Source organism: Dickeya undicola, assembly GCF_000784735.1.
Lineage (GTDB): Bacteria > Pseudomonadota > Gammaproteobacteria > Enterobacterales > Enterobacteriaceae > Dickeya > Dickeya undicola.
Genome location: NZ_JSYG01000016.1, coordinates 1 through 45,423, shown reverse-complemented (window position 1 = coordinate 45,423; position 45,423 = coordinate 1). Strand labels below are relative to the sequence as shown.

The 45,423-nt window shown below is 56.2% G+C and carries 30 protein-coding genes, 1 tRNA gene, 1 rRNA gene and 1 riboswitch; of the genes, 20 read left to right on the top strand and 12 right to left on the bottom strand.

Annotated elements, in window-relative coordinates; translation table 11 throughout:
• Positions 1–58 precede the first annotated feature (58 nt).
• The 5 genes from rrf (at position 59) to aceK (ending at position 6,550) form a co-directional block, all read left to right on the top strand.
• Positions 59–174 (top strand): 5S ribosomal RNA (gene rrf, locus OB87_RS07830).
• A 379-nt stretch (positions 175–553) separates the two neighbouring features.
• Entirely contained in the window at positions 554–1,483 is a 930-nt protein-coding gene (gene metA / locus OB87_RS07825) for a homoserine O-acetyltransferase MetA (RefSeq protein WP_033568891.1), read from the top strand.
• A gap of 302 nt (positions 1,484–1,785) precedes the next feature.
• Positions 1,786–3,384: a malate synthase A gene (gene aceB, locus OB87_RS07820; RefSeq protein WP_033568890.1), complete on the top strand. Its 1,599-nt coding sequence runs from the start codon at positions 1,786–1,788 to the stop codon at positions 3,382–3,384.
• A gap of 23 nt (positions 3,385–3,407) precedes the next feature.
• Complete coding sequence (gene aceA, locus OB87_RS07815) at positions 3,408–4,715, top strand: isocitrate lyase (protein ID WP_033568889.1); 1,308 nt, start codon at positions 3,408–3,410, stop codon at positions 4,713–4,715.
• Positions 4,716–4,792: 77 nt separating this feature from the next.
• Positions 4,793–6,550: a bifunctional isocitrate dehydrogenase kinase/phosphatase gene (gene aceK / locus OB87_RS07810; RefSeq protein ID WP_033568888.1), complete on the top strand. Its 1,758-nt coding sequence runs from the start codon at positions 4,793–4,795 to the stop codon at positions 6,548–6,550.
• Between the two features lie 6 nt (positions 6,551–6,556).
• Here aceK and iclR read toward each other — a convergent pair whose 3' ends face one another.
• The gene (gene iclR / locus OB87_RS07805; protein WP_033568887.1) at positions 6,557–7,387 is read right to left on the bottom strand and encodes a glyoxylate bypass operon transcriptional repressor IclR; all 831 of its coding nucleotides are present in this window, start codon (positions 7,385–7,387) and stop codon (positions 6,557–6,559) included.
• Between the two features lie 163 nt (positions 7,388–7,550).
• Here iclR and metH point away from each other — a divergent pair, with 163 nt between their 5' ends.
• Positions 7,551–11,234 (top strand): methionine synthase, encoded by a 3,684-nt coding sequence (gene metH / locus OB87_RS07800; RefSeq protein WP_033568886.1) that lies wholly within the window; start codon positions 7,551–7,553, stop codon positions 11,232–11,234.
• Between the two features lie 71 nt (positions 11,235–11,305).
• On the opposite strand, the gene OB87_RS07795 is transcribed toward metH, so the two are convergent.
• Positions 11,306–12,760 carry a DASS family sodium-coupled anion symporter gene (locus OB87_RS07795; RefSeq protein WP_033568885.1) on the bottom strand — a complete coding sequence of 485 codons (1,455 nt, stop codon included), beginning with the start codon at positions 12,758–12,760 and terminating at the stop codon, positions 11,306–11,308.
• Between the two features lie 337 nt (positions 12,761–13,097).
• Here OB87_RS07795 and OB87_RS07790 point away from each other — a divergent pair, with 337 nt between their 5' ends.
• The gene (locus OB87_RS07790) at positions 13,098–14,744 is read left to right on the top strand and encodes a Na/Pi cotransporter family protein (RefSeq protein ID WP_033568884.1); all 1,647 of its coding nucleotides are present in this window, start codon (positions 13,098–13,100) and stop codon (positions 14,742–14,744) included.
• Between the two features lie 80 nt (positions 14,745–14,824).
• On the opposite strand, the gene lysC is transcribed toward OB87_RS07790, so the two are convergent.
• Complete coding sequence (gene lysC, locus OB87_RS07785; protein WP_033568883.1) at positions 14,825–16,189, bottom strand: lysine-sensitive aspartokinase 3; 1,365 nt, start codon at positions 16,187–16,189, stop codon at positions 14,825–14,827.
• 116 nt (positions 16,190–16,305) lie between these two features.
• A riboswitch (Lysine riboswitch) is annotated at positions 16,306–16,503 on the bottom strand.
• 206 nt (positions 16,504–16,709) lie between these two features.
• Between lysC and pgi the strand changes: the two genes are divergently transcribed.
• A complete protein-coding gene (gene pgi / locus OB87_RS07780; protein ID WP_033568882.1) occupies positions 16,710–18,359 on the top strand; it encodes a glucose-6-phosphate isomerase in 1,650 nt (549 codons plus the stop codon).
• Positions 18,360–18,601: 242 nt separating this feature from the next.
• Positions 18,602–18,946 (top strand): DUF4156 domain-containing protein, encoded by a 345-nt coding sequence (locus OB87_RS07775; protein ID WP_033568881.1) that lies wholly within the window; start codon positions 18,602–18,604, stop codon positions 18,944–18,946.
• 39 nt (positions 18,947–18,985) lie between these two features.
• On the opposite strand, the gene epmB is transcribed toward OB87_RS07775, so the two are convergent.
• Positions 18,986–20,029 carry an EF-P beta-lysylation protein EpmB gene (epmB, locus tag OB87_RS07770; protein WP_033568880.1) on the bottom strand — a complete coding sequence of 348 codons (1,044 nt, stop codon included), beginning with the start codon at positions 20,027–20,029 and terminating at the stop codon, positions 18,986–18,988.
• A 39-nt stretch (positions 20,030–20,068) separates the two neighbouring features.
• Between epmB and efp the strand changes: the two genes are divergently transcribed.
• Both efp and OB87_RS07760 read left to right on the top strand, forming a co-directional pair.
• Positions 20,069–20,635 carry an elongation factor P gene (gene efp, locus OB87_RS07765; RefSeq protein ID WP_012768149.1) on the top strand — a complete coding sequence of 189 codons (567 nt, stop codon included), beginning with the start codon at positions 20,069–20,071 and terminating at the stop codon, positions 20,633–20,635.
• A gap of 155 nt (positions 20,636–20,790) precedes the next feature.
• Complete coding sequence (locus OB87_RS07760) at positions 20,791–21,144, top strand: DMT family protein (protein WP_012886310.1); 354 nt, start codon at positions 20,791–20,793, stop codon at positions 21,142–21,144.
• A 162-nt stretch (positions 21,145–21,306) separates the two neighbouring features.
• Here the strand turns inward: OB87_RS07760 and blc are convergent, their stop codons facing one another.
• The 5 genes from blc to frdA form a co-directional block, all read right to left on the bottom strand.
• Positions 21,307–21,846, bottom strand: a complete 540-nt coding sequence (gene blc / locus OB87_RS07755; RefSeq protein WP_033568879.1) for an outer membrane lipoprotein Blc — start codon at positions 21,844–21,846, stop codon at positions 21,307–21,309.
• Positions 21,847–21,958: 112 nt separating this feature from the next.
• The gene (gene frdD / locus OB87_RS07750) at positions 21,959–22,315 is read right to left on the bottom strand and encodes a fumarate reductase subunit FrdD (RefSeq protein ID WP_033568878.1); all 357 of its coding nucleotides are present in this window, start codon (positions 22,313–22,315) and stop codon (positions 21,959–21,961) included.
• Between the two features lie 14 nt (positions 22,316–22,329).
• A complete protein-coding gene (frdC, locus tag OB87_RS07745) occupies positions 22,330–22,725 on the bottom strand; it encodes a fumarate reductase subunit FrdC (RefSeq protein ID WP_033568877.1) in 396 nt (131 codons plus the stop codon).
• A 12-nt stretch (positions 22,726–22,737) separates the two neighbouring features.
• Complete coding sequence (locus tag OB87_RS07740) at positions 22,738–23,472, bottom strand: succinate dehydrogenase/fumarate reductase iron-sulfur subunit (protein ID WP_033568876.1); 735 nt, start codon at positions 23,470–23,472, stop codon at positions 22,738–22,740.
• A complete protein-coding gene (gene frdA / locus OB87_RS07735; protein ID WP_033568875.1) occupies positions 23,465–25,261 on the bottom strand; it encodes a fumarate reductase (quinol) flavoprotein subunit in 1,797 nt (598 codons plus the stop codon). Before frdA ends, OB87_RS07740 begins: the two co-directional genes overlap by 8 nt.
• A 737-nt stretch (positions 25,262–25,998) precedes the next feature.
• Here frdA and epmA point away from each other — a divergent pair.
• Positions 25,999–26,976: an elongation factor P--(R)-beta-lysine ligase gene (gene epmA / locus OB87_RS07730; RefSeq protein WP_033568874.1), complete on the top strand. Its 978-nt coding sequence runs from the start codon at positions 25,999–26,001 to the stop codon at positions 26,974–26,976.
• A gap of 80 nt (positions 26,977–27,056) precedes the next feature.
• Here epmA and mscM read toward each other — a convergent pair whose 3' ends face one another.
• The 3 genes from mscM to rsgA form a co-directional block, all read right to left on the bottom strand.
• Positions 27,057–30,380 (bottom strand): miniconductance mechanosensitive channel MscM, encoded by a 3,324-nt coding sequence (gene mscM / locus OB87_RS07725; protein ID WP_033568873.1) that lies wholly within the window; start codon positions 30,378–30,380, stop codon positions 27,057–27,059.
• 29 nt (positions 30,381–30,409) lie between these two features.
• On the bottom strand, positions 30,410–31,321 hold the full coding sequence (asd, locus tag OB87_RS07720) for an archaetidylserine decarboxylase (protein ID WP_033568872.1): 912 nt from the start codon (positions 31,319–31,321) through the stop codon (positions 30,410–30,412).
• A gap of 71 nt (positions 31,322–31,392) precedes the next feature.
• Positions 31,393–32,442, bottom strand: coding sequence for a small ribosomal subunit biogenesis GTPase RsgA (rsgA, locus tag OB87_RS07715; RefSeq protein ID WP_033568871.1), 1,050 nt, complete (start codon positions 32,440–32,442; stop codon positions 31,393–31,395).
• A 141-nt stretch (positions 32,443–32,583) separates the two neighbouring features.
• Between rsgA and orn the strand changes: the two genes are divergently transcribed.
• The 8 genes from orn to OB87_RS07675 form a co-directional block, all read left to right on the top strand.
• Positions 32,584–33,126 (top strand): oligoribonuclease, encoded by a 543-nt coding sequence (gene orn, locus OB87_RS07710; protein WP_033568870.1) that lies wholly within the window; start codon positions 32,584–32,586, stop codon positions 33,124–33,126.
• A 180-nt stretch (positions 33,127–33,306) separates the two neighbouring features.
• Positions 33,307–33,382: transfer RNA gene (locus tag OB87_RS07705), tRNA-Gly, on the top strand.
• 295 nt (positions 33,383–33,677) lie between these two features.
• Positions 33,678–34,472 (top strand): efflux RND transporter periplasmic adaptor subunit, encoded by a 795-nt coding sequence (locus tag OB87_RS07700; protein ID WP_033568869.1) that lies wholly within the window; start codon positions 33,678–33,680, stop codon positions 34,470–34,472.
• On the top strand, positions 34,469–35,788 hold the full coding sequence (locus OB87_RS07695; RefSeq protein WP_033568868.1) for an efflux RND transporter periplasmic adaptor subunit: 1,320 nt from the start codon (positions 34,469–34,471) through the stop codon (positions 35,786–35,788). The genes OB87_RS07700 and OB87_RS07695 overlap by 4 nt, the downstream gene beginning before the upstream one ends.
• Entirely contained in the window at positions 35,785–37,890 is a 2,106-nt protein-coding gene (locus OB87_RS07690; protein WP_033568867.1) for a site-2 protease family protein, read from the top strand. The genes OB87_RS07695 and OB87_RS07690 overlap by 4 nt, the downstream gene beginning before the upstream one ends.
• A 270-nt stretch (positions 37,891–38,160) precedes the next feature.
• The gene (locus tag OB87_RS07685) at positions 38,161–39,093 is read left to right on the top strand and encodes a phage tail protein (RefSeq protein WP_033568866.1); all 933 of its coding nucleotides are present in this window, start codon (positions 38,161–38,163) and stop codon (positions 39,091–39,093) included.
• Positions 39,094–39,485: 392 nt separating this feature from the next.
• On the top strand, positions 39,486–40,418 hold the full coding sequence (locus OB87_RS07680; protein ID WP_033568865.1) for a phage tail protein: 933 nt from the start codon (positions 39,486–39,488) through the stop codon (positions 40,416–40,418).
• A gap of 250 nt (positions 40,419–40,668) precedes the next feature.
• Positions 40,669–45,423 (top strand): DUF4347 domain-containing protein (locus tag OB87_RS07675; RefSeq protein WP_050515672.1); only part of this gene is annotated, 4,755 nt, incomplete at its 3' end.

Here is a 45,423-nt window from a genome sequence, read left to right as displayed (position 1 = left end):
GGTTCTGATGGTTGTGCACGTGAAGTGTGAGCATGACGGTTGGAATGAAAAGAATTTGCCTGGCGGCGAGAGCGCGGTGGTCCCACCTGACCCCATGCCGAACTCAGAAGTGAAACGCCGTAGCGCCGATGGTAGTGTGGGGTCTCCCCATGCGAGAGTAGGGAACTGCCAGGCATCACATAAGGAACCCCCGGTTTATGCCGGGGGTTTTTTGCTTTTGGGGTGGTGTCCGTCGGGCGCGCACCCGTCGGCAGAGAAAACTTCCCGCAATAATCCCCCAGAATCAGTTAGACTATGCCTAGCTTTCTAATACCTTCTCTTTATCTCTTCTTCTCCATGGCACTGACTACGTTGTATTGGCTGAAAAGCCGATTTGCTCTGCGCCATACAATGTAATTCTTATGCTAAAAATGGATATATAAATCTAATTTCTGATGAAAGATTTTCAACCAGCTGGTTATGTGCTCGACATTACTCTGGAAAGTCGCTATCTTCGGCAGCCTAGAAGGCTAAACGTATAAACGTATAAACGTATGTAGTGAGGTGTAAGGTTATGCCAATCCGGGTTCCTGATGAGTTGCCAGCTGTCAGTTTCTTGCGCAATGAAAACGTCTTTGTAATGCCGTCTTCACGAGCTAGAACGCAGGAAATTCGTCCGTTGAAGGTGCTGGTTCTTAACCTAATGCCAAAGAAAATCGAAACGGAGAATCAGTTCCTGCGGCTCCTGTCGAACTCGCCACTGCAGGTAGATATTCAGTTGCTGCGTATCGATAGTCGGGAATCGAAGAATACCCCTACAGAGCACCTCAACAACTTCTACTGCGACTTTGAAGATATTGAGCACGAGAATTTTGATGGTTTGATCGTGACCGGTGCGCCGCTGGGGTTGGTGGATTTTTGTGACGTGGTGTACTGGCCGCAGATTGAGCGGGTGGTTAACTGGGCCAAAGAACATGTCACTTCTACATTGTTTGTGTGTTGGGCTGTTCAGGCGGCGTTGAATGTGCTGTATGGTATCCCCAAGTTGACCCGTGACGTGAAATTATCCGGCGTGTATTCACACCATACGTTGCAACCACATGCCTTATTAACTCGTGGTTTTGATGAAACCTTTCTGGCTCCACACTCCCGCTATGCGGACTTTCCTTCCGATATTATTCGTGAGCATACGGATCTGGATATTCTGGTGGAGTCTGAGGAAGCCGGTGCTTACTTGTTTGCCAGTAAGGATAAGCGATTGGCGTTTGTGACGGGGCACCCGGAGTATGACGCGCTGACGTTATCGAGCGAGTATTTCCGTGACCGTGATGCTGGCCTTGATCCTGTGATCCCGGTGAACTATTTCCCGGATGATAACCCTGAGAAAACGCCTGGAGCGACCTGGCGTAGCCACGGACATTTGCTGTTTTCTAACTGGCTGAATTACTACGTTTACCAGATTACGCCGTTTGATTTGCGTCATATGAATCCTACGCTGGATTGATTTTCCTCTTTTATCCCTTCTCATCAGGCACCTTGCGGTGCCTTTTCTTTTTCCTGCTTAGCGAAGCGGGTATCTCTCCGATTTTCTCGGCTTACTTATCATGGAATTGGTTTCTCTATTTAGAGTAACTTTAATTTTAATTTAATCATGTGCTTAAGATTGTTTTACATTAAAAATGGAAATTGTTTTTGATTTTAAATTTTATTGGATTAGGCTTAGTTCTGTTGGCTGAAAAACGTTCGGATTAAGTTCGCAGATTGAACAGCTGAATACGGCGAGTACAACGGAATAGGAACAACGACATGATACAACAGACGATAAGCCGAGAATTAGTCTTCACTACCGCATTTGGTGAGGCTGAGCGGCAGGTTCTGACGGCAGAGACGGTGGATTTTCTCACTGCATTGGTCAGCAGATTTACACCGCAGCGCAATCGCTTACTGGCGGAGCGTCAGGCGGTGCAGGCAAGAATTGATAACGGCGAATTGCCTGATTTTATTTCGGAAATGAATTCCATAAAAAATTCAGACTGGAAGATTCGTGGTATTCCTGCTGATTTGCAGGATCGTCGGGTGGAGATTACTGGCCCGGTGGAACGCAAAATGGTGATTAATGCCCTGAACGCCAATGTGAAAGTTTTTATGGCGGACTTTGAAGATTCACTGGCACCCGGTTGGTCGAAAGTGGTTGAGGGGCAAATCAATTTGCGGGATGCGGTGCGTGGCACCATCAGTTACACCAGCGAGGCAGGAAAGATCTATCAGCTGAAGCCTAACCCGGCGGTGCTGATCTGCCGGGTGCGAGGTTTGCATCTGCCGGAAAAACATGTGCTATGGAATGATGAGGCTATCCCCGGCAGTTTGTTCGATTTTGCACTCTATTTTTTCCATAACTACCGCCAATTGCTGGAAAAAGGTAGTGGTCCCTATTTCTACCTGCCGAAAACCCAGTCCTGGAAGGAAGCCGCCTGGTGGAGCGAGGTATTCAGCTATACCGAAGAGCGTTTTGGTCTGGCACGCGGCACCATCAAAGCCACCATCTTGATTGAGACGCTGCCTGCTGTATTCCAGATGGACGAGATTCTCTATCACCTGCGTGACCATATCGTCGGGCTGAACTGTGGCCGCTGGGACTACATTTTCAGCTATATCAAAACATTGAAAAATCATCCGGACCGAGTGTTGCCAGATCGGCAGTCGGTAACGATGGATAAACCTTTCCTGAATGCTTACTCGCGTTTACTGATCAAAACCTGTCACCGGCGTGGTGCGTTCGCGATGGGTGGGATGGCGGCATTTATTCCCAGCAAAGACGCAGAGCGTAATGCCTGGGTGCAGGAGAAAGTCAGGCAGGATAAAGAACTGGAAGCCCGAAATGGTCATGACGGAACCTGGATTGCTCACCCCGGTCTGGCTGATACGGTGATGCCGGTATTTGACCGCCTGCTGGGTGATCGTCCTAACCAACTGGATATGTTGCGTGAAGACGATGCACCGATCAGTGCCGAGGAGCTGCTGGCACCTTGCCCAGGGGAGCGTACCGAGGCCGGTATGCGCGCCAATATCCGCGTCGCGGTGCAATACATCGAAGCCTGGATTTCCGGTAACGGCTGTGTGCCGATTTATGGATTGATGGAGGATGCTGCTACCGCCGAGATCTCCCGTACCTCCATCTGGCAGTGGATTCACCACGGCAAAACGCTCAGTGATGGCCGGGTGGTGACCAAGGCATTGTTTCGCCAGATGCTGGTAGAGGAGATGCAGGTTATCCGCGGTGAACTGGGCGAAGCCCGTTTCGACGGTGGCCGTTTTGATGATGCCGCTCGCCTAATGGAACGCATCACCACGCAGGACGCGTTAATCGATTTTCTCACCTTACCCGGTTACGACTTACTTGATTAATCCTGTTTAAAAAAGGAATCGCTATGAGCACCTCTCGTACCCAACAAATCGAGCAACTGGAACAAGAGTGGAACACGCCGCGCTGGGAAGGCATTACCCGCCCGTACCGTGCTGAAGACGTGGTGAATCTGCGTGGGTCGGTGAACCCCGCCTGTACGCTGGCGCAACTGGGCGCGGAAAAACTGTGGAAGCTGTTGAACGGCAAGTCGCGTAAAGGCTACGTCAACTGCCTCGGCGCGTTGACCGGCGGGCAGGCATTGCAGCAGGCAAAGGCCGGGCTGGAGGCGATATATCTGTCCGGCTGGCAGGTAGCAGCGGATGCCAACCTTGCTGCCAGCATGTACCCAGACCAGTCGCTCTACCCGTCCAACTCGGTGCCGTCGGTGGTACAGCGTATCAACAACACCTTCCGACGTGCGGATCAAATCCAGTGGTCCAACGGCATCGGGCAGGATGACCCGCGTTATACCGACTACTTTTTGCCGATTGTCGCCGATGCGGAAGCGGGTTTCGGCGGGGTATTGAACGCGTTTGAACTGATGAAGTCGATGATTGAAGCCGGAGCCGCTGCCGTTCACTTTGAAGACCAACTGGCGTCGGTGAAAAAGTGCGGCCATATGGGGGGCAAGGTGTTGGTGCCGACGCAGGAAGCGGTGCAGAAGCTGGTCGCCGCGCGGCTGGCGGCGGATGTGCTGGGCGTGCCGACATTGCTGGTGGCGCGTACGGATGCTGACGCGGCCGATTTGCTGACTTCGGATTGTGATGACTACGACCGGGACTTCATTACCGGTGAACGCACGATGGAGGGGTTTTACCGCACCCGCGCCGGGGTGGAGCAAGCGATCAGCCGTGGGCTGGCGTATGCCCCCTACGCCGACCTGGTGTGGTGCGAAACCTCAACACCGGATCTGACGTTGGCGCGGCGCTTCGCCGAGGCGATTCATGCCCGCTTCCCCGGCAAACTGTTGGCCTACAACTGTTCGCCGTCGTTCAACTGGAAGAAGAATCTGGACGATCGCACCATCGCTCGTTTTCAGGATGAACTGTCGGAGATGGGCTACAAATACCAATTCATCACCCTGGCGGGTATCCACAGTATGTGGTTCAACATGTTTGACCTGGCACATGCCTACGCCCAGGGTGAAGGGATGAAGCACTATGTGGAAAAAGTGCAGCAACCGGAATTTGCAGCCATCAAAGAAGGGTACACCTTCTCGTCTCACCAACAGGAAGTAGGCACCGGTTACTTCGACAAGGTAACCACCCTGATTCAGGGCGGTGCGTCCTCCGTCACGGCGTTGACCGGTTCGACGGAAGAACAACAGTTCTAAACCGAAATATCGCACCATCGCGGCCAGCCAGATGCTGGCCGCCTGTCGTTACATTGATGGCGTCAAAGGAGAGGTGGATGAGTCGGGGTCGGGAAAAACTGGTGGCGCAGACCATTTTGCAAGGGTTTGATGCGCAGTATGGTCGGTTTTTGGAAATTACGGCAGGGGCGCAGCAGCGCTTTGAGCAAGCGGACTGGCATTCAGTGCAGCAGGCGATGAAGCAGCGTATCCAGCTCTATGACCATCACGTCGGTCTGGTGGTGGAGCAGTTAGGCTGCATCACCGACCGGCAGTGTTACAACGCGGCCTTCGTCGCGCGGGTCAAACAGATTTATACCGCGTTGTTGCCGGACTATCCGCGCTTCGAAATTGCGGAGAGCTTCTTCAACTCCGTGTATTGTCGGCTGTTTCATCACCGTGAACTGACGCCGGACAAACTGTTCGTGTTCAGTTCGCAACCGGCGCGACGTTTTCAGGAAATTCCGCGTCCGCTGGCCCGAACTTACCAGCCCGATAACGGCTGGCCTGCGATGCTGGAAGCGGTGCTGACCGCTTTGCCGCTGCGGTTGCCGTGGGAAGACCTGACGCGAGATATCGGTTATGTGGTGCAGTCGCTGCGAGAAGCTTTCCCGGCGGCATCGTTGGCGAACGCGTCGCTACAGGTGGCGAACGAGCTGTTTTACCGCAACAAAGCGGCCTGGCTGGTGGGGAAACTGCGTTTACCGGGTGGTGTGTTCCCGTTTTTGTTGCCGATTCACCACAACGAACGCGGCGCGTTGTTTCTCGATACCTGCCTGACCCGCCATGCGGACGCCAGTATTGTGTTTGGCTTCGCCCGTTCCTACTTCATGGTTTACGCGCCGCTGCCGTCGGCGCTGGTAGCCTGGCTGCGGGAGATCTTGCCGGGTAAAACCACCGCAGAGTTGTATCTGGCGATCGGCTGCCAGAAACACAGCAAGACCGAGTATTACCGGGAGTACCTCGATTTCATCGCCAATACGCAAGAGCCGTTCATTACCGCTCCGGGGGTCAAGGGCATGGTAATGCTGGTGTTCACGCTGCCGACTTTCGACCGGGTGTTCAAGGTGATTAAAGACCGGTTTGCGCCGCAAAAAGAGGTCAGCGAAGCGCGGGTGCGGGAGTGCTACCGGTTGGTGAAGGAACACGACCGCGTCGGACGCATGGCAGACACCCAGGAGTATGAAAATTTTGTGCTGGAGAAAGCGCGCATCAGCCCGGAATTGCTGGCGGAGTTATGGCGCGATGTACCGGACAAGCTGGAAGACCTGGGCGACCGGCTGGTGATTAGCCATCTGTACATGGAGCGCCGCATGACGCCGCTGAATCTCTACCTGGAACAGGTCAACGGTCAGGCGCTGCGCGATGTGATTGAGGAATATGGTAATGCCATTCGGCAACTGGCGGCGGCCAATATCTTTCCCGGCGATATGCTGTTCAAGAACTTCGGCGTCACCCGCCACGGCCGGGTAGTGTTTTATGACTACGACGAAATCTGCTACATGACCGAGGTGAATTTCCGCGATATTCCACCGCCTCGCGATCCGGCGGACGAATTGGCGGCCGAACCCTGGTACAGCGTCGGGCCGAATGATGTGTTCCCAGAGGAGTTTCGCCAGTTTCTGTGCAGCGACCGCCGCTTGCTGCCGCTGTTTGAAGAACTGCACGGCGATCTGTTTCGGGCGGAATACTGGCGAGCGTTGCAACAGCGGATTCGTGACGGTCATATCGAAGATGTCTACGCTTACCGGCGCAGAAAACGCTTCAGCTTACGTTATGCCGACCCGGTAACGTCAGCGGACGCGCTGACGTTATAACGCCGGTCAGCGCGCGCCGCCGTACTGATAGGTGATGTCTTTCGCCGCCTTGATCACCAGTGCACCCAGTTCGGTGATGCGATCATCAGTGATGCGGGATATTGGCCCGGAAATGGAGATAGCGGCAAATGCCTCGTGGTGTTCATCGAGAATGCAGGCGGCGACGCAGCGCAGGCCCAGCGCGTGTTCCTCATCGTCCAGTGCGTAGCCTTGCCGACGAATGTTGGTCAGGTTTTCCTTCAGGGTCTGGGCGCTGAGGGTGTGCGGGGTGTAGCTGTGTAACCCTTTGCGGTGCAGCAACTGGGTGATTTTATCGTCCGGCAACATGGCGAGGAACGCCTTGCCAGCACCGGATGCGTGCATCGGCAGTTTGCCGCCGATCGGCGCGGACATGCGCATCAGCGCGGTACACTGCACCTGGTCGATAATAATGGCCTGATAGTCACTCTGATCCAACACCGCCAGGTTCACCGTCTCTCCGGAATCTTCCATCAATTGTCGCAGCATTGGATGGACCAGCGTGAGCAAATTGCGGCTTTGCAGAAAACTGCTGCCGACGATAAACGCCTGGGTGCCGATGGTCCACAGCCCCAAATCGCCAACCTGGCGCACAAACCCTTGTTGTTGCATGGTGGTCAACAACCGATGGGTTGTTGAGTTGGGCAGACCCACCTGTTGGGCCAGATCGGTCAGCGCGATGCTACCGTTAGCCTTGGCGATGTATCCCAGCAGTGTCAGCCCGCGGGTCAACGATTGCACCTGTCCGGCTGGTTGAGCGGGGCTGGCAGAGGCAGCGCGAGGTTTTTTGCCGCGTTTGGCAGGTTCGGGTGGCGTCATCGTCGATTTCCTTTTTCATATCATGGAATCGATTTTCGTTTTTTTAGCGCAGAATGCAACCGTCTTGTCAGGCGGTTTTATCAACCGCGTACTGCGCTGGCACGGCAGGTGGTTGTGCTAGGATAAGAGTTCGACAGATGAGGGTGATAACGAGAATAAAATGATGGCAAATCGGTTACAGGCATTACAGCAGCAACTGGCGCAACGCATTATGATTCTGGACGGCGGGATGGGAACCATGATCCAGAGTTACCGCTTGCAGGAAGAAGATTATCGTGGCGAACGTTTTGCTGACTGGCAGTGCGACCTGAAAGGCAATAACGACCTGCTGGTGCTGAGTAAACCGGATGTTATCACCGCTATTCATCATGACTATCTGGCAGCGGGCGCGGATATTCTGGAAACCAACACCTTTAACGCTACCCGCATTGCCATGGCTGACTACGAGATGGAAGCGCTGTCGGCGGAAATCAATACCGTTGCTGCACGCCTGGCGCGCGCCTGCGCCGACGAGTGGACTGCTCGTACACCGGAGCGCCCACGCTATGTCGCCGGGGTGCTGGGGCCGACCAACCGCACCGCGTCGATCTCACCGGACGTCAACGACCCGGCGTACCGTAATGTCAGCTTTGACCAACTGGTGGAAGCGTATCGTGAATCGACCCGCGCGCTGGTGGAGGGCGGCGTTGATATCATCCTGATCGAAACCATTTTCGATACCCTGAACGCCAAGGCCGCCATTTTTGCGGTGGAAACTGAATTCGAGGCGCTGGGTATCACGCTGCCGGTGATGCTCTCCGGCACCATTACCGATGCCTCCGGCCGAACTCTGTCCGGCCAGACTACCGAAGCGTTTTACAACTCGCTGCGCCACGCCAGACCGCTGTCGTTCGGTCTTAACTGTGCATTAGGGCCGGACGAACTGCGCCAGTATGTAGCAGAGCTGTCTCGCATTGCTGAATGTTATGTCACCGCGCACCCCAACGCCGGGCTGCCGAACGCCTTTGGTGAATACGATCTGGATGCGGATGAAATGGCGCGCCAGATTGGCGAGTGGGCGCAGTCTGGTTTCCTGAATATCATCGGCGGGTGCTGTGGCACCACGCCTGAGCATATCGCTGCGATGGTGAAGGCCGTTGACGGCGTAGCGCCGCGTGCACTGCCAACGCTACCGGTAGCCTGCCGCCTGTCTGGGCTGGAGCCGTTGAACATTGGCGACGACACGCTGTTTGTTAACGTCGGCGAGCGTACTAACGTCACCGGCTCCGCTAAATTCAAGCGTCTGATCAAAGAAGAGAAGTACAACGAAGCACTGGACGTGGCACGCCAGCAGGTGGAAAGCGGCGCACAGGTCATCGACATCAACATGGATGAAGGGATGCTCAATGCCGAGGCGGCGATGGTGCGTTTCCTCAACCTGATCGCCGGTGAGCCGGATATCGCCAGGGTGCCGATCATGATCGACTCCTCCAAGTGGGACGTGGTGGAAGCTGGGTTGAAGTGCATTCAGGGCAAAGGCATCGTCAACTCGATTTCGATGAAAGAAGGTGTGGAGGCCTTTGTACATCACGCCCGGCTGGTGCGCCGTTACGGTGCTGCTGTGGTGGTGATGGCGTTTGACGAAGTGGGGCAGGCGGATACCCGTGCACGTAAGATTGAGATTTGCCGCCGCGCCTACCAGATCCTGACCGAAGAAGTCGGTTTCCCGCCGGAAGATATCATTTTCGACCCGAACATTTTTGCCGTCGCTACTGGCATTGATGAGCACAACAACTATGCGGTGGACTTTATCGAGGCGTGCGCCGATATCAAAGCCCAACTGCCGCACGCGCTGATTTCCGGCGGCGTGTCCAACGTGTCGTTCTCGTTTCGCGGCAACGAGCCGGTGCGCGAGGCAATTCACGCCGTGTTTCTGTATTACGCCATCCGCAACGGCATGGACATGGGCATCGTCAACGCCGGTCAGTTGGCTATTTACGATGATCTACCCGCTGAGCTGCGTGACGCAGTAGAAGACGTGGTTCTCAACCGGCGCGACGACGGCACCGAACGGCTGCTGGCAATTGCCGAGAAATACCGCGGCAGCAAATCTGATGACGACAGCAACAAAAGTGAGGCCGAGTGGCGTGGCTGGCCGGTGAGAAAACGGCTGGAATACGCGCTGGTCAAAGGCATCACCGAGTTTATCGAGCAAGACACCGAAGAAGCGCGGGCGCAGTCGACTCGCCCTATCGAAGTGATCGAAGGGCCGTTGATGGACGGCATGAACGTGGTCGGTGATCTGTTCGGCGCTGGCAAAATGTTCCTGCCGCAGGTGGTGAAGTCGGCGCGAGTGATGAAGCAGGCGGTGGCCTATCTGGAACCGTTCATTCAGGCCAGCAAAGAACAGGGTTCCAGCGCCGGTAAGATCTTGCTGGCGACGGTAAAAGGCGACGTACACGACATCGGCAAGAACATCGTCGGTGTGGTGTTGCAGTGCAACAACTACGAAATTATCGATTTAGGCGTGATGGTGCCGACCGATAAAATCCTCAAGACTGCGCGCGAGGAGAACGTCGATATCATCGGCCTGTCGGGGCTGATTACCCCGTCGCTGGATGAAATGGTCAACGTCGCCAAAGAGATGGAGCGCCAGGGCTTTACGCTGCCGTTGCTGATCGGCGGTGCCACCACGTCCAAGGCGCACACCGCGGTGAAGATCGAACAGAACTACAGCGGCCCAACGGTCTACGTACAGAATGCGTCACGCTCGGTGGGCGTGGTGTCGGCGCTATTGTCGGACAGCCAGCGCGGTGACTTTGTGGCGCGTATCCGCAAAGAATACGAAACGGTGCGCATCCAGCATGGTCGCAAAAAACCACGCACGCCGCCGGTGGCGCTGGGCGTGGCGCGCGACAACGCCATGCCGATCGACTGGGATAGCTATACGCCGCCGGTGGCGCATCGCCTCGGCGTACAACCGGTTTCCGCCAGCATCGAGACATTGCGTCACTACATCGACTGGACGCCGTTCTTTATGACCTGGTCGCTGGCGGGCAAATACCCCAACATTCTGGAAGACGAGGTGGTGGGCGAGGAAGCCAAACGCCTGTTTGCCGACGCCAACGCCATGCTGGATACCCTGTCGGCCAGCGGCACCTTGAACCCGCGCGGGGTGGTGGGGCTGTTCCCGGCCAACCGGGTGGGCGATGACATCGAAATCTATACCGACGAACGTCGTACCGAGGTGCTGACCGTCAGCCATCATCTGCGTCAGCAAACCGAAAAGACCGATTTTCCCAACTACTGTCTGGCGGATTTTGTCGCGCCGAAAACCAGCGGCAAGCCGGATTATTTCGGCGCGTTCGCGGTGACCGGCGGGCTGGAGGAAGACGAGCTGGCGGCACAGTGGGAAGCGCAGCACGACGACTACAACAAGATCATGCTCAAAGCGCTGGCGGACCGGCTGGCGGAAGCCTTCGCCGAATACCTGCACGAGCGGGTGCGCAAGGTCCACTGGGGCTATGCGCCGAACGAGAACCTCGGCAATGACGAGCTGATCCGCGAGAACTATCAGGGCATTCGCCCGGCACCGGGTTACCCAGCCTGTCCGGACCACACCGAAAAAGCGACCATCTGGCAACTGCTGGACGTGGACAATACCGTTGGCATGAAACTCACCGAGTCCTACGCCATGTGGCCGGGCGCGTCGGTGTCCGGCTGGTACTTCAGCCACCCGGACAGCAAGTATTTCGCCGTGGCGCAAATTCAGCGTGATCAGGTGGAAGACTACGCCGCTCGTAAATCGTTGCCGATCGACGAGGTGGAGCGCTGGCTGGCACCAAATCTGGGGTATGATGCGGATTGATTAAGTCGGTTCGACAAGAAAACACAGGCCGGGTTACCCCGGCCTGTGTTTTTTGATGCTCAATAGGCTTCTTAGTAAAGCCCGATCACCTTCCACCACAACAGACCAACGGTCATGAATATCGCCTGATTGATCAGGCTGATGACAAAGCCGGTGCGCCACCAGACCGCGGTGGGGACGTAACCGGCACCGAACAGAATCGGACCGCGGGCATGAGTGTACTGAGTCAGTGAGCAGTACAGGCTGCTGGTGAACGCCAGCATCATCGCCATCGGTGCTGCCGGGATATGCAGGTTAATACCCACGCCGAGGAACACCGCGTACAACGCCGCGATTTGGGCATTACCACTGGCAAAGAAGTAGTGGGTGTAGAAGTAGGCGGCGTTGAGCAACAGCAACACCAGCACCCAACTGGTGTCCTGCATCAGGTGACCGATGCTGCTGCCGATCAGGTCGCCAAACCAGGTCGTGAAGCCCAGTTTCTTCAACTGGTTAGCCATCATGAGCAGCGCGGCGAACCAGATCAGCGTATCCCATGCGCCTTTCTCGCTCTTGATATCTTCCCAGCTTAATACACCGGTCAGCAGCAGGAAGGAGAGGCCGACAAAAGAGGCGGTGGTAGCATCGACGCCCAGCAGATCACCGAAAATCCACAACACCAGCAGAATGACTACGGTGGCTGCCATCAACCACTCGCCACGCGACATGCGCCCCATTTTTTCCAGTTCGGTGACCGCCAGCTTTGGCGCGTCCGGCGTATGACGGATTTCTGGTTTCGCCAGCACATAAACGCACAGCGGCACCAGCAGCAAAGAAATCACACAAGGCACGACCGCGGCGACAAACCAACTGCCCCAGGTGATGGTAATACCGGCGTTGGAGGCCAGTTTTACCGCCAACAGGTTACCGGTGTAGCCGGTCATGAACAGCGCGGCGGTGACGTCATTGACGTTACCGATACAGGTCACCAGAAAGGTGCCGATCTTGCTGCGGGAAGCGTCTTCCGGTTTGGAGTCGAAGCTGCGCGCGAGCGAATCGGCAATCGGGTAAATCACCCCACCGCAACGAGCGGTGTTGCTGGGCATGGCGGGCGACAGCACCAGGTCGGCGAACGCCAGACCGTAAGCCAGCCCTAGCGTCCGTTTACCCAGCAGACGGATCATTTGCAAAGCGATGCGACGGCCCAACCCGGTTTTGATAAAACCGCGGGCAATCATGAATGCTACGACGATCAACCAGATCAGCGAACTGTTAAGGTCGCTCAGCGCGGTCTGGATGGAGGCGCTGGCGCTGGTGTCTCCGGCGGCGTAAGTCAGCGCGAACAGCGTGATGCTGATGATACCGATGGCACCGATCGGCAGCACGTTTGCCACAATGCTGATAATCGTGGCAACAAACAGTACGGCGGAATGCCAGGCGGCGGGTTTTAGCCCAGCAGGGGGCGTCAATTGCCAGAAAAAGGCAGCTACAATCATTATGATGAGTAGTGCCAGCCAGTTCAGGCCATATGCGGTTTTAGTCTTCATCCGTCTATCCTTAAGCTTAGGTCTGAAGAGGATGCCATCGCTGGTATCAGGCGAGGCGGCTGATGGAAGAAGCATAGCGCCAGAAATGTGACGCGTGGGGGTAAATACACCTGGTTATTGATTTAGGCCGTGATTTTAGAAAAATTACGCTCATTTACATCCGCTGCCCGGCTCAAGAACGGATAAGATGTCAGGGTTAAGGCCGGGCGCAAATGAGGCTCACACCCGTTTTGTGAGCGGGAGTGGTACTTTTTCCCCAACTATTTTTTGAATAACTATTTATTTACAAAGCTATTTTTTGATTGTTTGAGTTTTGATTAAAGGGAGGTCCAGTTCCGTGTTGACGTTGCTGCATTTATTGTCCGCCATCGCGCTACTGGTCTGGGGGACGCATATTGTTCGTACTGGAATTATGCGGGTGTATGGCACCCGTCTGCGGCGAACGATCAGCGATAGCGTGAGCCGCAAACCGCTGGCCTTTCTTGCCGGTATTGGCGTGACCGCGCTGGTACAGAGCAGTAATGCCACCACGTTGCTCACGATCTCTTTTGTCTCGCAGGGGTTGATTGCACTGACCCCGGCTCTGGTGATTATTCTGGGTGCGGACGTCGGCACCGCGCTGATGGTGCGGTTGTTGACGTTTGACCTCTCCTGGTTGTCTCCATTACTGATTTTCCTCGGGGTTATCTTTTTCCTCAGTTGCAAGCAAACCCGCGCCGGACAACATGGGCGGATAGCCATTGGTCTGGGGCTGGTTCTGCTGGCGCTGGAGTTGATTGTAGAGTCGGCGACGCCGATCACCCAGACTGCTGGGGTCAAGGTGTTGTTTTCCTCTCTGACGGGCGACGTGATGCTGGATGCGTTGGTTGGCGCGGTCTTCGCCATTGTGAGCTATTCCAGCCTGGCGGCGGTGCTGCTGACCGCTACCCTGACTGCCAGCCATGTGATTTCTCTGGATGTGGCGTTGTGTCTGGTGGTTGGCGCCAATCTGGGCAGCGGTATCCTGGCACTGGCGAATGCCAGCCCGCAAGGCCCGGCCGCACGGCAGGTGGCGCTGGGAAGTATGTTCTTTAAACTGATTGGCTGTTTACCGGCGTTGCCTGCGATCGGTTACCTGACGACGTGGATGGAGGCGGTGCCGTTGCCAGATGAGGAACGGGTGATTTATTTCCACCTGTTTTATAACCTGGTGCGTTGTCTGCTGCTGTTGCCATTTGCCGGACGGATGGCGGAGTTGTGCGGTAATTTGGTGCGGGTTGAACCCGAACTCGATCCACGGTTACGACCCCGGCATCTGGATGCCAGTGCGCTGGATACACCAACGCTGGCGCTGGCTAACGCCGCGCGTGAAACGCTGCGTATTGGTGACGTCATTGAACAGATGCTGAAAATGTTTCAGGACTCGTTACAGGGTGAACGTCAGCAGGTGCGAGAGATTCGTAAACTGGATGATGATGTGGACGTGCTCTACAACGCTATCAAGCTCTATCTGGCGCGGATTGAAAAGGCCGGGTTGCATGAGCGTGATTCCCAGCGCTGGGCCGAGGTCATTGAGATGGCGCTCAGCCTGGAGCAGGCTGGGGATATTATCGAGCGAGTGATTTGCGATTTGGACGCGTATGCACCCGATGGGCTGCGTGGTTTTTCGACCGCTGGCCGGGATGAACTCAATACGCTCTATGAACTATTGATGAGTAACCTGCGGCTGGGAATGTCAGTATTCCTGTCGTCAGATGTGACCAGCGCCAAGCGTCTGCGCCGTGCCAAGCACCGCTTCCGTATTCTGAACCGGCGTTACTCCCATGCGCATGTTGACAGGCTGCATCAGCAAAATGTGCAAAGTCTGGAAACCAGTTCACTGCACCTTGGGTTGCTGGGGGATATGAACCGGCTGAATTCGTTGTTTTGTGCGGTCGCCTATAACGTCTTGATGGTGACGGAAGAAGAGGACGAAGGGCGGGAAGAATCCTCTGCGTCGGCGTAATACAGTGATATGGCGACTGAGATAAAAAAACCGAAACCCTAAACGGATTTCGGTTTTTTTGTTGCGATGATGCTGAGTGCTTATTCAAACAGATTGTGGTGCAGCGTCTGGACGACCTGTTCGGCATCGCTGGAAGGGACCAGGAAGCACAAGTTATGGCTGCTGGCACCGTAGCAGATGAGGCGGATGTTGAAGGGTTCCAGCACCCCGAACACCTCTTTGCCGACGCCGCAGGCTTGCGACAGCTTGTTGCCGATCAACGCCACCAGCGACATGTTTTCTTCCACTTCAACCCGACACAGTGAGGACAGTTCCGTCAGCAATGCGCTGGACAGCAGGCTGTCGCCGGTGGAGGTCGAGCCGGTGGTGTCCAGCGTCAGCGCCACGTTAACTTCAGAGGTGGTGATCAGGTCTACCGAGATATTGTGGCGGGCCAGAATACTAAACACCTCGGCCAGGAAACCGCGTGCGTGCAGCATGTTGAGGCTGTGTAAGGTCAGCAACGTTTGTTTGCGGCGCAGCGCCAGCGCACGAAACAGCGGCGGATTGTCGGTTTTGTTGCACACTAACGTGCCACCGGCTGCTGGGTCTTTGCTGGAGCCAACGAACACCGGAATATCGCTGCGTACAGCAGGCAACAAAGTAGCCGGGTGCAGCACCTTGGCCCCGAAGGTCGCCATTTCGGCGGCTTCTTCAAAGGTAATCTGGTCGATGCGCTGTGCGGACGGCACCACACGTGGGTCGGTGGTATAAATGCCGGGAACATCGGTCCAGATGTCGATACGGCTGACATTCAGCGCTTCACCCAGCAGTGCCGCGGTGTAGTCGCTGCCGCCGCGGCCCAGCGTGGTGGTGCGGCCTTTGGCTTCGCTGCCGATGAAGCCCTGGGTGATGACCAGACCTTGCGCCAGACGTGGTGCAAGCTGGCTGCGGGTCAGTTCGCCCAGTGCGTCGCAGTCCGGTTCGGCGCGGCCGAAACGGTCGTTGGTACGCATGATTTTACGCACGTCGAACCATTCGGCGGCGATGTTGCGTTCGCGCAGAATCTCCACAAACAACAACGTGGACATCAGCTCACCGTGGCTGACCAGTTCGTCGGTCAGCGCGTTGGAGGTTGCCAGTGCTGCCGCTTCCGACAGGCGGGTGACGTTATCCAACATGCGGTCGATTTCTTCCCGGATGACGGCAGGTTGGTTGAGACGGTTGAGGATGGCGTATTGAATCTGGCGCAGTTTTTCTAGTTGCGCCGCGCGTGCCTCCGGAGGTAACCCTTCTGCCAGAGCTACCAGCAGATTGGTGACCCCGGCGGAAGCGGACAGCACCACCACCCGGACCTGTGCGTCAGACAGCACGACATCGGCGCTGCGGTTCATGGCGTCGAAATCAGCGACGCTGGTGCCGCCAAATTTGGCGATAATCAGTGAGTTATCAGTGTTAGCAGACATTCAAAAAACCTCGTGTCAGGGGCGTCATTGTCGTCTCGACAACAGCATTCCATCGTTAAGCCTTGGCACAAGGGAAGAGCGGTAAGCAGGGGGCAAGCGTAGGAACTGGCTACGGCACACCCAGAAGCGCTCCACCTTGCTTATCGTTCCGCCTTGCGGAGCGATGCGGGTGACAACCCAGGGGATTCAGCCCCTGCGGTCGACAGCGTAAACACCGTAGGTTACGTCTGCCTCGGCACCGCTCCCCCTCTGGTATCTTCATCGGATACGGTTCCTCCGATACCTTGCCTGGGCGGCGCTCCTCTTCTGGCTTGCGCAACGGGTGCGCAAGTAGGCTTTTACAAATAGCGGGTAACGCGGCGGCTGTCAATCAACATTGGACCGGGGCTCGGCATTTCGCAAGAAAAGGGCTTCCCCGCACGGCGTTAAGGGATACAATCGGGAAAAAGCGGGCAGGATTTCCCGCCCGGCGACCGACTTGTTTTTAAACCGACTTGTTCTCAAACCGAAGAGTAGTGTGATGAAAAATATCAACCCGACGCAGACTGCCGCCTGGCAGGCATTGCAGCAGCATTTTGCTGCGATGAAAACGGTGCAGATTAGCGATCTGTTCGCGCAGGATCCCGAGCGTTTCTCTCACTTTTCCGCCACGTTCGGCGACCTGATGCTGGTGGATTACTCCAAGAACCGCATCACCGCTGAGACACTGGAAAAACTGCAAGCGCTGGCGCGTGAAACCGAGCTGTCTGCTGCCATCAAGTCGATGTTTTCCGGCGAGAAGATCAACCGCACCGAAGCGCGCGCCGTATTGCATGTCGCGTTGCGCAACCGCAGCAATACGCCGATCGTGGTTGACGGGAAGGATGTGATGCCAGAAGTGAACGCTGTGCTGCAAAAGATGAAGCAGTTCAGCGAGCGGGTCATTGGCGGTGAGTGGAAAGGCTATACCGGCAAGGCGATTACTGATGTGGTGAACATCGGTATCGGCGGGTCTGACCTGGGGCCGTTCATGGTGACCGAGGCGTTGCGCCCGTATAAAAATCACCTCAATATGCACTTCGTTTCCAACGTCGACGGCACCCACATCGCCGAAACGCTCAAATGCCTTAACCCAGAAACCACGCTGTTCCTGGTGGCCTCCAAGACGTTCACCACGCAGGAAACCATGACCAACGCCCACAGCGCGCGTGACTGGTTCCTGAAGGCGGCCGGTGATGTAAAACATGTCGCCAGGCACTTCGCGGCGCTGTCCACCAACGCCAACGCCGTCGGCGAATTCGGTATCGACACCGACAACATGTTCGAATTCTGGGACTGGGTTGGCGGCCGTTACTCGCTGTGGTCCGCTATCGGTTTGTCGATTGTGCTGTCGATCGGCTTCGACAACTTCGAACAGCTGTTGAGCGGCGCGCACGCGATGGACCAGCATTTCGCCACCACCCCGGCCGAGAAAAACCTGCCGGTACTGCTGGCGCTGATCGGCATCTGGTACAACAACTTTTTTGGTGCGGAAACTGAAGCGATTCTGCCTTACGATCAGTACATGCATCGCTTTGCGGCCTACTTCCAGCAGGGCAACATGGAGTCCAACGGCAAGTACGTTGATCGCAACGGCAATGCGGTGGATTACCAGACCGGGCCGATCATCTGGGGTGAGCCGGGCACCAACGGTCAGCACGCGTTCTACCAGTTGATCCATCAGGGCACCAAGCTGGTTCCGTGCGATTTCATCGCGCCAGCGCTCACCCATAACGCACTGAGTGACCACCACAACAAGCTGTTGTCGAACTTCTTCGCTCAGACCGAAGCGTTGGCGTTCGGCAAATCCCGCGAGGTGGTGGAAGCGGAGTTTGCGGCGGCCGGTAAATCTGCCAAAGACGTCGAACACGTGGCACCGTTCAAAGTGTTTGAAGGCAATCGTCCGACCAACTCCATCCTGCTGCGGGAAATCACCCCGTTCAGCCTGGGGGCGCTGATTGCGCTTTACGAGCACAAGATCTTCACCCAGGGTGCAGTCCTGAACATCTTCACTTTCGACCAGTGGGGTGTGGAGCTGGGCAAACAGCTGGCTAACCGTATCCTGCCGGAACTGCAAGATGACAGCGCCGTCAGCAGCCACGACAGCTCTACCAACGGGCTGATTAATCGCTTCAAACAGTGGCGTGCATAATGACGACGCCAGTGCGTCATGGCGGTTGCGCGATAACCATCGAGTGATAACCCAGGCCCCGATTCAGGGGCCTGTTAGTTTGTGAGGGCGTGATCGCAGTCATGACGACAGAAATTGCTGTCGTTTATCCGGTAATTGCCACCCCGATGGTGGTAACATGAGCCTGTTTTGGCATAAATTTTTGATTGTCGGGTCGGGGTAGCCCGGCTTCGGCCAGTGTATCGACTATCACGGAGAGAAGCATGCGGACTCGTATTCTGATGGGATTGGCTGCTGTCGCCTTGCTGGCGGGATGCAGCACCACCAACGAACTCAGTGCTGCCGGTCAGGCGGTGCGTTTTACTGACAGTAAACCGGCGGCGCAATGCCAGCTGTTGGGCAACATTACTGGCACGCAATCTACCTGGTTGTCGGGCGGCGGCAATGAAGGCAGCTCCATGCGTGGTGCCGCGAACGACCTGCGTAATAAGGCAGCAGAGATGGGGGGCAACGTGATTTACGGCGCAACGACGCCGAGCCAGACGTTCCTGTCCAGCTTTGCGCCGCTGGACAGCAAGATGCAGGGTCAGGTTTATAAGTGCCCTTGATGTTGAAAGCCGCCAGCATCGCGTGACGCTGGCGGCGTTTCAGTCCTGATTTTCCTGTTGCTGCGGCATACCGATATCCAGTAGCGTCTTACTGGCTTCGCCGCCAATTTCCCGTGTCAGGCTTGGCACCAGATAGCCTGATACCCGCGTCATCAATTCCCTGATCAAGGTTCGCGCTTCGTCATCCGGCACCAAAAAGTGCGCCGCGCCCTGCACTTTGTCCAGCACGTGCAGGTAATAAGGCAGAATACCGGCGTCGAACAACGCGTTGCTGAGCGCCGCCAGCGTGCTGGCGCTATCGTTGACACCGCGCAGCAGTACGCTTTGGTTGAGCAGCGTTACGCCAGCACGACGCAGACATGCCATACTGTCAGTGAATTCCGCGTCGATTTCGTTGGCGTGGTTGATGTGGGTCACCAGTACCACGCGTAGCGACGAGCGCGCCAGCCGCTGGCAGAGTTCGTGGGTGATGCGCGCCGGAATCACCACCGGCAGGCGGGTGTGGATGCGCAACCGTTTCAGGTGGGGAATCTGTTCCAGCTCCGTCAGCAGCCAGTCCAGCTCGTGATCCTTGGCCATCAGCGGGTCGCCGCCGGAAAAGATGATTTCGTCCAGTTGCGGGTGCTGGCGAATATATTCCAGCGCCTGACGCCAGTTGGCCTTATTGCCCTGATTATCCTGGTAGGGGAAATGGCGACGGAAACAGTAGCGGCAGTTGACCGCACACCCACCTTTCACCAGCAGCAGGGCACGGTTGTGGTATTTATGCAGTAATCCCGGAACGACGCTGTGCTGTTCGTCCAACGGGTCGTGGCTGAATCCGGGGGTGGAGATGAACTCCTCCTGCGCGGTCAACACCTGCAATAACAGCGGGTCGCACGCGTCACCGGGCCGCATTCGTGCGGCAAATGCACGCGGCACGCGCAGTGGGAACAGTTTGCGGGCATCGCGCCCGGCAGTCAGCTGTGGATGGTTATCCAGTGCCAGAAGTCGCAGCAATTCATCAGGATCAGTAATAACGTCGGTGAGTTGCTGCAACCAATCTTCTCGGGAAGGTATATTTAGGGTTACAATGTGTGCCATTTTTTTGGCTAAGTACCAGTATTAATGTAGAGGGCCATTATGGCGACTTATTTTAGCAACGATTTCCGCTCCGGTCTTAAAATCATGTTCGAGGGCGAGCCGTATGCCATCGAATCCAGTGAATTTGTGAAACCGGGTAAAGGCCAGGCTTTTGCTCGCGTCAAAATGCGCCGTCTGTTGACGGGTTCCCGCGTTGAGAAAACCTTCAAGTCTACCGACTCGGCTGAAGGCGCGGATGTAATGGATACCAACATGAACTACCTGTACAACGACGGTGAGTTCTTCCATTTCATGCACCCTGAAACCTTTGAACAGCATCAGGTTGAAGCAAAAACTGTGGGTGATTCTGCTAAGTGGTTGCAGGATAACGCCGAATGTATCGTTACCCTGTGGGACGGTCGGCCGATCGCTGTTCAGCCACCGAACTTTATCGAAGCTGAAATCACCGAAACCGATCCGGGCCTGAAAGGCGATACCGCTGGTACGGGTGGTAAACCGGCTACGCTGTCCACCGGTGCTGTGGTAAAAGTACCGTTGTTCGTACAGATTGGTGAAGTGATCAAGGTTGACACTCGCTCCGGCGAATACGTCTCCCGCGTGAAGTAATCTTCCCGGCGCGTAAACTGCCCATTGGGTGGTTTACGCGTTGCTTTGCTTTTGATATCCCGCCTGAAAAATTCTCTCACACACGCCGAACGCTGCCTGATGGTATTTTGTGCTGCCTGACGTAATAATGCCGCGTCTTGGTTAAGGAGAGTGCTATGTCCCCATTGATTATTACGGTTTTCATGCTGACCCTCAGCAATGTATTCATGACCTTTGCCTGGTATGGACATCTTCGCTATTTTAGCGGGCGTACCTGGATGGTGGCGGCGCTGGTCAGTTGGGGGATCGCATTGTTTGAATACCTGTTGCAGGTGCCTGCCAACCGTATCGGTTATCAGGTGGCGTCTGCCGGGCAACTGAAAATTTTGCAGGAAGTGATCAGCCTGTCTGTCTTTATTCCCTTTTCGATAGTTATTCTCAAAGAGCCATTCCGTACCGATTATATTTGGGCCGGGCTGTGTCTGCTGGGTGCGGTATTCTTTATGTTCCGCGATAAAATTATGGGCTGACCTATCGTGTGACGATTTTGTGTAAAAATAGCCGACACGCTTATTGGCTGAAATAAGCCAGGCGAGTCGGCTTTTATTGCAGAAAATAACAATATCAAAACGCTGTTTTATTTATTCCATGCGTTGTTGTAGTTATTTCATACATTGTTGTAGTCAGCCTGATTATTTCCCTGGCTGAGTCAATGGGGTCGCCCAGACTAAATGATCCGTTTGGAATCCATTACGTTGTGCAGTTGCCAACAGCGCTTGCCGGACGAGCGGATGGATGTCAGGCGTGCGGGACAAAATCCACAGATAACCGCGGTTTGGACCGCATACCAAGGCATAGCGATAGTCGTTATCCAGTGCTATGACATTATAGCCACCATAAAACGGGCCGAAGAACGATACTTTCAGTGCAGCGCGTTGCGGCGAACCGGTGAAGTAACCCTTGCCGATGCTTTCGCGCCAGACCCGTTTAACCGGGTCGAAGCCACGGTTAATCACCGTAATGCCGCCGTCCTCTCGTGGGCTGTAGGTTGCGGTAACCTGCTCCAGACCACGTTCGAAACGGTTGTCCAGTCGGGCGATTTCATACCAGGTTCCCATATAACGGGAAGGTTCAAAATTATCCACAACCTGAATGCCCTGCGGCGGAGTGGTGCTGCAGGCCGTCGTGAACAGGGTGAACAATGAGGTTAGCAATACGCGCCAATGCTTCATTTGCGGCTTCCTGTGTTGGTTTATCTCGGGTTAAAGGTAGGAAGCGGGCAGTGAAGATGCAATAAAAAACGGCCTGCAAGTGCAGGCCGTGATACAGCGGGACGTAGCGATTTTACAGCGTCACTACACCAATAAGCGTGACGACCGACAGGATCGCAGCCAGACCGTAGAACACCCATTTACCCGCCGGTACGTGGATTTTCAGGTCATGCATGGCGTGATGAATACGGTGCAGGCTGAGCCACAGTGGCAGCACGATCATCAGCAGCAGGAATGCACGGCCAATCAGGCTGTGGCTGAACGCAGCGATACGATCGTAGGTCAGCGCCTGCGGGAACAGGCCGAGTGGCAACAGCACACCCACCAGCAAGATAATAACCGGCGCGAAGATGGCGCTCCACATACCGCCTGCGCCGAACAGGCCCCAGAACGGCGGTTCATCGGAACGTTTGGGTTGTTGATTAATCACGAGATTTCTCCTGTTCAGAACAGCAAGGCGATGCCCAGCACTGCCAGCGTGACGACCACAGTGGCGGCCCACAGCCCTTTGATTAGCGGCTCCGGCCCCATCTTTTCATCTTTCACGATGATGATGCTTGCCTTCGGTGCCAGGTCAAACCAGGTCTTGGTGTGCAACACCGCCGCCAGCAAGGCGATGATATTGAGCAACAGTACCAATGGGTTTTGCAGGAAGCTGACAAACTGACTCCAGCCTTCCGGGCCCGCTTTGAGCGAAAATACACCGTGCAGCAGCACAATGCTGAACCAGACAGCGGGGACTGCCGTGCCTTCACGCAGCATATAGAAACGGTAGAAACCGAGCTTCTGCCACCAGGTGGGCGTCATGCCACGGACATACGCTTTACGTTTGGTGATCATTTATTGCCTCCCTTATTGTGGTCTAAGCATGGCGATCATGAAGTCTTTGGCGCTTTCCACTTTGCCTTGCTGGATAGCTGCCGCTGGATCGACGTGCTTCGGACACACTTCGGAGCAGTAACCCACGAAAGTACAGGACCAGACGCCGTTGTCGCTGTTCAGTTGCGCCATACGCTCTTTCTTACCGTGGTCACGATTGTCCAGGTTATAGCGATGCGCCAGCGTGATGGCAGCGGGACCGATGAACTCCGGATTCAGGCCGAACTGCGGACAGGCGGCGTAGCACAGCCCACAGTTGATGCAGCCGGAGAACTGGTGGTATTTCGCCATCTGAGCCGGTGTCTGCTTGTTCGGCCCCTGATCCGGTGTGCGGTTGTTGCCGATAATGTACGGCTTGATCGCTTCCAGACTTTCGATGAAGTGGGTCATGTCCACCACCAGATCGCGTTCGATCGGGAAGTTACCCAGTGCTTCGACCTTCATGCCATCGGTGTACTCACGCAGGAAGGTTTTACAGGCCAGCTTCGGTACGTTGTTAACCATCATGCCGCAGGAGCCGCAAATCGCCATACGGCAGGACCAGCGGTAGGACAGGTCCGGTGCCAGGTTATCTTTGATGTAGCCCAGCGCGTCCAACAGCGAGGTTTCGCGGGTATACGGCACTTCATAAGTCTCGAAGTGCGGGGCGTTATCCTGCTCCGGGTTATAGCGCATGACTTCCATTTTCAGGGTTTGCATATCAGCCATTCGCTTGCTCCTTCTTGTTTTTCTCCTGAGCTTCCGCTTCGGCACCGTAAACGCGTTTCGCCGGTGGCAGCTTGGTGATCTTCACATCGCTGTATTCCAGGCGAGGCGCGCCTTCCGGGTTATAAAACGCCAGTGTATGCTTCAGGAAGTTAACATCGTCACGTTCGGTGCAGCCTTCATCCAGGCGTTGGTGCGCGCCGCGAGACTCTTTACGGTTGATGGCGGAATGCGCCATACACTCGGCAACGTCCAGGCTGTGGCCCAGTTCGATGGTGTAGAGCAGGTCGGTGTTGAACACGCTGGAATGGTCGGTGATTTTCACGCGTTTGAAGCGTTCTTTCAGTTCCGCCAGCTTGTCGACGGTTTTCTGCATCAGGTCGGTGGTGCGGTAGATGCCGCAGCCTTCTTCCATCGACAGCCCCATTTCGTCGCGGATTTTAGCCCAGCTCTCGGTGCCTTCCTGCTTCATCAACGCGTGCAGGCGCTGTTCCACGTCTTTGGCTTGTGCATCCAGCGCGCTGGCGTTAGCCGGTGCTGCTGCTTGTGAGCGTTCCACCGCTTTTTCACCGGCGACGCGGCCGAATACCACCAGTTCCGCCAGTGAGTTGGAGCCGAGGCGGTTGGCGCCGTGCAGACCGACGGACGAACATTCGCCGACGGCGAACAGACCCTGAATACGGGTTTCACACTGCTGGTCGGTTTCGATGCCGCCCATGGTGTAGTGTGCGGTGGGGCGAATCGGAATTGGCTCTTTCACCGGGTCGACGCCGACGTAAGCTTTCGCCAGTTCGCAAATGAACGGCAGGCGCTCTTTCAGTTTCTTCTCGCCCAGATGACGCAGGTCGAGGTAGACCACGTCGCCCAGCGGGGTGGATACGGTGCGTCCGGCGCGCCATTCGTGCCAGAAGGCCTGCGAAACTTTGTCGCGCGGACCCAACTCCATGTATTTGTTTTTCGGCTCGCCCAGCGGCGTTTCCGGCCCGAGGCCATAATCTTGCAGGTAGCGGTAACCGTCTTTGTTGACCATGATGCCGCCTTCGCCACGGCAGCCTTCGGTCATCAGAATACCGGAGCCTGGCAGACCGGTAGGGTGGTACTGTACGAATTCCATGTCACGCAGCGGTACGCCGTGACGGAAGGCCATACCCATGCCGTCGCCGGTCACGATACCGCCGTTGGTGTTGTAGCGATAGACGCGCCCGGCTCCGCCGGTAGCCATCACGATAGCGTTGGCGCGAATCTGAATCAGCGACCCTTCCATCATGTTGATGGCAACGACCCCACGGGCATGTCCGTCATCCACCAGTATATCTAATACGAAATGCTCGTCGAAACGCTGAATCTGTGGGTATTTCAGAGAGGTTTGGAATAAGGTGTGCAACATGTGGAAGCCGGTTTTATCTGCGGCGAACCAGGTGCGTTCGATCTTCATCCCACCGAAACGACGCACGTTGACCGAGCCATCCGGCTTACGGCTCCACGGGCAGCCCCACTGTTCAAGCTGGGTCATTTCACGCGGGCAATGCTGCACGAAATGATCCACTACGTCCTGTTCACATAACCAGTCTCCCCCAGCCACGGTGTCGTGGAAGTGAAAGTCAAAGCTATCGTGATCTTGTGTGACCGCCGCCGATCCCCCTTCAGCAGCCACGGTGTGGCTACGCATCGGGTAGACTTTGGAAATCAGCGCAATCTTGAGTTGGGGATTTGCTTCTGCAGCGGCAATCGCTGCCCGTAAACCAGCTCCCCCGGCCCCGATAATAGCCAAATCGGCATTAAAGGTTTGCACTGTATGCCTCCAATTACTTAAGTTAAATAAATTAAATTAAGAAAATAATATGAAGTCCAACTTAATCACTTATTTCCCGTTTTAATTTCCAACATATTAAATCGAGTGAAAAAATATCCGGCCAACCTATACAGAGAGATTAAATCACTCTTTTTTGTATGGAAATGATTATAGCGATTTGTAGATGACTGAAATTTGATGTGATCCAGCATTTTGCAGTTTTTTAATAATTATACCCGTCATACTTCAATTGCAGGTATGTTGGCTGTCCTCGTTCACCCCAGTCACTTACTTATGTAAGCTCCTGGGGATGAAATGAGAGATATCCTGTCTCTCACCAGAGGCCAGCCGTTGGCTGGTCAAATTCGTTCCCGACGAATTTGTCACTCGATTGCCGCGTTACAAGGCTTAAATGAACCTTGCCCTGAAGGGCCAACGCTTCGCGTTGTTCAAAACGCAATACGTTTTGTCCCGCAGCTCGAATTATTTAGGGTATATACATATTTTAGTAAATGTGATTTAACCGCCAGGAGTCCTTTCATACCGGCAATAATTGTGATGCGTGGAGCGAGTAAGGAGTGAATCTCCGGGCATTGGAATTAGGCGATGTTTGATAATTATGGGTTCAGGTAAGCCAACAGGTCAGCGAATAGAGGGAAACCCTTAGCGGGATAAATTTGTCTGGCTGTGGTGATGCGGGTAGACTGCACCTCCAGTTTGAGTGTGGAGTGGAAATCATGAGCGAAACGGCCAGTTGGCAACCCAGTGCCCCTGTCGCCAATCTGTTGAAGCGGGCGTCGATAATGAAAGAAATCCGGCGTTTCTTCTCGGACCGTGGCGTGCTGGAAGTGGAAACGCCAGCCATGAGCCAGGCAACGGTGACGGATGTACATTTGTTCCCGTTCCAGACCCACTTTGTCGGCCCCGGTGCCGCCGATGGCATGACGCTGTATCTGATGACCAGTCCGGAATACCACATGAAACGCCTGCTGGCGGCGGGGAGTGGGCCGATTTATCAATTATGCCGCAGTTTCCGCAACGAAGAGTCTGGCCGTCACCATAACCCCGAGTTCACCATGCTGGAGTGGTATCGCCCGCACTATGATATGTACCGGTTGATGAACGAAATGGACGACCTGCTGCAACAGGTGCTGGAGTGCGATAGCGCGGAGATGCTGTCCTATCAGCAGGCGTTCCAGCGTCATCTGGAAGTGGACCCGTTGTCGGCAGACAAGGCGCAGCTACGTGAAGCGGCGGAAAAAATCGGTGTGGGGGATGTCGCCAACCGGGAAGAAGACCGCGACACCCTGTTGCAACTGTTGTTCGCGTTTGGTGTGGAACCGCAAATCGGCCGCGACAAACCGGCGTTTGTCTACCATTTCCCGGCAACGCAGGCAGCGCTGGCTGAAATCAGCACCGAGGATCACCGGGTGGCGGAGCGTTTCGAGGTCTATTACAAAGGCATCGAACTGGCTAACGGTTTTTGCGAGCTGACCGACAGCAAAGAGCAGCGTCAACGCTTCGAGCAGGATAACCGCAAGCGCGCCGCGCGTGGGTTGCCGGTACAACCGATTGATGAAAACCTGCTGGCAGCTTTGGCGGCGGGTATCCCACCGTGTTCCGGCGTGGCGCTGGGTGTTGATCGTCTGGTGATGATGGCGCTGAATGCCGAGTCTATCGGCGAGGTGATGGCGTTTACGGTGGATCGCGCCTGAGGCTGCTTTTCCTTTATTATTTGTCTGACTGAAAACCACGGAAGCCATCGCTTACCGTGGTTTTATTTTTTGCAGAGGGGCTACAGTCCGCCAGCGGTGCGGGTTGAGGTGGCGGCGTTGCGCCCGACGATTTGCACTGAATCCATTTGTACCTGGAACGGCGGGAACGGCATCACCAGATGGTGTTCGCGGTAGCTTTCCAGAATCAGTTGGTGCAGTTCGTGGCGCAGCGGCATCCGGTGGCCCATTTCCGCGGCGAAGATACGCAGTTCAAAAATCTGGATGCCTTGACGCAGATCCACCAGAAACACTTCCGGCGGCGGGTTATCCAGCACCAGCGAGCAGCGCTTCACCGCGTCCAGCAGCAGTGTGGTGACCTCCTGCGTACTGGCGTCGGCGGGTGCCGGGATGGTCAGCACCACGCGGGTGACCGAGTCGGACAGCGACCAGTTGATGAACTGCTCGGTGATAAACGCCTTGTTGGGCACGATGATCTCTTTGCGATCCCAGTCGGAAATCGTGGTAGCGCGGGTATTGATGCGCATCACGCTGCCAGTCAGATCGCGGATGGTGACGGTATCACCGATGCGGATCGGTTTTTCGAACAGAATGATCAGGCCAGAGATGAAGTTGGCGAAGATCTCCTGTAAGCCGAACCCCAGCCCCACGCCGAGTGCCGCCACCAGCCACTGCAATTTTGACCATTCGATACCGATCAGTGAGAACCCCATCAGCCCACCCACCAGCATCAGCAGGTATTTGCTGACGGTGATAATGGCGTAGCCAGTGCCGGGTGACAGCTCGATATGCTGTAGCACCGCCAGCTCCAGTAACGCGGGCAGGTTGCGTACCAGTTGTGCGGTGATGACAAACACCAGCAGGGCTATCAGCACCGACCCGAGGGTGATCGGCTGCACGCTCTCCACGCCTTTCACCGTGCTGGTAACGTCCCACAGGCTGATATTCTCCATAAAGGCGAAAGCGGAATGGATTTCCGACCACAATGCAATCACCGACACCAACGCAATCAGCGTCAGGATGGAGCGCACCAGTTTCAGCGAGCGGGCGCTGATGGCGTCCAGATCCACCACCGGTTCTTCCACCACATCGACGCCAGCTTCGTGCGACGACGGGGTGGTGTCTTCTTCGCCGCGGGCGCGTTGCGCCAGCATGTCCGCCCGGCGCTGTCTGGCGCGGTCAAAGGCGATGCGGCGGCGCTGAATCCACATCCAGCGGCGGATGATGTGATAAATCACCAGCAGGAAAAACCAGATGGCGACCGAGGTTTCCAGCCGCGCCAGCAACGCCTGCGAGGTGGTGAGGTAGCCCAGACAGGATGTCAGCGCGGCAATCAGTGGGATGCAAATCATCAGATTCCACATCGCGCGGTTTACCGGATTTTCGCCAGAACCTTCCTTATCCAGATACAACGGAATACCGGCGCGTTTCAGGCTGGTGGTCACCAGACTGAGCGCCATACACAGCAAAATAAAGCACAACCGCCCCAGCGTGCTGGAAAACTCCCGGTCGTTGAGATTATCAAAGGTGATCAGCGCCATTACCAGCGGCACGATAAAACCAATGGACAGACGGTAATAGCGCATGGCGCGCGCCACCTGTTTCGGCGACCAGCCGAAATGCACGATGAACAGCCCCTGACGGTGGGAAAACGCGGCGCAGACCATCACTACCCACATCAGCGGCACCGTGGCGGTCACGCTGTCGCCGATCGCTACCGCTACCGGGTAAGGCCAGGCGTTTTGCAGGCCATAACCAAGCGCGGCCCACAGCACCGGTAGCGGCATCGCCACCATCACCGACCAGAACACGGTACGCAGTGTCAGCATAAAATAGTCGAGGGTGACTTTACCCACCCGGCTGCTGGCGCGCTCCAGAAACGCATGATAATGACGACGCGAGCTGATGCTGAGCCCGACCAGTAGCAACGCGCCCAGCAGCGGCAGCAGCGTGCTCTGGCTGGTCGCCATCATCAGCATCGCGCCGCTAAGTTGGGTAAAGGTATCCAACGACAACAGGCGTGACAGGTCGCGCAGTAGATTGAGCGGGTAGGCGAAACCGATCGGGTCAACATCCGCAACCCAGAACAGATAGCGATGCGCCGCGTCGCGGATCTCGGTCAGTGCGTCCTCCAGCTGACTGCTGGCGACTTTCAACTTGGTTAACTCCAGAATCTGGGTATCACAGCCGGAAATTAACGACCCCAGTAGATCACGCTGGGTTCGTTGCTGATCGGTGACGATCTTTTGCTGGGCGGTGGTGAGTGGAGTGCCGTCGTCCTGCCGGGCGGGTTCACTGGCTGCCGACAGTTTGTTGAGCAGGTCTTCATAATGTAGACGCTGGGCGCGCAGTTGCGCCATGTCGCCGTCCAGTTGTTGCGGCTTGGGCATTTCCGGTAGGCGCGCTACCTGTGCACGCAGGGTTTCCCCCAGCGCTGGCGACGAGCCGAGCCACTGCGCCTGTTCACGCAGCGTGCTGAGTGCCTGACGTACCTGGAGCGTTTGGGCGGCAGTCTGGCGCTGACGAGCGGCAATCTGGTCCATGCGCTGCGCCTGCTGGTTGAGTGCCATGGAGAGTTCGCGGTTAGTCTGCAACAAGCTGGCGACCGCTGTGGGCAATTGGCCTTCCTGTTCCGCCAGTTGCTCGGTGCGCTCCAGCGCCTGCTCCGCTTCACGCTGACGCAAGGTGTTCAGTGTGCTGCGCAACAGCTGTAACTGATTGTCCAGCCGGTCGCGCCGCTTTTTGTAGACATCCGCTTGCAGGCGCGACAGTTCCTGACGGTTGCTGGCGGAAAGCTGTGCCAGCTCCAGTTCCTCTACCCGGCTTTTGCGTAGCGCCGCTTCGGCCTGCAATGCCGCTAACTGAGCTTGCCCGAGCGCAGTCGTCGGGTTGCCCAGCGCCTGTAGACGCCGTTCGACATCGCTCAGTGCTCGGTTGGCTTCGGTTTGCTGTTGCGGCAATTGGGCCAGCGAATCGCTGATTTCCCGCTGGCGGTCCTGCTCCTGCTGCAACTGGCGGCTTTGTTCCAGCAATTGGCTGCTGAACTGGACAATCTGTTGTTCCAGCTCGTTGACCGATGTCGCTTTCGGCGGTGCGGCGGGTTTGGCGTTTTCGGCATCCAACTGCTGTCGCAGTTCGCGGGTCAGTTTGGGGAAGTCGTCAATCGCACGCTGGTACTGGTCGGCACGCTGGCGGGTGTCCCGGCGTTCGTCCAGCAGACGCAACGCCGACTGTAACTCTTTGACGATATCGGCCTGCGCCGGGGTGTTTTTATTGGCTTCGGCCTGTTGCAGGTCCTGCTTCAGTTGCGTTTCGTCAGGCAACTGAGCGGCCAGCGACGTGGTTGATAACAGGCATCCCAACAGAACAATCAGGATCAGACGCACGGCTGGCCTCCTCGGGCGGGTTGATGGGGTCAGGGGGTGTCGCTGTCGTTGGCGGCGTTCATGCGCACCAATGTATCCTCATTCAGCGCTTCGGCCATGGCTTCACCCATGCGGGTGACACTCTGGCTGGCCAGTCCGGGCAGCAATTGCACCCGATCTTTCGCAAACAGGTTAATCACCGTGGAGCCCAGCTTGAAACGGCCCATCTCGTCACCTTTTTCCAGAATGACCGCGCCTTCGCCTTCCGTCGGGTAAGCCCAGCGTTTGATGATGCCTTCGCGCGGCGGCGTCACTACCCCGGCCCAGACGGTTTCGATGCTGCCGACGATGGTCGCGCCGACCAGAATTTGCACCATCGGACCGAACGGCGTATCGAACAGGCAGATTACGCGTTCGTTGCGAGCAAACAGATTGGGCACGTTGGCAGCGGTCAGCGGATTGACCGAAAACAGGTCGCCCGGCACGTAAATCATATCGCGTAAAATACCGTCGCACGGCATATGGACGCGGTGATAATCGCGCGGAGAAAGGTAAGTGGTGACAAACAGACCGTCACGAAACAGGTCGGCGAGAATGACGTTACCGGCCAGCAGCGCTTCCAGCGAATAGTTGTGCTGTTTGGCTTGCAAGACCTGAAGATCATCAATGGTGCCTAGCTGAGAAATAGCACCATCGGCAGGAAACACTAACCGGTTTGGCAGCGGGTCCACCGGGCGGATGCCGGGTTTCAGCGGGCGCACAAAGAAGTCGTTGAACGAGCGGTAGGATGCGGTATCCGGTTGCTGCGCTTCCTGCATGTTGACTTTGTAGATGCGGGCAAACAGGTCAATCACCAGTTTGGTGAGCAGACCCGCCTGACGGTCGGCTCCCCAACCGGCCAGTTGCGTCAGCCAGACCTTCGGGAGCAGATGTTGTAGAGCAATCTTGATTCTGTCCAGCACAGTGAGCCTCGTCGTTTTTTTAAGGGTACGCCGTAAAAAGGGGCGCATTGTAGCGGTGGATACGATAAATGTCAGTTGTCTGGAGCAGAAAAGGATTTACGCGTTTTTACCTGCGCCATGCTCTCAAGGATACGGTGATAATTATCGAAACGCTCCGGTGCTATTTCCCCGCGTTCCAGCGCGGCGCGGATGGCGCAGCCGGGGTCGGTATCGTGTTTACAATCGCGGAATTTGCAACTGCCCAGGTATTCGCGGAATTCGATAAAACCGCGTGTCACCTGTTCCGGCTCCAGATGCCACAACCCGAATTCGCGCACACCTGGCGAGTCAATGACATCGCCGCCGTGCGGGAAGTGGTACAGACGAGCGGCGGTGGTGGTGTGCTGGCCCAGCCCGGAAGCGTCGGATACGTCATTGACCAGAATTTGGGCCTCGTCAGGGTAGAGCAGCGCGTTGAGCAGGCTCGATTTGCCGACACCCGACTGCCCGGCAAAGATACTGATGCGGCCGGTCAGTGCGGCTTCCAGCTCGGCGACGCCCTGCTGGGTGTGGCTGGACATCATCAGTACCCGGTAGTGCAGCGCGCGATAGATATCCATCACCTCTTCTACAAACGCCCGGCCTTCGTCATCCAGCAGGTCGATTTTGTTGAGCACGATCAGCGGCTCGATTTCCAGCGTTTCGCAAGCCACCAGATAACGATCGATAATATTGAGCGACAACTCCGGCAAAATGGCGGAGACAATCACAATCTGATCGATGTTGGCAGCGATAGGTTTTAGACCGTCATAGTAATCCGGTCGGGTCAATACCGACTGGCGTGGATGCACCGCTTCGACAATACCACTGATGCCCGCCAGCGTTTCGTTACCGGCGCGCCACACGACCCGATCGCCAGTAACCAGCGAGTGGATGGTGCGGCGAATGTTACAGCGGTGCAGTTCGCCATTCGGTGCTTCCACATCGGCGTGCATACCGAAACGACTGATAATGACACCTTCCTGCGGTTCGCTCAGTTGGCTGTCATCCCACTCGACCTTGCTGTCGGCATGTTTCAGGCGGCGCTGATGGTTGGCGCTGACCCGCCGTTGCTGACCTTTTGACAGTTTCTTTTTACTCACGCAGTCTCTCTTGTTTCGGTGCTTATCGCCGGTGGCGATGGAAGCGACTATAATACACGCTATTTTATTTTAATTAACCGCCGCCAGCGGGCTTGCTGTCGGTGAAACGTTCATAGCAACGGTGACACGGGAAAGGCGACGATGGTAAATGAAAACAACCTGATCTGGATCGATTTGGAAATGACGGGGCTGGATCCTGAGCGGGACCGGATCATCGAGATCGCAACACTGGTGACCGATGCCAACCTGAACGTACTGGCGGAAGGCCCGACGCTGGCGGTGCATCAGCCGGACAGCCAACTGGCATTGATGGATGACTGGAACGTGCGTACCCACACCGGCAGCGGGCTGGTGGATCGGGTCAAAGCCAGCGCCTTCGACGAAGGTGCCGCAGAGCGGGAAACCATCGCATTCCTGCAACAGTGGGTGCCCGCGGGCAAATCGCCGATTTGTGGCAACAGCATCGGGCAGGATCGCCGTTTTCTGTTCCGTTACATGCCGGAACTGGAAGCTTACTTCCACTATCGCTATCTGGACGTCAGCACGCTCAAGGAACTGGCACGCCGCTGGAAGCCGGAGATGCTGGCCGGATTCAAAAAGCGTAACACCCATCAGGCGCTGGATGATATCCGCGAGTCGGTAGCGGAACTGGCTTACTACCGCGAGCACTTTATCCAGTTGTAACGGTATCCTCCACGAGGAAACCAGGAAAATCGCCCGGCTCTGTGGGCATTTTCAACCTGTTGGTGATTTTGTCGGCACTTGAACGACATTTTTCGTCAAGGGGGTTGCGGGAAAAAACGTTTTTCGTATAATGCGCCCCACGTAACGACAGCACACCATGCCGCGTTATGACTCACCCAAGCGGGAATAGCTCAGTTGGTAGAGCACGACCTTGCCAAGGTCGGGGTCGCGAGTTCGAGTCTCGTTTCCCGCTCCAAATTCTGTTGTGCAGATGAATATCTGCATGATGAAAAAGCCACCGAAAGGTGGTTTTTTTGTTTCTGCTGTTTGGTGCTCGCTAATCATATTGCTTGTGCCCTGTCGTCTGGCTATTAGGTCGTTGTTGATCCTCTCAGCAAATTCATCACCGGGTTCTACCTCTCATCGCATTCTCGTTTCTGCTGATTGACTATACTTGCCAGAATAACTATGGCTAATCGGTGAAAATTCAGGAGCTTGCTCTTGATGCCTTCTGATTGGCACACACCTTCGCGGAATCAAGGCAGGTTAGTGTGAACAACTTCAATCGCCCCATTTTTCGTCGGACCTTGGGACTGATGGCGTTTTGCGTCTCGGTTTCTCACGCGCAGGCTGATGACCCGTTATTGATTAACCCCTCCCCCCCTGCGACGGTCGCTTCGGCAGACAATCAGGCGCGTGGGATGCTGGTAGCGGTGGATCAGGCGACGATTTCCAGTGATCTGGCCGGGCGCATTGTGGAAATGCCGTTCAGGGAAGGGGAGTCATTCAAAAAAGGCGACCTGCTGGCGCGGTTTGACTGTGCCATCTATCAGGCGCAACTGGCGGCATCTCAAGCGGCGATGCGGGCGGCGGAAGCAGAACTGAACCAGAACCAGCAACTGGCGCAACTGAAGTCGGTAGGAAAGCACGCGGTATCCTTGTCTGCTGCGCGTCTGGCGCAATCGCAAGCAGAAAGCCAGGTTTACCAGATTCAGGTAAATCGTTGCCGTATTCTGGCCCCGTTCGACGGTCAGGTGGTTAAACGACGTGCTCAGGCGTATGAAAGCATCGCGCCGGGCGCGCCGCTGCTGGATATCGTCAATAATCGTCATCTGGAGATTAGTCTGCTGGTGCCATCCCGCTGGTTGTCGATGTTGAAACCAGGGTTGGCCTTTACGTTTACACCCGATGAAACCGGTACGCCGTTGCAGGCCCGCGTATCCAGACTGGGGGCGCGTATCGATGAAAGCAGCCAGACCCTTAGCCTGACGGGCACCATTGAAACCAAAGACACGGCGTTGATGGCAGGAATGAGCGGCACAGCGCATTTTTCGGAGAAACCGTGAGTAATACGCCCCCTGTTTCTGGCGAGCGTATCTTCGCCCGCTTTTTGGACATTGAACGTCAGGCGCGCTCGGCGAACACGACCGAAGCGCTGGCTTATTGCATCGTCAACGACAGTCAGGCGTTGTTTGGGTTTCGCCATGCGGCGCTGGTGATCAACGGTACAGTTCGGGCGGTGACTGGCGTCACACAGCCTTCGCCACATGCGCCCTTTGTCGCGTTTATCGAACGAGCCAGCGCGCAGTTGCAGAAGGCTCAGCAGCATGAGCAGTGTGCGGTGGTGGCCGCCGCGTCACTGGATCAACAAAGTCGTAATGACTGGCTGACGTTATCGGCACCCGAAGTGCTGTGGGTGCCGCTAAAAGATCGTCAGGGGAGCACGTTCGGCGGCATCTGGTATGCCCGCGAGCAGGCCTGGCAGAATGCCGAGCAATTGCTGGCGGAACAACTGGCTCATGCGTTTAGCCATGCCTGGCTGGCGCTGGAGCCGCAACCTATCTGGCGGCGTACCCGCTGGCGGTGGAAACTGGCTATTCCCTGCTTGTTGATCGTCGGGTGTTTGTTCATCCCGGTGCGCCAGTCGGTGTTGGCTCCGGCAGAGGTTATCCCGTTCAATGGGCGCGTGGTGGCCGCACCATTGGATGGCGTGATTCAGTCGTTTGCTGTTCAACCGAACCAGAGTGTGCACAAAGGTGACCTGTTGGTGCGCTTTGACGATACCACCCTGAAAGCGCAGGCGGATGTGGCGGAACGGGCATTGAATGTGGCGGAGGCTGAGTACCGGGCCAATTCACAGCGGGCTTTTCAGGATGCCGACTCCAAGGCGAAGCTGGATTTTCTGGCCGCACAGGTGGCACAAAAGCGCGCTGAGCGTGACTATGCCAATGCCTTGCTGGGCCGCGCTGAAATCCGAGCCGAGCGCGATGGCGTTGCGGTGTTTGCGGATGCCGAACGCTGGACCGGTAAGCCGGTTCGCACCGGGGAACGCCTGATGGAATTAGCCGATCCGGCATCGGTATCGCTGCGCATCGAACTGGATGTCGGTGATGTCATTCGGCTGTCGCCGGATGCGCCGATCACCCTGTTTCTCGATAGTGATCCGGTGACGCCGCACGGCGCATTGCTGGATCGCATCGCTTACGAGTCGGAACAGACCCCGGCGGGCAATCTGGCCTACCGGCTGGATGCGCGTTTTACCGGCGAGCCGCCGCGCATCGGGCTACGCGGCACCGCCAAAGTTTCCGGCGAGTATGTGCCGCTGGCGGTGTATCTGTTCCGGCGACCGCTCGCCGCGTTACGTCAGTCGGTAGGACTATGAGTGATTTTCTGCCCGAACTGAGAACCGACCTGCAACTGGTGGAGTCCGCCACCGGTTTGGACGGCGCACCGCAGTGGGTGCTGGCCGACCCGGTCACCGGGCGCTACTTCAAGCTGACACCGTCGGCTATCCGTCTGTTACGGCACTGGTCGCTGCGCCACCCTCGCTGGGTGCTTGAGGCGGCCAACCGCGAGCCTGGTTTACCCTTGCAGGAGAAAGAACTGGAACAACTGTTGCGGTTTCTGCGTAATCACGACTTGATTGCCGCCAGTGACCCGCAGCAACGGCAAGGTTATGCCATTAAGGCTGCGGCACGGCGTATCAGTGTGTGGAAAACCCTGCTGCATCAATATCTGTTTTTCCGTATTCCATTATGGCGTCCAGACCCGCTACTGAGTCGTTGCTGGCCCTGGCTACAACGTTACGGCCAGCCGTTTGTGCGGATTGTGTTGCCGCTCATGCTGCTGGGCGGATTTTTAGTCAGCCGAGACTGGGTGCGGTATATCCACGCGTTTCCTCACCTGTTTAGCCTGCAAGGGATGGCTGCCTTTGGTGTGGCGTTGGTGGGGGCCAAGTTCATCCATGAACTGGGGCACGCCTTTATGGCCAAACGTGCTGGCTGCCGGGTGCAAACCATGGGGGTGGCGTTTATCGTGCTGTTTCCGCTGTTCTATACCGATGTGAGTGATGCCTGGAAGCTCCGGGATCACCGCGCCCGGTTACTGATAAGCGCAGGTGGTATTCTGGCGGAGTTGATGCTGGCCTGCGTCGCTCTGCTGGCGTGGTCGCTACTGCCTGATGGCCCGATACGTACCGCCGCTTTTATGCTGTCCAGCGTAACCTGGGTAACCACGCTGGCGGTTAACCTTAACCCGTTGATGCGTTTTGACGGGTACTTTCTGTTAAGCGATTTTTGGCGGGTGGAGAACCTGCAAGAACGCGCCTATGCTCTGTGCCGCTGGCGGCTGCGCGAGGCGTTGTTTGGCTACGGCAGCCCGGCACCCAGTACCTGGTCACCCGCGATGCAACGCAAACTCTTGATGTGGGGATACGCCTCGTGGGTCTGGCGCTTCTTCCTGTTTTTCGGCATCGCCCTGGTGGTGTATCACTTTTTTATCAAGGTGGTCGGCATCGCCCTGATGCTGGTGGAAATTGGTTGGTTTATCGCGCTTCCCATCGTTAAGGAAGCACATATCTGGTGGTCCATGCGTAAAACTGCTCATCCTGTCAGCCTGTGGCGTTCGGGGCTGATTTTAGCGGCTGTACTGTTGTTTCTGCTGTTCCCCTGGCGCGGCAGCGTTCGTATTCCGGCGGTATTGGAGGCTGAAAACGTCAGTGTGCTTTACGCGCCTATTGCCGCACAGGTAAAAGCCTTACATGTCACGGACGGTCAGCCGGTGAAAGCCGGTGAGGTATTGCTGGAATTGACCTCATCCGATCTGGACTACCGCATCAATATCGAACGCCAACAGATTGCGGTGTTGCAGCAAAAACGGCAGCGGGGGGCCGGGCGTCAGGAAACCGCCAGCGAAACCCAGGTGCTTGACAGGCAATTGGCCGAATCGCTGGCGCGTTATCGTGGGCTGGATGCGCAGCGCCAGCGGTTGTCGATCACGGCACCGCAAGCGGGAGCTGTCAGAGATATCGCGCGGGACATGACCGCAGGCCGCTGGCTGACTACCGACATGCCGTTGTTACGCGTTGTCGAGCAAGGGCGTGGAAAAGTGCAGGGGTATTTACCCGAAGACACACTGAAGCGGGCACAGGTGGGCATGACCGGTGATTTTATCGCCGATGACCCGGCTTATCCCCATCTGGCGGTGCAGTTGAAAGACATCGCACCGACTGGCGTAGCCTGGTTACAGCAAGAGATGCTGGCGTCCGACCGCCACGGCCCCATCGCCGTGCGCCGGGACAGGGATCATAATCCTCAACCAGTACAAGCGCAGTACGGCGTCCGGTTCATGGTGCAAGATGCACATTTTTTGCCGCCGCAACAGCCGCTACGAGGCAGCGTGATTCTTGAAGGAGAGAAAGAGTCCATCCTCGGCGCGGTATGGCGTCGGGTCGCGGCGCTGGGCATTCGGGAAAGCGGGTTTTGACGGGGAGCGCATCGACATGAATAAACGCATGTGCTGCATAAATTTCACTCATCTGTTTCTCTCGATAATATCAAGAAGTATTTTTTAATAAGTGCGCAAATTTCCCTCGCTGGACTATGTTTTTACTATGTTTCAATGTGTTTCCACTCTACCTCGTTTTTATCTCATGACAGCCTGATATGCCCCATCCTCTGGGGTCACACAGCATGATGACAACAATCTGATGCTCTTCATCTCGCGGTGAAGCAGTATCGGTCTAAGGAGAGAAATATGAAGCGTGTCCAGCGTGTGCTCGTCAAATCCGCGATTGCCGTCGTATTGAGTGGCGGCGTATTTCTGCCGCAAGCGGTGGCGGGGTGTTCTGCCGACAGCCCATATATCGGCGGCATTTGTTATATGGCCGGTACTTATTGCCCGGCAGATTATTATTTGCCCGCAGATGGCCGAACACTGAACATATCCCAGTATCAGGCGCTTTATGCGGTGATTGGCACCCTTTATGGGGGTAATGCGTCCACCAACTTTATGTTGCCCGATTTGCGGGGGAGGACGGCGATAGGCGCGGGCCCGCTTAATGGTTCTTCCCCGACGTATAACCCTATTCCGGGTCAGAAGATTGGGCAGGAAGTCTCAAACGTTGTCGGCACCGGCTCGGTGACGCTCACCGCCTCACAGGTTCCACCGCATACTCACCCCGCAACCTTAACGCTGAACGGCGTCTCGGGTACGACGCCGGTGGCCAGCGGCGCGGTTTCCCTGACATCGCTGTCCGGTAGTATTACCAACCTGCCTTTCAGTGCGGTAGCCAGCCTGGGTGTCACGGGTATCGCCAAAATTGGTTCGTCCACCACCACCGGCAGAAGCGTGAGCCTCACGGATAAAGCGCTGTTGACCTCCGTCGGCGGGCCTTCTGCCCAGATTTACGCGCCTTCCGGCACTAACGATCGTCAGGTAGGGCCGGACGGTAGCGTGACTGGCACGGCGAGCGGCACGGTGAGTGGTACTGCGAGCGGCGGCCAGTTGTCAGGAACGGCGTCGGGCACTATCAGCCTGCCGGTAACGGGGGCGGTCACGGTGGGGGCGAATGTAACGGCTCCTGCTCCGGTAACGGTGCCAGTAGCGGTATCAGTACCGGTGCGCGACCCGTCGTTAGTGATGACCGCCTGTATTGCTGTGCAGGGTATTTATCCGACCCGTCCTTGAGGCGGCTGTGAGTACAAGGGCGGCGAGGGGAACCTTGTCGCCCAACAGGCCAATATCCGGCATTGGGTTGAGGGTATGACGGTGGGAGCGGAGCAAAACAAGCGTAATCCGATGCAGACCTTGCGAGGTGATGCCTTTGTAAGACGCTGCATAATTAAGTAAAAATATTTATATATCCACCGTCATAATATTAATAAATATTTCTGAATTAACACGGCGCGTTTGCCCTGGCTGGGCTATGTTTTGACTGTGATTCAATGTGTTTCCGCTCTGTTTCGTTCTATCTCATAAAAATCTGAGAGCCCCTACCTTTGGGGTCACACAGCATGATGACAACTATCTGGTGCCTTCTATCGCGCGGTGAAGCGGCATCAGTCTTAGGAGAGGGATGTATGAAGCGTGTCCAACATCTGTTCGTTAAATCAGCCATCGCTATTGCGCTAAGCGCTGGGGTATTGCTACCACAGACCGCTGCTGCCTGTTCCGCTGACGGCGATTACATTGGCAGCGTGTGTTATATGGCAGGGACATACTGCCCCGCTAATGATTATTTGCCTGCATACGGTCAAACGCTGAACGTCTCTCAGTATCAGGCACTCTATGCGGTGATTGGCAACCTCTATGGTGGTACGCCGGGCACTACCTTTGTTCTGCCCGATTTGCGGGGGAGGACGGCGATAGGCGCGGGCCCGCTGAATGGCTCTTCCCCGACGTATAACACTAATCCGGGTCAGAAGATTGGGCAGGAAGTCTCAAACGTTGTCGGCACCGGCTCGGTGACGCTCACCGCCTCACAGGTTCCACCGCATACTCACCCCGCAACCTTAACGCTGAACGGCGTCTCGGGTACGACGCCGGTGGCCAGCGGCGCGGTTTCCCTGACATCGCTGTCCGGCAGTATTACCAACCTGCCTTTCAGTGCGGTAGCCAGCCTGGGTGTCACGGGTATCGCCAAAATTGGTTCGTCCACCACCACCGGCAGAAGCGTGAGCCTCACGGATAAAGCGCTGTTGACCTCCGTCGGCGGGCCTTCCGCCCAGATTTACGCGCCTTCCGGCACTAACGATCGTCAGGTAGGGTCGGACGGTAGCGTGACTGGCACGGCGAGCGGCACGGTGAGTGGTACTGCGAGCGGCGGCCAGTTGTCAGGAACGGCATCGGGCACTATCAGCCTGCCGGTAACGGGTGCGATCACGGTGGGGGCGAATGTAACGGCTCCTGCTCCGGTAACGGTGCCAGTAGCGGTATCAGTACCGGTGCGCGACCCGTCGTTAGTGATGACCGCCTGTATTGCAGTAAAAGGGTATTACCCGCCTCGTCCTTGACGCGATGCTCAATGAAAGGGGGCGTTATGCCTCCCTTCAGGGCAGGCAAAAACGTGTTGATATCACAACACAGAAAACAGCACAAAATGTAAAAATAACTGTAAATTTACAAAATAATGACATAAATTCAACCTTGCTTGTAATTTGAAATAGTTGCTCATAATAAAAAACCATTATTCATTTTTTTCAAACGGTTAGGTCGCTTAATTGCATCTTTGTGGACAGCAATTTGAGGTTTCGGGGTACTTCTATGTTATGGCGTCATCTGTTCCGTAAGAAAGGCAACCATCCTGCCTGCTCTGTTGCATCGGTTTCCGAGATACCGTTGGGGTATGCGCTGGAAGCCCGCATGTTGTTTGATGGGGCGATTGCCGCCACGGTCGATCAAACCGCAGAAACTCAAGCCACGACCACGCAAACAGCTTCGGCCGAAACGGCCACTCAGACTGACGGTAGCCATGCCGATGGTACTACCGACCACACCGATTCGTCGTCCTCAGGGACCAGTACACAGAGCACAACCTCTGATAGCAGCGAGGCTGTGGCGGTCGTCGGTGAAACTACCCATAAAGAAGTGGTGTTTGTTGACACGTCAGTGGCTGATTACCAAACGTTGGTCAATCAGGTGCCTGCCGGAACAGAAGTGGTCTTGCTGGACAGCAGTAAAGACGGCCTGACACAGATGGCGGAATGGGCGCAAACACACAGCGGCTATGATGCGATCCATATCATTAGCCATGGCAGTGAAGGGCAGGTTTCGCTGGGAACGTTGACGTTAAACGCGACGACGGCGGCGTCACGAGCTGCTGATTTGGCTGTATTGGGCTCGGCACTGACGGAGGACGGGGATCTGTTGCTGTACGGGTGTGATGTGGCAAGCAATACGGGCGCGGCGTTTCTTACTGAAGTAGCCGACTTAACGGGTGCCGATGTGGCTGCGTCGACGGATGCGACTGGGGCATCAACGCTTGGCGGTAACTGGACGCTAGAGGCTGTTAACAAAGATGGCATCATCGATAGCCATGGTTTGTCGTTCAGCAATTATGATTATTTGCTGGATACGCTGACCTTTGGTGATACAGGTCATGAAAGTGAATTTAGTTATACATCGGCTGTATTCACGCGCCAGGTGAGCGGTGCGACGATCACTTTTACTTCTGTCGACCCCTTTGGTAACGCGACATTTTCTGGTACTGACTACCTTTATAGCTCTGATAGTGCCAATAATCAGACGAAGATTACGATCTCTGCGACAGGCTATACATTCGATATTAATTCGTTCAAATATTATGCTGATTCGCAGTCGGGCGGTGAAAGCGCACCTACCGTTACGATCACCGTGACGTATGCAGATAATTCGACGGCTACAGCATCGTTTCTTGCTACACAAGATGGTGAGCAGACCATTTCAAGTTTCTCATTCAGTAATGGTCAAACCGCGATTAACGATGTCATTTCTGTGACGATTAAAACCAACAATGGTTCATCGATTCCTTCGTTCGGAATGCAGGATCTGGTGATCAATGATGTCCGGGCCATCACGTCAAAAGACACTACCTCTACGCTAACCGCTGGTGCTGCCAGTGAGGCGACCACATTTTCTACCACCGCTACATCAGCGGGCAGCGCGACGTCGCTGATGGATTTCACGATTACGGATACGGGGGCATCGGATGGCGTCGCCACTACCGTCAGCTCGTTATACGCGAACGTCAGTGGTACGGCGACATCATCAGAATTGAGTAAGATGACCTTCCTGCTTAGTGGCCCGGATGCCACCAACGTCGTTGGTACATACGACAGTAGTACGGGCAGAGTTACCTTTTCCGGGCTAAGCTTATCGATTGCTGACGGTGGCAATGAAACTTACACCATTAAGGCGTATTACAGCGATAACACCAGCAGTAACGACATTACTGATCACCACACGGTGATACTGTCCATCAATGCCAGTAATGTGACCACCGGGTCGGGTAGTTCCACCTTTACTAGCGGGCAGTCCAGTGTCACCAACGGCAGCGGTGCCAGCATTGATGTGGCTGCAACCAAACTGATTTATAGCCAATCGCCGTCCACTTCAGTGGTCAGTGGCATTAACTTCACCACCCAGCCAGTGCTGATTGCCGTTGACGATAGTGGCAATATCGATACCGATTTCAGCGGCACCGTTACCCTGAGCGAAAATGGCAGCGGCTCGTTGACCGGAACAACCTCAGTGACCGCCTCGAACGGTACTGCCACCTTCAGCGGCGTGAGGTACACCTCAGCCAGCGACGCCGACGCCAATTTTACGCTGACGGCGGCGTCCGGCAGTCTGGTTAGTGCGACTTCAGCATCGATCAATCCCGATGTGGTGGCGACGACGTTGGTGTTTTCCACCCAGCCGGTGCCTGTCACTATTCAGGATGGGCAAAGTACTGGTTTCAGCACTGTACCGGTAGTGCAGGCGGTCGATGCCAACGGCATGGTGGACCAGGATTACACCACCAATATTGTATTGTCGGTCACCGATCCTAATGATGGGACGGTTGATGGCACCGTCAACAGCCTGTCGGTCACCTCCGGTGATCAGGACGCCAGCAGTACTACGGTGACGCTAACACCGTCCGGCGGCATTGCCACCTACACCGGTCTTATCATCCAGTACACCAACAGCGGCAGTACCAATACGCTGGCGCTGCGCGCCACGTCAGGTAGCCTGACGGCGGTCAACAGTTCGTCGCTCACCTCGACCTCCAACACCGCACCGGTATTCAGCAACCTGAACGGCGGAGCCACCTACACCGAAAACGGCAGCGCGGTGGTGATAGACAGCAATGTTACTGTTGCGGATACCGAGCTGGATGCGTTGAATAGCGGGCTTGGTAACTATAACGGCGCGTCGATAACCATCGCCCGCAACGGTGGGGCCAGCAGTAACGATGTTTTTGGTAATAGCGGGCTACTGGGAACACTGACGCAAGGGCAAAACTTCACCTACAACGGTACGACGGTGGGCAGCGTCACCACCAATTCGAGCGGTACGCTGGCGCTGACGTTCAACAGTAACGCCACCTCGGCCATCGTCGATGCTGTCTTGCAGTCCATCACCTATACCAACAGTTCCGACAGCCCGCCGAGCAGTGTCACCCTGAGCTGGACGTTTAACGACGGTTCGTTAAATAGTGCTGGCACTAATCAGGCGGTGCTTTCCATTACGCCGGTCAACGATGCGCCAACCTTGTCCAGCGGTGCCACGGTTACGCTGACCTCCACGACGGAAGATGTCACATCTTCTGCCACCACGGTGTCGTCGTTGCTGAGTTCTGCTGGTTACGCGGATGTGGACAGTGGTGCTGTGAGCGGTATTGCGCTGACGGCGCTGACCGGCAACGGAACGTGGCAATACTCGACGGACAGCGGGGCTAACTGGTTTAGCGTCGGCACGGTATCCAGCTCGTCGGCGTTGCTGCTCAGTTCGACGGCACGAGTCCGCTACGTGCCGGACAGCGCTAACGGCGAAACCGCTACCTTCAGTTTCAGAGCCTGGGATCAGACCAGCGGAACGGCAACCAGCGGTGCAACCAAAGGGCTGGCGGATACCTCGACGACTGGCGGCAGCAGCGCGTTCTCCACCAACAGTGCGCAAGCGTCACTGGCGGTGAGCGACGTCAACGATGCGCCGACCTTATCCAGTGGCTCGACGGTGACGTTGACCACCACGACGGAAGATGTCGCGTCATCGTCCACGGCGGTGTCGTCGTTGCTGAGTTCTGCCGGTTACGCGGATGTGGACAGTGGTGCTGTGAGCGGTATTGCGCTGACGGCGCTGACCGGCAACGGAACGTGGCAATACTCGACGGACAGCGGGGCCAACTGGTTTAACGTCGGCACGGTATCCAGCTCGTCGGCGCTGTTGCTCAGTGCGACGGCACAAATTCGCTACATGCCAGACAGCGCCAATAGCGAAACCGCCACCTTCAGTTTCAGAGCCTGGGATCAGACCAGCGGTACGGCAACAAACGGTGCAACCAAAGGGCTGGCGGATACCTCGACGACTGGCGGCAGCAGCGCGTTCTCCACCAACAGTGCACAGGCCTCGCTGACGGTGAGTAGTGTGAACGATGCGCCGACCTTATCCAGTGGCACGACGGTGACGTTGACCACCACGACGGAAGACGTTGCGTCGTCGTCCACGGCGGTGTCGTCGTTGCTGAGTTCTGCCGGTTACGCCGATGTGGACAGTGGTGCTGTGAGCGGTATTGCGCTGACGGCACTGACCGGCAACGGGACGTGGCAGTACTCGACGGACAGCGGGGCCAACTGGTTTAGCGTTGGCACGGTATCCAGCTCGTCGGCGCTGCTGCTCAGTGCGACGGCACAAATTCGCTACATGCCAGACAGCGCTAACGGCGAAACCGCTACCTTCAGTTTCAGAGCCTGGGATCAGACCAGCGGAACGGCAACAAGTGGTGCAACCAAAGGATTGGCGGATACCTCGACAACCGGCGGTAGCAGCGCGTTCTCCACCAACAGTGCGCAGGCCTCGCTGACGGTGAGTAGTGTCAATGATGCACCCACTGTGGGCAGCACTGTCGGTGGTCAAAGCGCGACGAAAGATGCAGCGTTCAGCTTCACGGTGCCAGGCGGCACGTTTGTGGATGTAGACAGCGGTGACACGCTGACGCTGAGCGCAACGCAGTCCGATGGTTCACCGCTGCCGAGCTGGCTGGCTTTCAACCCGTCGACCCGCACGTTTTCGGGCACGCCGGGCAGTGGCGATGTCGGCAACCTGACCATTCGGGTCACCGCGACCGACAGCAGCAATGCTTCGGTCAGCACCACCTTCGGGCTGACGGTGAACAACAGCAATCTTCCGCCGGTCGTTTCCGTACCGGTGGCTGACCAGAGCGTCGCGCAAAACGGCAGTTTCAGTTTTACCGTACCGGCTGGCACCTTTACCGACCCGGATACCGGCGACACGTTAACGTTGAGCGCAACGCAGTCCGATGGTTCACCTCTGCCG

What these genes read in the sequence shown, in the direction of transcription:
- metA (WP_033568891.1), top strand. Translation starts at nt 554, where the DNA reads ATGCCAATCCGGGTTCCTGATGAGTTGCCAGCTGTCAGTTTCTTGCGC.
- aceB (WP_033568890.1), top strand. Translation starts at nt 1,786, where the DNA reads ATGATACAACAGACGATAAGCCGAGAATTAGTCTTCACTACCGCATTT.
- aceA (WP_033568889.1), top strand. Translation starts at nt 3,408, where the DNA reads ATGAGCACCTCTCGTACCCAACAAATCGAGCAACTGGAACAAGAGTGG.
- aceK (WP_033568888.1), top strand. Translation starts at nt 4,793, where the DNA reads ATGAGTCGGGGTCGGGAAAAACTGGTGGCGCAGACCATTTTGCAAGGG.
- iclR (WP_033568887.1), bottom strand. Translation starts at nt 7,387, where the DNA reads ATGACGCCACCCGAACCTGCCAAACGCGGCAAAAAACCTCGCGCTGCC.
- metH (WP_033568886.1), top strand. Translation starts at nt 7,551, where the DNA reads ATGGCAAATCGGTTACAGGCATTACAGCAGCAACTGGCGCAACGCATT.
- OB87_RS07795 (WP_033568885.1), bottom strand. Translation starts at nt 12,760, where the DNA reads ATGAAGACTAAAACCGCATATGGCCTGAACTGGCTGGCACTACTCATC.
- lysC (WP_033568883.1), bottom strand. Translation starts at nt 16,189, where the DNA reads ATGTCTGCTAACACTGATAACTCACTGATTATCGCCAAATTTGGCGGC.
- pgi (WP_033568882.1), top strand. Translation starts at nt 16,710, where the DNA reads ATGAAAAATATCAACCCGACGCAGACTGCCGCCTGGCAGGCATTGCAG.
- OB87_RS07775 (WP_033568881.1), top strand. Translation starts at nt 18,602, where the DNA reads ATGCGGACTCGTATTCTGATGGGATTGGCTGCTGTCGCCTTGCTGGCG.
- epmB (WP_033568880.1), bottom strand. Translation starts at nt 20,029, where the DNA reads ATGGCACACATTGTAACCCTAAATATACCTTCCCGAGAAGATTGGTTG.
- efp (WP_012768149.1), top strand. Translation starts at nt 20,069, where the DNA reads ATGGCGACTTATTTTAGCAACGATTTCCGCTCCGGTCTTAAAATCATG.
- OB87_RS07760 (WP_012886310.1), top strand. Translation starts at nt 20,791, where the DNA reads ATGTCCCCATTGATTATTACGGTTTTCATGCTGACCCTCAGCAATGTA.
- blc (WP_033568879.1), bottom strand. Translation starts at nt 21,846, where the DNA reads ATGAAGCATTGGCGCGTATTGCTAACCTCATTGTTCACCCTGTTCACG.
- frdC (WP_033568877.1), bottom strand. Translation starts at nt 22,725, where the DNA reads ATGATCACCAAACGTAAAGCGTATGTCCGTGGCATGACGCCCACCTGG.
- OB87_RS07740 (WP_033568876.1), bottom strand. Translation starts at nt 23,472, where the DNA reads ATGGCTGATATGCAAACCCTGAAAATGGAAGTCATGCGCTATAACCCG.
- epmA (WP_033568874.1), top strand. Translation starts at nt 25,999, where the DNA reads ATGAGCGAAACGGCCAGTTGGCAACCCAGTGCCCCTGTCGCCAATCTG.
- orn (WP_033568870.1), top strand. Translation starts at nt 32,584, where the DNA reads ATGGTAAATGAAAACAACCTGATCTGGATCGATTTGGAAATGACGGGG.
- OB87_RS07690 (WP_033568867.1), top strand. Translation starts at nt 35,785, where the DNA reads ATGAGTGATTTTCTGCCCGAACTGAGAACCGACCTGCAACTGGTGGAG.
- OB87_RS07685 (WP_033568866.1), top strand. Translation starts at nt 38,161, where the DNA reads ATGAAGCGTGTCCAGCGTGTGCTCGTCAAATCCGCGATTGCCGTCGTA.
- OB87_RS07680 (WP_033568865.1), top strand. Translation starts at nt 39,486, where the DNA reads ATGAAGCGTGTCCAACATCTGTTCGTTAAATCAGCCATCGCTATTGCG.